The organism is Rhizobium azibense, from assembly GCF_004342325.1.
GTDB classification, from domain to species: Bacteria; Pseudomonadota; Alphaproteobacteria; order Rhizobiales; family Rhizobiaceae; genus Rhizobium; species Rhizobium etli_B.
The window spans coordinates 227,943-285,613 of the sequence record NZ_SMBJ01000002.1 but is presented as its reverse complement, the minus strand read 5'-3'; the positions used below and the strand labels follow the sequence as shown (position 1 = coordinate 285,613).

The window sequence follows — 57,671 nt, the reverse complement described above, 5'->3', positions numbered from 1 at the left end:
CTGACAACGCGATGGTTTCAGCAACTAGGCTGCCTTCGCAACCTCGCCGTGCGGGTCGAGCACGAATTTGGTGGCGGCGCCTTGGTCGAAGCTCTCATAGCCTTGCGCAGCATCCTCCAGTGAGATCACCTTGGCATTGACGATGTCGGCGATCGGAAGGCGGTCATGGAGGATCGCCTGCATCAGCTGACGATTGTACTTCAGGACAGGCGTCTGGCCGGTGTGGAAGGATTGAGCCTTTGCCCAGCCGAGGCCGAAACGAAGCGAGAGGTTGCCGTGCTTTGCGGCATTGTCGACGGCGCCTGGATCTTCGGTGACGTAGAGGCCAGGAATGCCGATCGAACCGGCTGCACGGGTGATCTCCATCATCTGGTTGAGCACGATTGCCGGCTGCTCGCCGCCCGAATGACCGCGAGCTTCGAAGCCGACGGCGTCGATGGCGCTGTCTACTTCATTGGAACCGACGACCTGAGCGATCATGTCGCCGAGGCGGTCGCTCTTTGAAAGGTCGATCGGTTCAAAGCCAACCTTGGCGGCATGGGCCAAACGATCCTTGTTGAAATCGCCGACCATGACGACGGCTGCGCCGAGGATGCGGGCAGATGCGGCAGCGGCCATGCCGACCGGACCGGCGCCTGCGACATAGACCGTCGAGCCGACGCCGACGCCGGCGCGCACTGCGCCGTGGAAGCCCGTTGGAAGGATATCCGAAAGCATGGTGAGATCGCGGATCTTCGCCATTGCCTTGTCGCGGTCGGGAAGCTTCAGCAAATTGAAATCGGCATAGGGAATGGTGACATAGCGGGCTTGGCCGCCGATCCACCCGCCCATGTCGACATAGCCATAAGCTCCGCCAGCGCGCGCAGGATTAACCGTCAGGCAGACGCCGGTGTCCTGGGCTTTGCAGCAACGGCAGCGGCCGCAGGCGACGTTGAAGGGCACGGAAACGATATCGCCGACGCTCAGCATTTCGACATCGACGCCCTTTTCGATGATTTCCCCGGTAATTTCGTGGCCGAGAACGAGACCGGGCATGGCTGTCGTGCGGCCACGGACCATATGCTGGTCGGAGCCGCAAATATTGGTGGAGATTACCTTCAGGATGACGCCATGTTCTATGCGGCGGCCATCTGGGGCTTCCAGTTTCGGATCGTCGATGTCGCGGACCTCGACCTTGCCAGGCCGCATATAGACGACGCCTCGGTTCTTGCTCATTTTCATCTCCTCCGTTGAAAGATCAACTGAGCATGGCTCCTCTCCATGCCGGCTGCTTCGAACAGATTAGTACAGAATAGCGGGCGCGCCGTTCCGTTTACGACGATTTGGGGCCGGAAATGGCCGTGCCCTCAGCGAGATCTCGGTGATCTCGGCTTTTCGCCGTCGGCGGCCAAGCTCTTCTTCAGGGCGTCCATGATGTTGATGACATTGCCGGTCGATCTGACAGCGGGCCGCTTCGCTGCGGGCGCAGCCTGTTTCAGGCTCTTCGTCTTGTTGCGGATCATTGTCTTCAGCCGCTTCTGAATCGGATCCTGCACCATGGAGACACTCCACTCTTTCGTCTCTTCCTTGACAAGGCGCGTCATCATGGCGAGCACCTTGGTGTCGACCTTGGTGTCGATATCGAGGTGTGCGACCGGTTCTCGGACCTCGTTGCCGAAGTGCAACGTCCACAGAACGATGCCTTTGCCTTGAGGCTCGAGAAGCACCGCCCGTTCACGGCGATAAAGCACCAGCCTTGCGATGCCAACGACGTTGTTTGCCCTCATCGCCTCGCGAATGACGCAGAAGGCCTCTGTGCCGACCTTGTCCTCCGGCGCCAGAAAATGCGGCTTGTCGTACCAGATCCAGTCGATCGAGCCACGCGGCACGAAGGTGTCGATGTCGATGGTTCGTGTGCTTTCAAGCCCCACCTCGTCGATCTCGTCGTCTTCGAGAATGACGTAATCGTCCTCGCCCTTCGGAAAACCCTTGACCTGTTCCTTTCCGGACACGGCCTTATGGGTAACGCTGTCGACATAGCGGCTTTCGACCCGGTTGCTGGTCTTGCGATTGAGAACATGAAAACGGACCTTGTTGCTCTCCGTCGTGGCTGGCGTCAGCGAGACTGACGCCGTGACGAGCGACAGCTTGAGATAACCTTTCCAGAAAGTCTGCCGCGCCATGGCCGTCTCCAATGAAAGAACTCAAGGAAAACACCTTCATGGGCGGCTTTTCCTTGGCTCCGGTTAGGTTTTGACCGGCATTCGCACCGATCGACAAAGTCTCTCTTTCCGCTGGACAGATCGCTCTGCTGTCCTTCGGACCTGAACCAGCCTCCACTGGTGCCCGAACCCGGCGCAAACGCCGATATGGTAATCATAAGGGGCAGTCATGCAGAAAGGCCGCAAGCGTGACGGTCCCTCGATCATCACCTGCATCTTAGTGATCCTCTCAAAGGGTACGGCCTTTTTCATGCCTCCTCCTTAAGCCCCCTTGTCGAGTTCTGGATAGTGCCGGAAGATTCCGTCCTCGTTGAAAGCGATGCGCCGCTCCGATTTCAGGTAGGCGGCAATGTTCGGGCGCCTGGCCACTGTATCATGCAGGGCCGATAGCGCCGGGTATTTCGCCTGATAGCCTGTCATGGCGTTGGGGAAGGCATAGTTCAGGCCCTCGATGATCTGAAAGAGCGAGAGGTCGACATAGGTGAGCGCATCGCCGAGGATATGTTGTGGGCCTTGCGGGTTCTGCCGCAGCACGCGTTCGAAATAGCCGAGAAATTTGGGCATGCGTTCCTTGATAAATGCGGCCGAGCGCGCCTTTGCCTCGTCCTTCTGATCTTCATAGTAGAGCGAGGTGGCGATCGGATGGTGCGTGTCATGTACCTCGGCGACGAAATCGGCGACGGTGAGTTGCAAGCCATTCAACACGTAGAGTAGGCCCTCCTGCTTGGGCACCAGACCGAGCTTCGGTCCGAGATAAAGCAGGATATTGGCGACGTGCGGGATGACGAGGTCGCCATCTTTCAAAAAGGGAGGCGCAAACGGGATATGCGGATCCGAGCCGCTCCGCATGAGGTTCATCATTGCGCTGGTTCCCCGGCCGCTCCCGGATTCGCGAGCGACGTCGACATACTCGGCCCCCGCCTCCTCCAGTGACAGGCGGACGAATTCCCCTCGTCCCTGGATGCCGTCCCAGTAATAGAGCTCGTATGTCATCCATACCCTCAATGCCTGGTTTTGTAAGTGCGCTACTTTCCTTCTTCGTCAACCGGTCGCCGGCGCAATTTATAGCTCAACATCGACATAGCCGCGTAAGTGCCCGCTTTTTACGGCCATTCGCCTCCGGGGTGTGTTGATCGATCAGGCGATTGGATCGTCGGAGTTGAAAACGCGTTCCTTGAGGCTGATGCGTCATCGGCCACCTGTTGCGACCATTTCAAAAACTCCTCGAGCAGGAACGGCTTTGGCGGCGCGCCAATCCAAAGATCAGTGATGGGCTTGATGTTCGTGGCGCTTGCGCGTCGCGGCGGCCTTCTTGGCGGATGCCGAACGCTCGGCTGCGGAGCGGGATGCCGATGCCGCGCCGCCTTTGCGGCCGCCTTTTTTAGAGGCTTCGTGCGTGTCTTTCTTCCCGCGACCCGAACCGGACTTATTGCCGCCGCCGCTTTCCTTGTTGACGGTCGCCCAGGCCCGGCGCTCTGCCTCTTTTTCGGAGACGCCACGTTCCTCGTAGCCTTCCTCGATGTGCTCTGCCTTGCGCTTCTGCTTGTCCGTATACGTGGATTTGTCGCCTCTTGGCATATATGCCTCCTCTTGTCTGCAAAGAGATTGAACCGCCAGGGCCTGTAAAAGGTTCCGGAGTAAGCCCGGATTTTGACGCAGGAGTAACGTGCTTGGCAAAGCTAAGCGATCGGTCGGTACTATTTTCGAGAAGGGCGTTGGAAACCGGACAATGCTTTGCTGAAATTAACCAGGCGGCCGGACGGAGATCGGGTTTCGCGGAAGACAAGGCCGACCATGTTGTCGATTGCGACGACGAGACCGAGCGCAAGGACAAGGTAGAGAAAGGCGGCTACAGACAAGATCAGCATCTGCGCCTCACAACGGCGCGATCAAAACGAAGAGACCTGCTACGACAAGCGAAACGAGAACGCTGTCGAAGTAACTGTTCATGGCAAGCCTCCCATTTTCGCCACTAACAGCGCACGAGAAAATTGGTTCCGCCATCGCTGGCCGTTTTGCAGCTTTTTTGGAGCCAACACCGTGTTAGGGTCATTGGGCGATCTATTCCTACGAACACCCTAAAGCGCGAGTAATTCAGTCGTATGACAACAGATGCGTACGCAGCTGGCGCAGCGTCCGCATCTTGAAGCTGAGATGTCGAGTGCGTTCAGGCAGACTTGCGGCTGACCGCACGCTTTGGAGTAGGCTTTGCAGCGCCGTTGCTTTTTGTCCCGGGCGGTGCGGTGCGTTTGCCCCTGGTCTTGACTTCCTTGCCGTCTTTGGACGCAGCAGAACTTTCGAGCTTTTCACGCTCTTTCTTTGCCTGCTCCCAATGTATTGAATCTCGTCCGGTAGGATGTCCCTCTTCTTCCCAGAGGGCGTATGCACGTTTTTTAATCCACTCTTCCCGAGTTTCTGTCATCGCTGATCTCCAGTCACATCATCCCGCAGTCAAACGCTAGACCGGGCGGGATGGTTCCAGAGGAATCGGGGATATTCAAGAAGAATTTTGACACAGTGCAAAATATTATTTGCGCCGCAACATGAAATGCCGGTCAACCGCCTTGGAATGCAACGGCCTTCGCCAGATCCCGCACGAAATGCTCGCGGTTGGCGCGGGCGTCTTCCTCGTCGCGAATGCGCAGGAGGTAGGAAGGATGAATGGTCACAAGAACCGGAGGATGGTTTGCCGCCTGAAGTACCTGGCCTCGCTCGACGGTAACCTTCACTTTGGGGCCAAGCAGCGAATAAAGTGCAGTAGCACCCAGCGCAACGACGAGTTTCGGCTGGAGAATGTCTAGCTCGGCACCGAGCCACCACGCGCAGCGCTGGATCTCTCCGGCATTTGGTTTGGAATGCATGCGGCGTTTGCCGCGCGGCTCGAACTTGAAGTGCTTGACGGCATTGGTGACGTAGCAGCGAGAGCGGTCGATGCCCGCCTGTTTCAGACACTGATCGAGCAGGCGTCCAGCAGGGCCGACAAAAGGCTTGCCGGCCAGGTCTTCCTTGTCTCCGGGTTGCTCGCCCACCAGCACGATCTCGGCCGCGGGGGGGCCTTCGCCGAATACGAGCTGGGTGGCGTTCTTATAGAGATCACAACGCGTGCAGGTTTCGGCCTGCCGTTTCAATTGATCAAGGCCCTTGGCCTCTGCATTCTCAAGTGCGAAGGCCGGACCGAATTTGGGCACGATGGTCATGGAGGTTCCTCCTTATGTCTTCATCTGCAACCGATCCACGCCGATGTTTGTTCCAGCACGGGAACAAGCGGCGCCCTTGATGAATTTCACGAGGAGTTAAAGCATTCACGTCAATCAGGGGCAATCCATGCATCAGGTTTCGAAAGCAGGCTCTGTCGCGGAAGGCGAAAAAGGCTGGGGGCCCACGATCAGGGCGAACTGCGTTGATTTCCGCATCTGGGCGCCGGGACAAAGGGAGATGGCACTCCGTTGCGGCGGCAAAGACAGGCTTATGAACCGGTCTGCCGCCGGTTGGTTTGAGCTGACGGTTCCAGAGGCGAAGGTGGGCGACGCATATGCCTTCGTTCTTGGAGATGGCGGTGTCGTGCCCGACCCTGCTTCTCGGGAGCAGGCCGGCGATGTGCACGGTCCGTCGCTGATCGTGGAGCCTTCCTATCAGTGGCTGAATGACGACTGGAAGGGAAGGCCGTGGGAAGAGGCGGTGATCAGCGAAGTCCACATAGGCGCCTTCACAGGGGAGGGCACCTTCAAGGCAGCCGCCGAAAAGCTCGGCCATCTGGCCAAGTTGGGCTTTACGGCAATCGAAGTCATGCCCGTCGCCCAATTTTCAGGCAAGCGCGGATGGGGCTATGACGGTGTCCTGCACTATGCACCGCATTCAGCTTACGGAACGCCTGCCGACTTCAAGGCATTCATCGACGCAGCACATGGCCACGGCCTCATGGTGCTGCTCGATGTCGTCTATAACCATTTCGGCCCGGATGGAAACTACCTGCACAGGTATGCGCCCGAGTTCTTCCGCTTCGATCGCAACACGCCGTGGGGTGCGGCGATCGATTTCGGACAGGAGCCGGTACGCCGCTACTTCGTCGAAAATGCTCTTTACTGGATCGGCGAATTCCGGCTCGATGGCCTACGGCTCGATGCGGTGGAGCAGATTTACGACACGTCGAAGCAGCACATCCTCGAGCAGTTGTCGGCAGAAGTCGGCAACGCCTTTGCCGATCGAGCGGTGCATCTCGTCGTCGAGGATCAGCGCAACCTCGTGAGCCTGCTCGAGCGCGACGGCGACGGAAGGGTCAAGACCTTTACAGCGGAATGGAACGATGACTTCCATCACGTCGCTCACATCATCGCGACCGGCGAGACGGAAGGTCACTATCGGCCCTTTGCATCTAATTTGTGGGAAAAGACAAAGCTCGCGATGCAGCACGGCTTCGTATTTCCGGACCGTGGCACTCCGCCTGAAGTGCCGAAGGGTGAGCGGGTTTATCTCCCGCCGCAGGCCTTCATCAACTTCCTCCAGAACCACGACCAGGTCGGCAACCGTGCCTTCGGCGAGCGCTTGGTCAGCATTGCGCGTCCCGATATGGTCGAAATGCTGGCCGCGATACTGATCCTCTCGCCGCAGGTTCCGTTCCTGTTCATGGGGGATGAATATGGCGAGACGCAGCCGTTTTTCTTCTTCAGCGATTACGCCGGCGAGCTTGGTGAGATTGTCCGCAAAGGGCGGGCGGCGGAAGCGGAAGGTTTCGGCGGCCTGAAGCGAGGCAAGACGCCAGACGATTTGCCGAATCCGAACGCGGTCTCGACTTTTGCATGTTCAAAACTTCAATGGCAGCGTTGCGACAGTGATGAAGGCATAGGCCAGAAAACCTATCTAAGCCAGCTCATCGATCTGCGGCATAACTATGTCGTGCCGTTGTTGAAGAAGCCGGAACGTGTTGCAAGCGCGGCATTGGAAAGCGTCGATGGCGCGCTGGCAATCGACTGGACCTTTGGTACCAGCAAGCTGGAGCTTCGGGCCAACTTGGCCGACACCCCGCTCGCCGTGCCGGCCTTCGACGGTGCGGTAATCTTTGATCGCCTGGGGAGCCACCTTGTTCAGCCGGGGGATGGTAAACTTGCAGCTGGTTCTGTGGTGTTTGCGATCGATCCTCGGCTGATAAAATAGCAGCCTGGAAATTTTCGCGTCCTGAGGGAGCGGTGGCGAATTGAAGGCCGCCGCTTTCAAGCTATATCTTTCTGCAATGTTTTATCTCATATCGACCTATTGGCCGCATTTCCTTTTCGTCATATCTCTTGGCATGGGGACCGCCGCGGCAATCCATGCGGCTATGACGAAGGAAGAGGTACGCGCCGCAATCGGCTGGGTCGGCGTCATCATCCTGTCTCCAATCATCGGCGCGGTGCTTTACGCCATCGCCGGGATCAACCGCATCCGTCGCAAATCCTTGAGTCTGCGGCGCGATGCCTTGCTGCCGGCAGCCGACCTCGATGAGCTTGAAAGTTTCGATGCGGAGCCGGAGACGATCATCAGCAATTACGGGCGGCGCTTTGCAGCCTTGCAAACGCTTGGAGATCGCGTGGCCCGCTATCCGCTGACGACCGGCAATTCGATCGACATGCTGGAAACCGGCGATGATGCCTACACAGCCATGAAGGCCGCGATCGACGGGGCCGAGCGAAGCGTCCTGCTTGAGACATATATTTTCGATCGCGACACGATCGGCCTGCGCATCGCCGACGCGCTGATTGCGGCGGCAAAGCGCGGCGTCGAGGTGCGCGTGCTAATCGATGCCGTCGGGGCCCGATACTCGGTGCCCAGTATCCTTGGCTATCTCGCCGACGGCGGGGTGACGGTTTCAGTCTTCAACGGCAATGTCATCATGGGCCTGCGGCTCCCCTATGCAAATCTGCGCACGCACCGGAAAATCATCGTCGTCGACGGGCGTGTGGCACTGACGGGCGGCATGAACATACGCCAGGGCTTCAGCCAGGCGATGACGGGCGATGATTTTGCGCGCGATACCCATTTCTCGGTCACCGGTTCTGCTGTTGCCGATCTCTTTGATGTCGCAGCCGAGGACTGGCGCTTCACGACAGGCGAGGTTCTGAACGCAGAGGCGTGGCGTATCGAAGCGCCTGAACGCCAGCCCGGCGATCCTGTCATCATGCGCGTCGTCGCGTCCGGACCGGACCGCAGCGTCGAGACCAATCACAAGATGCTGATGGGTGCCTTTTCCGTTGCGCGGCAATCGATCCGCATCATGTCACCCTATTTCCTGCCGGATCGTGAGCTGATCAGCGCGCTGACGACAGCCGCACGGCGTGGCGTCGAGGTCGATATCATCGTCCCGGCAGTCAACAACCTTGTCCTCGTCGACCGGGCGATGACGGCGCAGTTCGACCAAATCCTCAAGAATTACTGCCGCATCTGGCGTTCGACCGGGAGCTTCAGCCACTCGAAACTGCTGACGGTCGATGGCGTCTGGACCTATGTCGGTTCGTCCAATCTTGATCCGCGTTCGCTCAGGCTGAATTTCGAGGTGGATCTTGAAGTGCTAAACGAGGGATTTGCGGCGGAGATCGACGAGCATATCGATCAGATGCTGAAATCTGCAGCCCCGGTGACGCTGGAGAGCCTGCGGTCGCGGCCTTTCCTGGTGCGGCTTGTTGAAAAGATCCTGTGGCTGGGTTCGCCTTATCTTTGATTTTCTGAGACAGAAGCATGGCAAGTTTTACCCGTGGGCCTATACTCCGAACCCGAGCCGTTTTCGACCAACGGAGCCCGTGTTGACTTCGATGCATGCCAAAAAGGACAACCTCCCCGCCAGCATTCTCGCCTCGATCCGCAACCGGAAAAAACGGCTGGAGGCCGTGCTGGCTGCGGCAAAGCCGCGGGCCGAAGGTACGTTGATCGCTTCATATAACGTCCATAAATGCGTCGGCGCCGACAGGCGCTGCGATCCCGAGCGGACGAGCCGGGTTATCCACGAAATCGGCGCCGACGTGATCGCCCTGCAGGAGGCCGATACGCGCTTCGGGGAGCGAACCGGGATCCTTGATCTGACGCGCCTGGAGCGCGAGACGGGGCTTATTCCGGTTCCGGTTTCGGGCATGTCGAAGGCACACGGCTGGCACGGCAATGTCGTGCTCTTCAAGAAGGGGCTGGTGCGCGACGTGCACCAGATCAAATTGCCGGGGCTCGAACCGCGCGGGGCGCTTGTTGCGGAACTCGAACTGGAAAATGGCGGTGAGCTCCGCATCATCGCTGCCCATTTCGGGCTTCTGCGCCATTCGCGGGCGCGCCAGGCGCAGATGCTGGTCGAGCTGATGGCCGATCGAAGCGAAGCGACGACCGTTCTGCTTGGCGACCTCAACGAATGGCGGCTCGGCGACCGTTCCTCGCTCAACACGCTTCAATCCGCTTTTGAGGCCCAGCCCCCCGCCGTCGCAAGCTTTCCGGCGCGCCTGCCGATCTTGGCGCTCGATCGTATCATGTCGAACCGCAAAGGTGTGCTGACGAATGTCGAGGCGCATGATACGCCGCTTGCCCGCGTCGCCTCCGACCACCTTCCGATCAAGGCGGTTCTCGACCTCAAGCGAGTAGAAGAACTGACAGCGACTGCATGATCCGCAGCTCTGTTTTGCTTTCTAGTTCAAATCGCGTGAGCTTCTCCATGAACGTCTGTCAGGCGCCCAATGGACCCTCGGAGCCAGGCCGGGCATCCTTTGATCGGCGCCGTTTCGAGACAAAGATCGAGAGCAGGGGACCGAGGTTGCATTTCACTGGCTGGCGCACGGGTTGACTGCCGGATGCCCGGTTTTCCTAAACGGAGCCGCCTCCGGGTAACGGAGGTGTTACCGGTGCGACCATGGCCAACGGGCAGACTCTGCCGTAATTTGGGCACCGTAAAGACGCTGCGATGCTTGCTGGAGCCCTTCTGGCTCAAGCAAACCAGGAGGTTCGGCCATGGTTACTTTTACGCTCAACGGGCAGACGAAGACATTCGACGGTGACCCGGACACGCCGCTGCTGTGGTTCATCCGCGATTTCGAGAAACTCACCGGAACGAAATACGGCTGCGGCGTGGCGCAATGTGGGGCCTGTACCGTTCATATGGACGGCTTCACGCGCCGTTCCTGCATCACGCCGATCTCGGCTGCCGAGGGCTCGGAAATCTTCACCATCGAAGGCGTGGAGGGCAAGGAGGCCGAGGTCGTAAGGGCGGCCTGGGTTGCCATCGATGTCCCGCAATGCGGATATTGTCAATCCGGCCAGATCATGTCGGCTGTCTCCCTTCTGCAGAACATTCCAAAGCCGACCGACGAAGATATCGACGGTGCGATGGCCGGCAATATCTGTCGATGCGCCACCTATCACCGGATCCGTCAGGCAATCCACAATGCCGCCGCTGCGATGGAGGGTTGAGCCATGACAGTGCAGCATATTTCCACGACGCGCCGGGCGTTTCTTGCCGGCAGCGGTCTGGTCATCGGTTTTGCGCTGGCGCCGGGGATGCCTGCCCTTGCGGCCGTGAGCGGTGTTCAGGCCGGCGGCGAAGATGCGCTTGCGACGCTCAACACCTTCGTCAGGATCGGTACCGACGACACGGTGACGATCCTCTCCAAGCATATCGAGTTCGGCCAGGGACCGTTTACCGGCCTTGCGACATTGGTCGCGGAAGAACTCGATGCAGATTGGGGGCAGATGCGCGCGGTGCACTCGCCGGCGGACGACAAGGTCTACGCGAACCTCGCTTTCGGGGTGCAGGGCACCGGCGGCTCATCGTCGATTGCCAATTCCTACGAGCAGTTGCGCAAGGCAGGCGCCACGGCCCGCGCCATGCTGGTTGCGGCGGCGGCGGATGATTGGAAGGTTGCGGCAGGTGAAATTACCGTCGAAAAGGGCCGCATCCGCCATTCGGCCACGGGCAAGGAGAGCGGCTTCGGGGCTCTTGCCTCGAAGGCGGCTGCAATGACGCCACCGGCTGAGGTGAGCCTCAAGGACCCGGAGAAGTTCGTGCTGATCGGCCAGGAACTGCCGAAGCTCGACACTGTTTCCAAGACCAACGGCACCGCGATCTTTACGCTGGACGTCATTCCTGACAATCTTCTGGTCGCCGTCGTTGCCCATCCCGATCACTTCGGCGCGACCGTCAAATCCTTTGACGCCAGCGAAGCGCGCAAGGTGACGGGCGTCATCGACGTGAAACAGATGCCTCAAGGCGTGGCCGTCTATGCCGAAAACACCTACGCAGCCCTTAAGGGACGTTCGCTGCTGAAGGTCGACTGGGACCTTTCCGCCGCCGAGACGCGTTCCAGCGAAGAGCTCGCCGCCGACTACGCCAAGATGGCCAGGGAGAATGGCTTGAGCGCCGCCAGCAAGGGCGACGTCGACAGGGCCTTTGCCGGCGAAGGACTTGAAACGCTGGAAGCGGAGCTTGTCTTTCCGTTCCTTGCCCACGCGCCGATGGAGCCGCTTGACGCGGTGTTCATCAAGGCGCCAGACGGCAGCCTCGACGTCTATACCGGGGCGCAATTTCCAGGCATGGACAAGACCGTGGCTGCAAAGAGCGTCGGCCTGGACCCGTCGAAGGTCAGGATCAATACCCAGATAACGGGCGGCAGTTTCGGGCGCCGGGCACAGTTCGGCTCGCCCTATATGCAGGAGGCGGCCGCCGTCTTTGCGGCAACGGACCAGTCACGCCCGGTCAAGCACATGTGGACGCGCGAGGACGATATCCGCGGCGGCTATTACCGGCCGATGTATCTCCACAGAATGCGCGGTGCGATCGACAAGAGCGGCCAGATCGTGGCCTGGGACCAGACGATCGTCGGCCAGTCGATCCTGGGCAAGGCCGATCTCGACGAGACCTCCGTCGAGGGTGCGTCCAACCTCCCCTACAACGTGGCGAACCTGCGGGTGAGGTCGCACAACGTGAAGCTCGCCGTGCCGCCGCTCTGGTGGCGGTCGGTCGGCCATACCCATACAGGTTTTGCGGTCGAGACTTTCCTCGATGAGCTTTTCCAAAAGATCGGCAAGGACCCCGTCGAGGGCCGTCTCGCGCTATTGACGGAAGATCCGCGTTACGCCGACGTCTTGAAGAGGGCGGCCGAGATCGCCGATTGGGGCGCGAAGACTGCCGAGGGGCGGCAGCGCGGCGTTGCCGTCGTCAAGAGCTTTGGAACCTATGTTGGCCAGATCGTCGAAATCTCCGTCGGCAGCGATGGTACACCGCGTGTGCACAAGGTTTGGTGTGCAGTCGATTGCGGTGTCGCAATCAATCCCAATGTCGTTAAGGCGCAGATGGAAGGCGGTATCGGCTATGGTCTCGGGGCCGTCCTCTTTGACGCTGTGACGCTTGGAAAGGGCGGCGCCATCGTACAGTCGAACTTCCATGACTATCGCTCGATCAGGATCAACGAGATGCCGGATGTAGAGGTGGCGGTGATCAAATCTGCTGAAGCCCCGACGGGTGTCGGAGAGCCGGGAGTTCCGCCTGTCGGCCCCGCTGTTGCCAACGCCTGGCGGCGGTTGACGGGGAGTCCGGTGCGCAGCCTGCCGATCGTCAGCGTCGCGACGAGCTGAGGGAGATCACGATGAAAAGCAGATTGGTTCTCGCCTGCACCGCAGGCGGCATCTCGCTCCTAGCGGCCCTGCCGGCATCCTTCATGGCGCTCGCGCAAGGCGCGCCTGCCGCGGATAAGCCATCCTTGAAACCGGCTGCTTCCTTCTCATCGATTGCCGATGAAAAGGCCCGATCGGTGGCTTTGTTTGAGGAAGCGGGCAAGGTCATCGAGCATCCGCGCTGTCTCAACTGTCACCCGGCAACGGACCGGCCACTGCAGCGGATGAGCATGCAGCCGCATGAGCCGCCGGTCACGCGCGGCGAGGCCGGCATGGGGGTTCCCGGCATGATGTGCAACACCTGTCACGGCGCCGAAAACGCAACCGTCGTCGGGCAGTCGCCGACGCTGCGGAGCATACCCGGCAATGCGGCCTGGCACCTGGCGCCAATCGAGATGGCCTGGGTAGGCAAATCACTCGGCGAAATCTGTCAGCAGTTAAAGGACCCGGCGCGGAACGGCGGCAAGGACCTGAATGAGATCGCCGAGCACATGGCGCATGACGGCCTCGTCGGATGGGGCTGGAGCCCAGGCGAGGGCCGCGAGCCCGTGCCGGGCACGCAGGCAGAGTTCGGCGAGCTTATCAGGACCTGGGTGGAAACCGGCGCGGCTTGTCCTGTCGAATAACGAAGCCGTCGCGGCATCAAATCATCCTTTCAGCGCGGGTGCGTCGCTGTTTGCGGCGAAATTGTTTCTCGACGATCGCTTTTACGGCCAGCAGATTCCGAAAGGCCGATATTGCCTTGTGGATCGCGGCAATGAAATTCGCGGCTACCACCAATTGCGATCGGCTGGTATCTCCAGAATCCCGGCGCCGGCTTTCTTTGCGGCCGCATCGCCATTGCATGTGAATAGGTTTGCCGCCGTCGCTTAAGCTGCGCGTGACCGCGCTCGTCCCGTTCACCTCCTTTGCCGGCCTGCCGAACATGACGATCGATAATCCGAACGCGGGCTTGCCATGATGCGTGACATGACCTTGCCATCGCCCGCCCATGCAACGCACAAGGCGGTGCGGTCTTCGCCGAATGATTGACGCTTCTTTGTGGCACGCGTATCCTATAGACAGGCTCTCCATCGGGCACCTTGGGAAAGCCGGCAACCGGACGGTATGCAAAGCATGCCGGACGGGGGTTTTTGCATGCGCATTCGTGCAGTGAGAGGTGCTCAATTGAACTTCGTCGATCTCGTCCTCACGGTGTGCACGTCGGCCGATCCGATCAGTTGCCGCACCGAAAACCTGCATTCTGAATGCCGTGGCTTGTTCGCCCAGTGCATCGATCTTGGCGCCGGCAGTGATCGCAAAGTGGTCGGAAAGCCGTCCGTCACAGAAGTTCATCAGTTGAGATCCGTCTTCCAGCATGTGCCTGGAAATATGACGCTGCTGCAACCATTTCGCCGGGAGGTGTCATCATGAACATATCGAGGCGCGCGCTTTGCGGAGCAGCCGTTCTGGCTGCGACAGATCTTTTGAGCTTCCATGTCTTGGCCACACCGTCCGCGCCGAAGATCCGGGTCGGAATCTTGAAGTTCGGGACAGTGAATTGGGAACTCGACACCATCAAGCACCACAAGTTTGACTTGGCCAACGGGATCGATGTGGAGATCGTATATTTCGCGGGAGAAGACGCCAGCAACGTCGCCATGTTGGCAGGCGATCTCGACATCATCGTTTCCGATTGGCTGTGGGTTTCGCGCCAGCGTTCGCAGGGTGCGGATCTGACGCTCGCACCTTACTCGACGGCGGTTGGCGCCATCATGGTCAAGGACGATGCGTCCATTCGCGCCATTCCGGACCTTGCAGGAAAGAAAATCGGGGTGACCGGCGGGTCGCTCGACAAGAGCTGGCTCCTGATCCAGGGCCTGGCCCGGCGTGATCACAAGATGGACCTGACCAGAGAAAGCGAGATCGTTTTCGGTGCACCGCCGCTGCTGTCGGAAAAGGCCGTTTCTGGTGAACTCGATGCTGTGTTGAACTTCTGGCATTTCTGTGCCCGCCTGGAGGCAAACGGTTTCCGCCGCCTTGTGGGTGCCGACGATGCCGCTAAGGCGCTCGGCGCATCGGGCCCGGTTTCGGCGCTCGGTTATGTTTTTCATGACAAATGGGCGAACGAAAACCCGAACGTCACAATGGGCTTTCTGCAGGCAAGTGGCGCGGCCAAGAAGCTCCTGGCACAGTCTGACGCAGAATGGCAGCGGCTGGCGCCGATCGTGCGAGCCGAGGGCAGGGAACTCGAGGTACTTCGCGATCGCTACCGCCAGGGCATTCCGGACAGGCCGATCGCAGAGGAGGAGAAAGATGCCGCCAAGCTATACGCAATTCTGGCCGAATTGGGTGGGGAGAAGCTTGTCGGTGGGGCGCCCCAGATGGCTCCGGGAACGTTCTGGGCCTTAAAGACATGACAGCAGGACCCGAACGGGAAAGAGCGCCAGTTGAGGGCCGATTGGCGGGTGCCTTTTCTCATGGTCTTCTGCCGGCGGCAACGGCTTTGGTATCCCTTCTCGGATTATGCCTGCTCTGGAACCTCGTGGCGGGAATCTGGCCGAGCCGGGCGTTTCCGCCGCCGATCGACGTCTGGCGTGTGCTGATCAAGGAGGCGGCAAGCGGCGATCTCGCCTATCATCTCGCCATGACGCTGTCCCGGGTCGCTGCCGCCTATGTTGTTGCTATGCTGGTGGGATCCGTCATCGGTGTCTTGCTCGGCGTGCACCGGCGAGTGGATTCTTTCTTCAATCCGTGGCTTATCCTTTTTCTCAATCTTCCGGCATTGGTCGTCATCGTTCTTGCCTACATCTGGTTTGGCCTGACGGAAGCGGCCGCGATCAGCGCTGTGGCGATCAATAAGATACCCAACGTCGTTGTTACCATGCGTGAGGGCGCGCGGGCGCTCGATCCGCGTTACGCCGAAATGGCAAAAGTCTATCGCCTCAGCCGGCTCGACAGGATCCGCCATATTCTGATGCCGCAGCTGCAGCCTTATTTTGCGGCCGCATCGCGATCCGGTATCGCGCTGATCTGGAAGATCGTGCTGGTTGTCGAGTTGCTGGGCCGTTCAAATGGGGTGGGCTTCCAGATCTATTTGCACTTCCAGATCTTCGATGTCGCCGCCATCCTTGCCTATTCGCTGGCTTTCGTTGCCATTATGCTATTGATCGAACTCCTTCTGGTGCAACCATTTGAACGACATGCAACACGCTGGCGCCGCCGCCCCGCTTAAGGTCGATATCGCCGAGAAGACGTTCCTGTCGGCCGAAGGCGTGACCATTGATGCCCTGCGCGGACTTTCCTTCGAGGTGCGGCAGGGGGAGTTTGCCTGTTTGCTGGGGCCGTCCGGCTGCGGCAAAACCACGACCTTGCGCATTCTGCTGGGGCTCGATCAGGCGTTTTACGGCAGCTATCAGTTGCCCAAGGGCGGTTCCAATCGCATCGCTGCGGTATTCCAGGAGCCCGTGCTTTTGCCTTGGCGAACCGTCGAGCAGAATGTCCGCCTCGCGCTGCCTCCAGGCACGCGGGACATGGACTTGGATGGGCTGTTCGACATTCTGGGCTTATCCTCTATGCGGTCGCTCTATCCTTCAGAACTTTCGCTCGGCCTTGCGCGTCGCGCTGCCCTGGCGCGTGCCTTTGCGACAGAACCTGCGATCCTTTTGCTGGACGAGCCTTTCGCCTCGCTCGACGAACGGACGGCTGACAAATTGCGGCGTCTTTTGATGACGGTGTGGTCGGTGAGGCCCACTACTGCCTTGATGGTGACGCATAATCTTCGAGAAGCGCTTCTGTTGGCAGATCGTGTCATCGTGCTGTCACCGCGGCCGGCCCATGTGCGAGGCATCTTCGATGTCGATGTCCCGCGCCAGGCCCGCGACGTAAAGGCGCTGGACGAACTGGTTTCGGATTTCGGGAGGACGTTTCCGGACGCCGGCTGACTTTGCAATTTGCTTGCCCGGCCTGCGGCATCGCAATAAAAGCCGTTTACACGGGTTAACATTCGAGGAAATATTGCAGAGCAACATTTCCCTCTGTTGCTCTGTGTTGCGAAGTTTATTTATGATTGCTTAGGCCATTTGAAAGGCTTATCGTATATTATGGTTTCCGGCTTCAAGGCCTTGCCGAATGGGAGCGGCAGAGTCTCGTAGGCACGAGGACAGGCAACGATGGTGCCTCCTGCCCACCTGGCGAACCATGACACCCTGACGGAAGCGAACGTCCCATCACAGACAACAAATTGGACGCTTGCGTTGGCCTTGGGGTCTCCCGCGGTCGGGCAATCGGTGATGTGATGTGTATCCATCCGTGTTCCCCAATACGATCCATGCTCTCGATGTCAATGGCGGCAAGGAAACGTCATGCCAGGCGTTCGGTGAAAACAAGAACGTCTCCCGCAACCGAGACGACATCTACGAATAACTGCGCGCCGCGATCGTCGGCGACGCGTCATGCGGTCGTTCGGCCTAGTCCCACCTGTATGGGTCATGGTGCGCGGCAGCAATGCGATCAGGGAGTGAGTGTTAGAAGGGCATTAAAGAGGTCGAGTGCGCCAGCGTGCCGCACTTCGTCAACATGACGAAGTGCGGCGCCGACCAGATCGGTGGCGCCGACTAGACCTTCGAGTGCACCGGCAACACCCGCGGGCCGGGCGCAGGGAGCCAGCCATTGCGGCTGGGGCAACCCGGCCGTTCCAGCTGGTGACCGACTGCAGCTGGACGGGCACCGCCTTTGGCGGCGCATGCGGCCGCACCGACGATCGCCGACCTATACACGGAAGCAAATGGTACATGGAAGGCAGGATAGAGATCGATCCGAGGATCACCCATACGATGCCGCTCGTAGACATCAACAGGGGCTTCGAAACCCTGTATTCCGACTTATCCGCAGAGCAGTGAGACGAAAATCGAAGTAGGCCTATATCCGGGGCGCCGGACGGGCTTCGGTGCAACAGGGGAGGAAACATGCAATGGAAAGTGCAGTTCATATTCATCCGGCGGTCGACCAGGGATTAAAACCGGCCGACCCCGGCTTTGCCGGTGGCACGCTAGTTTGTGCCTGCACGGACCGGCCGGTCAAGATCAGGATAGAGGGGCAGGTCGCCCACAACCACGTTTGCGGCTGCACCAAATGCTGGAAGCCGGAAGGTACTGCTTTCTCCATGGTCGCGGTCGTCCCACACGACAAGGTGACTGTGCTCGAGAACGGCGACAAGCTGCAGGTGGTCGATCCGACCGCACTGATCCAACGTCACGCTTGCCAGCAATGCGGCGTGCACATGTACGGACCGGTCGAACGAGAGCATGCGTTCCAGGGGCTGGACTTCGTTCACCCCGAGCGGTTCCAGGAACAGGGCTGGGCTCCACCGGAATTTGCAGCCTTTGTTTCCTCCATTATCGAAGCGGGTATCGATCCCAGTCAAATGGACGGAATACGGGCCCGCTTGCGGGAGCTTGGATTGGAGCCCTATGACTGCCTATCGCCAGCCCTTATGGACTATGTCGCCACCTGGGTCGCGAGAAAATCCGGCGCGCTTGCGAGTTGATCGAGCAGGCGGAGTTGATGAAATCTGTCAGCGGACAAGGATAGCTGAGACCTTTTGGATCGCGCACAATGTAGTCGGCTCGACCGAACGCTAAGGCACGTCTCAGCGTTCAAGCAGCCAAAATGTAAACGTCCGACCGGCATCCCAGGCGAGCGTGCGTGTCGGTCGTGGTGGCGTGTTGTTTGCCGTCACTGTCGACCGGCTGATTGTCGGCGTCCCCCAACCATGGAGAGTGGGCTCCCGGTTGGGATCGGGCTGCTTTCGTGCTAAAATACAAGAAGTTGGAGGGCGATGTTAAACGGGAGGAAGAAACATGCCCACACAGGTTCCAAGGGATTTCCGCCGCGTGATCATTGCCGCGTCGGTAGGAAACGTAATCGAATGGTATGACTTCTATATCTTCGGAAGCTTGGCCGCGGTTCTTTCGGTGAAGTTCTTTGAGCAATCCCATCCAGTCGCAGCGCTGCTGAGTACGATTGCGCTCTTCACCGCAGGATTCCTGATCCGTCCACTGGGGGCGTTCCTTTTCGGCTGGATGGGTGATCGGGTCGGCCGCAAATATACATTTCTCATTACGCTCAGCGGCATGGGGTTGGGCACAGGTGCGATCGGCTTGATGCCGACCTACGCGTCGATCGGACTAACCGCTGCCTTTCTTCTCTTCGGCTTACGGATGATCCAAGGCTTGTGCTTGGGTGGCGAGTACGGTGGCGCTATCACCTATGTCGCCGAGCATGTCCCCGACGAACGCCGTGGCTATTACACCGGGTGGCTTCAGACCTCTCCGACACTCGGAATCGTCGTATCGCTGGCCGTGATCATCGCGACGCGCACCTATTTCGGAAACGACGTCTTCGACGAATGGGCGTGGCGCATTCCGTTTTTGGTCTCCTTCTTGCTGGTTGCCATTGCAATCTACATCCGTCTTCAGCTCCAGGAGACACCGATCTTTGAGGAGATCAAGGCTAAGGGGCAGACGACCAGAAATCCATGGAAGGAAGCCTTCCTTAGCTCCAACATCCAATATGTCGGGATCGCCACCATCGTGCTGATCGGGCAGGGAGTGGTCTGGTATAGCGGTCAGTTCTGGGCATTGTACTTCCTGCAGCAGGTTTCCAAGGTAGACTCATTGACTTCGTCCTACATCGTTGGAGCTGCGCTGCTCATTGCAACGCCGAGCCTGATCTTCTTTGGATGGCTGTCAGACATTATCGGCCGCAAGCCAGTGATCCTGGGAGGAATGTTGCTCGCCGCGACCACGTATTATCCGCTGTACTTGTGGCTGGGATCAGTCACGCAGCCTGGCAACATCAATTATCCAGCCGCGATCTTCATCATCTTCATCCTGGTTTGCTACGTCGGGATGGTATATGGCCCGGTTGGTGCGTTCCTTGCTGAATATTTCCCCGGTAGGATCCGGTACACGTCTGTATCGGTGCCGTATCACATCGGCAATGGTTGGGGTGGCGGATTGGTGCCGTTCATTACCTCAGCGGCGTTCGCGGCCACTGGCAGCATCGGCTACGCGCTGATATACCCGATCGCGGTTCCTGCCGTATGCTTCCTGCTTGCCCTTTTCTTGATGCCAGAGACGCGCAAGATAAGCATCTGGGAGCCGATCGAGCCGAAAGCTGAATTGTAACATGGCACAATGTGCGGGCCGCAAGGGCCCGGCACATTGTCGTCGCACTGCAGTTTCGATGGCCCTTTGGAATGCGGTGACCTCGACGAGGGCAGGCACAATGCCAGCCCTCGCAAGATCGTATCGGATGCCTGCGCGGGTCCGCTGGCGCCTATGCGCAGACACCATATTCTGCGCGACCTATTCCTCACTTCTCCACTATCTGGACCATGGCTCAGGGCTTTGCGCTCGCGGGTTGATTCCGGAACACCGCCTCTCCAGCGTTTGAAACCTCGACCCATTTCTCGTCGGGCATTGCGTTTGCAACGTAGCTGTCATGCCAGTTCCACCACTTGTACGTCGGGGTTTTCGGATAACCCTCGGGCGAGTCTTCCCAGACCTCCTGCCGGCCCAAAGGAGTGATGTCGAGGTAGTTCCACGTGCTCCCCATTTGCTCGTCGCCGCGGTTATTGACGAAATAGGTGCGGAATACGCGGTCGCCGTCACGGTAGAACACGTTCGTGCCATGCCACTCGTCCACGCCGAAGTCGGCGTCGAAGCTGTCGGTGAGAGTATACCACGGCATCTCCCAGCCCATCCGCGCCTTCAGGCGCGCGATGTCGGACTGAGGCGCACGCGAGGCGAAGACGAGAGTGGTATCACGCGCGTTCAGGTGCGCGACATGGGCGACTTGATCGGCCACCATGGAGCAGCCCCGGCACGCGTGGTCGGGCCAGCCGAATACGCCCGGCTCGAAGAAGGCGCGGTAGACGATCAACTGTCGCCGACCGTCGAACAGGTCAAGCAGGCTTTCCCTGCCCGCAGGTCCCTCGAATCCATAGGCCGTCTCCACGGCCATCCACGGCATCCGCCGGCGCTCGGCGGCCAGGGCGTCACGGGCGCGGGTCAGATCCTTTTCTTTCACAAGCAACTGCTGCAAGGCCGTCTCCCAGGCCTGTGGCGACACGACCGGTGGCGTGTGCATATCCGGCTGTGTGCCTTTTTGACCATCGTCCGTTAACCTCGTCATGGCTTTCAATCTCCTCGATTTGGGCGAATTTTCGCGCTTGCTGGCTGACATCCGGTTCGTCGTAGTTGCTCGTCAGATAATTTGGCACCGGAAAGCGAGCAGGGGGAGTAACAAGTGTGACGCTATTTCGTCGGCGTCGCCGACAAAGCCGCGCCGCGCGCACCCGACGCGCAAGCAGGGGGTCTGTATCGTGAGCGTCGTGCAAGGCTTCCGGCGATCAACGTCGGCGCGTAGCAAGCCGCAGAGTGAACCCGACACTCTTGGGTAGGTTGTGTGCGATCGCTCCAACTGGCATTGCTTCCTATCGACCGAGGAGCCAGAGCATCACGGACAGCAAAATGCTGAAAAGCAGGCCGGTGGTAATAGGGATATAGATGGAGAAATTCTCGCGCTCGATAAGAATGTCGCCCGGCAGTCTCCCCAGGCCGATGCGAACAAGCCACGGCCACAGAATACCGACCACGACGACAGCAAGCCCGACAATGATGAGGACTCTGGACATGGCGCACGACGCTATAAGAATTCGGTCGATTGGATGATAGCCCAGTTTCGATACAGCGTCTTTCTTTCCGGATCGCGTGGTCGTCATGAGCTCACGTCCCGGTTCGATCGCCGAAATCTATGATGTCGACTTGCCTCGGCCGAGAGGCTTGGATGTCATGGCGTCGCCCGAGTTTGCCGCTTATACAGGATCGACCCGCAAGCATTTCTACGCTCAGGGTTCACTCGACGACCATTGAGCAGCGCAGTGACGTTGCCGGCGCGGCGCCGAGACGCAAGAAGATCGCTTTGCCGGGGAAGACGACTTGGCGGTTCTGCCACCGCCAATGCCAGAAATCCTTTCCTGGCATCGCTCGTCCGCCGAGGCGGTCAATTTTTCGCACGTCAGCCAAGCCGCTGGATGTCGCCTCGCTGACAGGGGCGATGCTCACCCGTCAGAATTCTTTCCAGGCGTCATTGGCAACCGCCGCATTGTCGTGAAATGCTGCACTCAATTTGGCGGCAATGCTTCGGGCTGGGGATGTGAAAGGCTTCGAGGCGGACGTTATTGCCACCGGGTGTTTCTGAGGCGAAGACATTCCTGTTCCGATGTTGAACTGACCGAGCAATCTGAACAGTGCGTCGGCTTCTTTCGCAAGGCTGTGAGCAGCGGCTGTGGATTCTTCGACCATTGCGGCGTTTTGCTGCGTGCCTTGGTCCATCGTGTTGACTGCAGTGTTTATCTCCTTCAGTCCGGTTGCCTGCTCCTTCGCAGCCTCGACAATCGCCGAGACATTGCGATTGACCTGCTGGACCTGCGATACCATCGCATCAAGAGCCGTTCCCGTTTCACCCACCAGTGAGACGCCGCTTCTTACATGAGCGGCTGAAGCGGTGATCAGTTCCTTGATCTCCTTGGCCGCCTTCGCCGAGCGTTGGGCGAGTTCGCGCACTTCTTGCGCCACGACTGCAAAACCCTTGCCGGCGTCACCGGCCCGCGCGGCTTCCACACCGGCGTTCAATGCCAGCAGGTTGGTTTGAAAGGCGATCTCGTCGATTACGCTGATGATGTTGGAGATCTCCGCAGACGAGGATTCGATTTTCCCCATGGCGTCAATGGCCCCGCGCACGACCACCCCCGAACGCTCGGCGTTCTCACGGGTCTGGCGAACGAGCTGACCAGCCTCGTCCGCTCGCCGGCTGGAGTCAGCGACGGTGGTTGTGATCTCCTCCAGGGCCGCGGCCGTTTGTTCCACCGAAGCGGCCTGCTGTTCTGTTCGCTTGGCAAGGTCATCCGATGCGGTACGGATCTGCTGCGCGCCGGCTGCGATTGCATTGGCGTTTTCGGCTACGGTTTGCATCGCAAGACGCAGTTTTTCGACTGTGCTGTTAAAGTCAATTCTTAGCTTTTCCAGCGTGGGAATGAAGGGGGAGGCGATGTCTTGTGTCAGGTCGCCGCCGGAGAGCTGCCGAAGTGCCGCCGCGAGCTGATCGACGTTGTTCACGCGGCTGGTGACGTCGGTCGCGAACTTAACGACCTTGAATACTTTACCATTCATGTCGAAGATTGGATTGTAGGAGGCTTGGATATAGACCTTTTTTCCACCTTTGCCGATGCGCAGGAATTCGTCGGCAATGAATTCGCCATCAGCCAGGCGCCGCCAGAAGCGTCGATAGTCGTCACTGCTCGTGTAAGCACTTTCACAAAACATCGAATGGTGCCGACCCTCGATTTCCGAGATCTGATAGCCAAGGGCGGAAAGGAAATTCTGATTTGCCGTCAGGATTTCTCCGCTTGGAGTGAATTCGATGATCGCTTGAGCGCGGGAACACGCATCAAGCTTGCCCGCATCCTCAGCACTCTTGAGTTTTTCAGCCGTAATGTCCGTTGCAAACTTGACGACCTTATAGGGCTTGCGGCCGCGAAAGATCGGGTTGTAGGAGGCTTCGATCCAGATTTCCTTGCCGCCCTTGCCGATGCGTTTGTACTGGCGCTGGTCAAACTCGCCGCGATTGAGTTTCTCCCAGAAGTTCCGATAGTCGGAAGACGAGGCCTCAGCAGGATCGACGAACATGCGGTGATGCTGACCGACGATCTCCGATAGCTCGTAACCGAGTGCTGCACAAAAGTTCGCGTTAGCAGCGAGAATTTTGCCCGTAAGATCAAATTCGATAATAGCCTGCGATCTGCTCATCGCCGCCAATACGGCCTTGGCGTCAGACCGGAAGACGGATGCTATTCCTGTCATGCTGTTTCCTCCTACTCAGGACTGGAGAGCCGAGACCGCTTTTGCCATGGCCATGCGCGCAAGCTCCGAATGGGCCATCTAAAGATAATATCCGCCAAATTGATAAAGGATCTGTTAACCGCATTGCCGCGACAGCGTTTCGTCGCTGTCTGGAGAGTGGCCTTCTAAAATAATATGCAAAAACAAAACGATGATCGACTGTGGATTGGCGATGTCGATAGGCGAACAGGTTCAGGCGCGACGTTTTGGCACTTGCGATTGGTATGTTTCCTGTACTCTACGAGATGGAAAATCGAAAGAATTGTTTACCATTTGTTAAGGGTGACCGTGGGGTAATGCGGCGCGAAGAAGGAGTTGCTGTGCCTTCAACTTCGACCAGATCTGCGCTCAATAGCAGGGGCGTCATCCCCGCCATTGTCCTCAGGCCCGAGAGACCTTGATCGCGAGGCGTTTTGAAGCAAGCCGGAGAAGGAAATGACGCTGGAAGCGGTGTTCAACCAGATCGAGGAGGTCGCCGACGACTTTCGCACTCATTACGAAGTCTTCAAATATATGAAGAGCTTGACGCAAGACCTGGGCATGAGCGCTTTCTTGATCATGATATTGCCTACGGTTGACATTGTCGAAATTGGTGCGACGAAGATCATTACCAATTGGCCGGCAGAAATGGTTGATTATTACGATTCCCACAATCTGCTGATAGACAGTCCGGTCGTTCGCCGGATGCTAAGATCGACACGTCCGTTCAATTACGATGTGGAAGCCATCAATGCTGATCGGGGAGGAAGCAAGAAGTCCGCCGTCATCGACCTTTTCAAACGATATGGAATGGATAAGGGCGCTTACTTTCCTGTACATGATGCTGCAGGTGGCCGCGGCGCCCTGTCTATTTCAGGGCAGCGGACCTTCAGCACGATCGAGTTGGCCCAGCTCCTTTTTATAGCGACGCATGTATACGACAGGCTCTCACAACTTACATTGACCGAGAAACATCGTCCGATCGGCTTCACCCAGAGCGAGCTGGACTGCTTGAGGCTGACCGCTGGCGGCAAGAAGGGTAGCGAAATCGCAAAACTTCTTGGTTTTTCGGAGCATGCTGTGAGCAGTCACATCGGCAATGCCATGAAGAAATTGGGATGTACGACGAGGACTCAGGCGGTCGTGAACGCATTGCGTCTAAACATCATTCGTGTGTAGGCCACGTGTGGCGAGGGTCGAGGTGGCACGTTGATCAGGGCGGCAGCTACGCCAGCTGCCGCATTTGCGCTTTCCCCGCCATGTTGATCAATGCCACCAGACCGCGTGCTTTTTCCAAGCAGGCCGGCTGCTGGTCACCGAACCGCTCCGCGTTAATTTCCATGATCAGCGTCGTATCCGGAAGGAACGTGAGCTCGCCGAAAATACCCTCCCAGGGAATGTCACCCCAGCCGATCGGCAAGTGGAGATCGCCGATGCCGAGGGCCGTTGCCTCGGCCGGATGGTAGAAGCGCGTCATGGAATAGGGAAGGCCAAAGCTGTCATGAACATGCAGGTGACCGGTTACCGGCGCCATTGCGCGCAATTCTTCCAGGAAATCAAGGTTGCGGTATGTTGATTCGATATAGGCATGCGAGAAGTCGATTAGTGCAACAACGTTGTCCGAGCCGATAGCCTTGACAGTAGCGGCCACTTCGCTCGGCGTCTGGCGGTACTGGCCGCTCTCTGTGGTGAAGATGTTTTCCAGTGCGATGCGTACGCCGTAGCCCTTCGCGATATCGCCCATCTCGGCCAGAGCCTCGCGCTCCATTCGATCAAGATCTGCCGCATTTTCGCCGTCGGCAAGCTGTCCGGCGCCTGAATGATGGACGAGTATGCCTGCACCAAGCCGGTTGCAGAGTTCGAGCATCGACCGCACGACCTTCTTTTGCAGCTGCAAATGCTCGCGGTCCATGAAGTTGGATAGGATCTGGCCATGCAGCGACAATTTCTTGAAAGGATGCTGGCGAACAATGTCGGCGACGCGGCGCGTCCGATCCTCGATGATGCGGCCGCCGCTGATGATTTCCTCGGCATAGATGCCGATTTCGCAGGCGTCGGCCCCCGTTTCGGCGATTTCCCGCAGCGAAGTGTCAAGCGCGCTGAGGTCGCCCTTGCCGGTCCGGTTGCAAAAGCCGACGGCGGAAATGATGTCGTTCATGCGGGTGTTCCTTCTGGAGGCTCTAGAAAAATCAGTGCACGATCGCCAGCGTCGAGGTCGCGGCCGCGTGATGCGGGGAACTGGGATTCATCTTCGTATCAATCCGGCGACCGCTATCGCGATCGAAGACATGCAAGTGGGAGGGGGGTAACTCCAGGCCTACTCGATCGCCTGGACGCAAGCTCATGTGGTCGCCGATGACGGCTGCAAATGGTTCGCCGTCGATCTCGGCATGGGCGACCCGACCGGAGCCAAGTTCCTCGACGAAGTCTATTGTTGCGCGCACGCCGCTGCCGTCCAGTGAAACGGCACATTGCTCTGGTCGAATGCCGATCGTGACATCTCTTCCGCGCAAGCTGGCGGCAAGGGCAGGGTCGATGGGAACCTGCACGCCGCCGACGCGCACCGATGCTGTCTCGACCTCGACGCGGGTATTGACGAGATTCATCGCGGGAGAGCCGATGAAGGATGCGACGAATATGCTTGCGGGCCGATGATAGATGTCAAGCGGTCGACCGACCTGCTCAACATGCCCCTTATTCATTACCACGAGCTTGTCGGCAAGCGTCATCGCCTCAATCTGGTCATGGGTGACGAAGATGGATGTTGCTGAAAGGCGCTGGTGCAGTTTGCGGATTTCCGCGCGCATGGACACCCGCAGCTTGGCGTCGAGATTCGACAGTGGCTCGTCGAAGAGAAACACTTGCGGCTCACGAACAATGGCGCGTGCCATCGCCACGCGCTGACGCTGGCCGCCGGACAATGCTGCTGGTTTGCGCGCAAGATATTCGCAAAGCCCGACGATCTTCGCCGTCTCCTCGATACGCGTTTGGCGCTCGGCCTTTGACACGCCGGCTACCTTCAGCGCGTAACCGATGTTTTGGGCCACGGTCATATGCGGATAAAGCGCATAGTTCTGGAACACCATGGCGCAGCCGCGTTCGCGCGGTTCCAGCCTGTTGACGATGCGACCGTTAATTGCGATTTCGCCGGCGGTAATCTCTTCAAGTCCAGCGATCATACGTAGAAGCGTCGACTTGCCGCAGCCAGAGGGACCGAGAATGACGACAAATTCGCCCGAGGCAAAAGACAGGTCGACGCCGTGCAGCGTCTGGATCTTGCCATAGGACTTGTGCACGGCGCGAATATCGATGTCAGCCATATTTGAACCTCGTTTCTTAAAATCATCGGGTCATTTTTCGGCAGCGACCAAGCCACGAACGAACCACCGTTGCAGCACCGCAACGACGACGAGCGGCGGTGCCATAATGATGAGTGAGCCGGCCAGCGTGACATTCCAGTCGGGCAGGCTGTTTTCCGAAGGGAGCAGGGCGCTCAGCGACATCATGGTGGTCTTGTAGGCTGGGTCTGTGATCATCAGCAGCGGCCAGAGATACTGGTTCCAGCCATAGACGAACATGATGGTGGTGAGCGCCAACATGTTGGTGCGCGAAAGAGGTATCAGCATGTCGACGAAAAAGCGCACTGGTCCGGAACCGTCCATACGGGCGGCTTCGACGAGCTCATTTGGCAGCGTCATGAAGAATTGTCGGTACAGGAACGTACCTGTTGCGGTGGCAATCAGCGGCAGGGTGAGGCCCGCATAGGAATTCAGCAGGTTCCATTCGACCGATACCTCGATGCCGGTCAGTGCCGAAATCAGTAATCGAAACGGCTGGAAAAGGTCCGCGGCCACCGCATAGGTCGGCACCACGCGAACTTCGAGCGGTAGCATCAGCGTGATGAACACCATCCAGAAGAAGAAGTGCTTGAGTGGCGTGCGAAAAAACACGATGGCGAAGGCCGTGCAGGCAGAAAGTGCCACTTTGCCGACGGTGACGAGACAGGCCATGATGAAGCTGTTGATCATGGCCGAGCCGAGATTGGCGCGCGACCAGGCAGCCGATGCATTTTCGAGGAAGCGGTCCTGGGGGAGGAAATGGAAGGGCACGCTGTTGATCTGTTGCAGCGTTTGACTGGCACCGGCCAGAATGACGAGGAACGGGCCAATCAGCAGGATAAAGCCCAAGACCATCAACAGATAAGTCAGTGCATCGGCGATCGGCGTGCGCTGGATCATGGCGGGCTCACTTATAGTGCACACGCTTCTCGATGAAGCGAAATTGGATGAACGTGAAGATCATGATCAGGCCGATCAGGACGATGCTCTGCGCAGAGGCGCCGGAGTAGTTCAGTCCTTTGAAGGCTTCGTCCACGATGCGAAATACCATCACCTCCGTGCCATGATTTGGTCCCCCGCCAGTCGTGCTGTGTACGATACCGAAGGTGTCCGAACCGACGAACCCCTCCGTCATCATGATGACGAGCAGAAAGAACAGCGTCGGCGCCAGCAGCGGAACCTGTATATCGATCGCGCGGCGGATCGGTCCGGCGCCGTCCATGGCGGCGGCCTCCGTCAGAGAGCGCGGCACCGATTGCAGACCGGCCAGCAGGAAAATGAACGTGTAACCGGTCCATTTCCAGGCAAAGATGATGATGACCAGGATGAGCGCGTGGGCACCGTATTTTGCCGGATTCCAGAAATCAGGGAACGCGGCATTGAGCGAGGCCATCAGCCCGCGTTCTGGCGACAGGATGAAACGGAAGGCCATGCCCGCTGCCGGTCCGGCGATTGCATATGGAAGGATATAGAGGAAACGGAATAGGCCAGAACCGGGCAGTCGACGGTCCACCGCAATCGCCAGCACGAGACCGACCAGGATCGTGAAGCACGTCCCGCAAAGGGCGAAGATGAGGCTGACGGCGACGGAATTCCAATAGAATGGATCGGCGAACACCTCTTCAAAATTCGTCAGTCCGACAAATTCCGCTATCCCGCCAAAGGGAGGCTCAAGTGTGAAAGCCCATTTCATCACAGCGATCGCCGGCCAGTAGAAGAAGAGAAGGATCAGAAGAATCTGTGGCAGGGCGAAAAGAATTGGCAGCCACCAGTTTTTGAAAACGGCCCGCTTTTCCATGGATCAATCAAACCAAAAGTACTTCAGGGACAAGAGCCTGCCATATGCGGCTGGCAGGCTCCTGCTGACGAGAAACTCAGTTCAGCTTCTGGCCGGCATAGGTTTTTTCAAATCGGCGAAGCACGGCGTTGCTTCGATCGGCGGCCTGGTCGAGTTCAGCTTGCACGTCGGCATTCTGCATGAAAATCGCCTCCAGCGCCGTGGAGACCTCCTTGCGGACCTGGGTGAAACCACCGAGGCGGATACCGTGGGTATTCTGCGAGGTCGGCGTGTAGGTAAGGCTGGCAATCGCGAGCTCACGGCCCTTGTAGGGAGCCTTGTCGTAAAAACCATTGGCCTTCATGGCCTCAAAGCCGGTCTTGGTGACCGGAATGTAGCCAGTGACCGTCGACCACCATTGCGCCATGTCCGGCGTGGCGAGGAAGTTCAAGAAAGCGGCCGCGCCCTTGTACTCACCTTCGGGACGGCCGTCCATGACCCATAGCGAGGCGCCACCGACCAGTGAGTTCTGTCGCTGCGTGCCTTTCCAGACCGGCAGCATCGCAACCTCCCACTTGACGCCTTCCGGCAGCGTCTTGCCAATCGTGCCATGGTCAGCGATCGAGGTCTGAATCATCTGGCATGTCTGCGAGGTGAACGCGGGGACAATGTCCATGCCGAGCTGTTTGGTTTTGACGACGAACAGCTTCTCGTCGACCATTTTCTTGAAGAATTTCACATGGTCGACGAATTTGGTCTTGTTGAAGACCAGTTCGGCGCCCAGACCCTGGTAGCCGTTGCCCTTGGTTGCGATTGGCTGATTGTGGATGGCAGAAAATTGCTCCATCATCTGCCATGTATCGAAGTTAAAGCCGAGCGGGCAATCGAAACCCGCCGTCTTGAGCTTGCGGGCGGCTTCCTCGACCTCTTCCCAGGTTTCCGGCTTGAAGTCGATGCCGGCCTTTTGGAAGGCGTCGGCATTATAGTAGAACATGGCGGTTGAAGAGTTGAACGGGAAGGAATTCAACTCCCCTGCAGCTGTCGCGTAATAATTGGCGATACCGCCGAAATAATTGGTCCAGTCTATCGTGTAGCCATTGTCGGCCATCAGTTTCTTGGCCGGTACGAACGCTCCGGAGAGCATCATGTCGAGCGTGCCGGCGTCGTAGATCTGGGTAATCGCCGGCTGCTTCCTGGCACGATAGGCGGCAATCGTGTTCTGAAGCGTCGTGTCATAGCTGTTTTGCGAAGTGCAGATGATTTCATAGTCAGCCTGCATGTCGTTGAATTTTCTGCAGGCGTCTTGCACGCGCTCTCCGAGGTCGCCCGACAGGCCATACCAGAACTCGAATTTGGTCTTTTCGGCATGGGCCGGACCAGCACCAAATACGGTGGCGGCCAGGACGGATGCCAGAGCTGATTGAAGAACAGTGAGTCTCATCGTAAATGCTCCTTGCACGTAAAAAGATGACCGCTGGCGCCTTACGTGGCCATGGATCTTTCGCTGCTTCTGCTAGCAGTCCAATGTGACAGTCAGCGTTAACTTCCGTGAAACTTGGATGACGACGTCTTTCGTTCACCGCACCGAGTGCTATCTGTGCGTCTGCGCGACCGCGTAAATCCGGCAGAAAGGCCGCTTGCGGCCTGCTGGTGGTGAGGCCTGATAGAGTCGCTCGCAGATGTGAGCAGAATCGCTTGCGCTGGCCAGTGACGACCAGGTGCTGCGGCAACCTGCCGCTGATTCGTCACCTTCATGAATCTGCCGTCCGTGTGGAATCGCTCGCAAGCACCGTCCGACATCTGCCAAAGGGCATGGCTGCACAGGACACACTCGAAATGGAGGCAACAACCACGAGACCATATCAGACTAAAGTCTGATAATGGCGTTGGCGTCACAGTTTGGCCCGATTCCCCCGAATTTTAAGGGACGCGCTTTGATACTTCGATCCGCCTCATCGGCAACGGAATAACAGCAGCAGGTTGCAGGAGTGCAGCCGGGCGTTGCTTCGGCGACGAGGGGCCCACGAGACTGAGGGGGATCCATGTTTCATGCACGCGACCGGCAATTGGATGGTCTGCGGACTTTTGCCGTTTCAATGGTGCTATACGACCATTTCTTGGCAGCCGAAGGATCAGTATTGGGCCATCTCGGCGTCCGATTGTTCTTCGTACTCAGCGGCTTCTTGATAACACGGCTTCTCTTGGAAGCGCGCTCGGCAGCCCAATATGAGCCAAGCAATGCGCTGAAATCGTTCTATCTTCGCCGTGCACTTCGCATATTTCCTCCCTACTTCGCAGTCCTAGGCTTCGTCTGGCTTGTCAACCTTGAAGGCGCTCGAGGCAGCCTCAAATGGCACGCGTTATATCTCTCAAACTTCTGGTATGCCCTTCGTGATGAATGGACGCCGTGGGTGTTGTGTCACACCTGGAGCCTAAGCATCGAGGAGCAGTTTTACATCATTTGGCCGCTGATCATCCTATTTGCTCCGCGCCGGTTGATCGTACCGATTTGCATCGCCGTCATCACATTTTCGCTGGGTTATCGGTTCTACTGGCCACTGACAGGTACACCATCTCTCGCGCGTGACCTTCTTCCTCCAGCCTCGATGGATGCACTCGTCGCAGGCGCGCTCCTGGCAGCCCATCGAAGCAGAACCGATGTCTGGCCACAATGGATCCGGCTAAGCTGGGTCCCCTTGACTGTCGTCGCCGTCATTTTCCTCTGGCTGAAGTCAGCCGCCATGCCGCCGGCGCTTGAATGGCTGGCGTGGATCGGTCGCGAGATTTGTCCCCTCGTACCATTCGTATTGCTGATTGGATGTTGTTCGTCAGGTCTGCGGGGCGCCTCCGGCCGGCTTTTGGAACTCGCGCCGATTGTCGCCATCGGGCGCGTAAGCTACGGCGTCTATCTTTTCCATCCAATTGTCCTGTCTTTGATCGTCAAGGCTCAGCCCTGGATTCCGGTGAATGTCTCAGAACAGGGTCCTTCACGTTTTGTGATTGGAACAACAGCCACCTTGATGGTCGCTTCAATCTCTTGGCTGGCTTTCGAAAGGCCGATCAATCGGCTCAAACGCTACTTTCCCTACGTCCGCTCCGGAAGCTTCGCCAATCTTGCGTCGTCTATCAAGCAAAGTGGGGCAGGGGGACGGGAATATGATGCTTCGGCTTATCGCCGCCACTATGTCAATCGCGGCATTTCCGACGAACATGCGAGCTGAACGATGTCCGTTCCATTGATCTCTGTTGTGCTGCCTGTCTATAACGGCGAACCTTATATTGCTGCAGCGCTGGAAAGCATTCTGCGCCAGGACTACGGCCGCTTTGAAGTGATTGCACTTGACGACGGCTCGACTGATCGATCGTTGAGTATTCTCCAACAGTATCGAAAGATCGACGATCGCGTGCGCATCATTTCGCGGGAAAATCGCGGACTTGTTGCGACCTTGAATGAGGGCATCGCCTTGGCCAGGGGTGATCTGATCGCCAGGATGGATGCAGACGACATTTCCTATCCGTCGCGCTTTTCACGCCAGGTGGCACTCTTTACCCAGCAGCCCCAGCTCGCCATGAGTGGAACGGGCATCGATCAGCTTCTCGGTAATCGCGTGGTGCGCGGGCAGCCAAATCCGATCTATCAGTCGGGGGATTGGCATATACTGTCGCTGTTCTTTACGATCTTCTTGCACTCGACTGTGATGTTTAACAGAAGGGTCGTTCCTGAAGACATGCTGGTCTATGACGCCGGTTATGTGCATGCGGAGGATTTCGATCTTTTCAGGCGAATCGCACGAGAGTTCCCGGCGGCCATGATCGATGATAGCCTGGTCGCCTATCGAATTCACTCTGACAGTGTCACAAGCAGACACAAGCGCCAAATGCGTCGAACCCATCTGAAGATCGTTGCCGAGAATCTCGAGCGGCAGTCTCTTAACGATGACCCCGGCGCTCTTCTTGACATCGGCGCCGATGTCACACTGGATACCGTACGCCGAGCGGCGGATTGCATTCTCACGCTGGAAAGAAAAATTGCCAAGCAAGCTGCGCCGGTGTCTTCCAGTTATGCGGACGGAGCCTTGTGTTTCTTCTATTTCCTCTATCAGCTCATTGCCGATGAGCAGCGTCCCGCACTCACCCATGAGTTCCTCACGCGAACTGGAAAGTGGCAGTTCATAAGACGGCGGGAGCGGTATGGACTTCGCTCCGCCATTCTTGCCCCGTGGCTGTGCCGCTTTTCAGACGAGGCCACCCGGCGAGCGGATGCGCTGGCGCGTTACTACCAGTCGGTCCCGGTCAAAATGGTCCCGCCGCTTCAGGGACTTGCATAGTGGCGGGGGGTGCTGCCGGGCTTGCACGTCCCGTCGCCGACATACGACGGGAGCTGTCAGAGGCAATCCCGATCGACCAGATAACTCGTCTGCTGAGGTCACAACCGCCATGCTAGAATTCATCATGTCGAGCTTTCGGCTATTGCGCCAGGCGCTGGACAAACAGATCGGCCTCATTGCGGTTGTCGTCGTACTTGGGCTCAGCAGCGCTGTCCTTGAAGGCACTGGCATTGGCCTTATCATTCCCATGCTCGGCATCATTGGCGGCGAGAAGGATCCCTCCGGCATGGGCGGATTCTCAGCCGTCTTCCAGCAAGTGGGTGCCGGCCTGGATGATCGCGCAAGGCTGACCGCGATCGCCGCCGCCATCCTTGGACTGATCACGCTGAAAAATGTGCTGGCGTTCGCCAACGCCGTGCTTGCCAATTTCATCTACGGCAAAGCCGGCCATGCGATCCGCAGCTCTCTTGCGGGGCAACTCCTGACGATCGGATACCCGTTTTTTCTCCAGCAAAGCCCCGGGCGACTGCTCAATATCATCTCCAACGAATCCTGGCGGGCTTCAGATGCGATACAAACTATGCTCGCTTCGATCGTGTCCGCCTCCGCCGTCGTCATTTTGCTTGCCTTTCTCCTGCTTCTTTCATGGCAGATGACGCTGTGTGTTGCATTGGGGCTTGTTCTCATCCAGGCCATTCATGCGATTTTGTCAGCCAGTCTGAAAGCCCCGAGCCGCAACGTAACTTCGTTCAACGGTGACCTCGCCGCCAGGATGCTTCACCTCGTACATGCCGGACGGCTCATTCGTGCTTTCGGACAGGAGCAGCGCGAAAAAGCAATCTTCGGTTTCGCTTCCGATGCCGTACGAAAAGCGGGTTTCGTTCTTCAATCCCGCCAGGCTGCACTGCCGCCGCTGACCGAGACGCTTCATTCGGGTCTGTTTCTGGCAGTCGTCGTCGGCGCCTGGCTTTGGGGAGTGAGCTTTCCGATTATCGTGGCTTTCGTGGTCCTGCTCTATCGGCTGCAGCCACACGTCCGTGCACTGCAAATGGCATGGAGCCAAGTGCAAAGCTGGAGCGGCTCTTTGGAAGAGGTCAAGTGGCTTCTGGATTCGTCTGACAAGCCGCCGCCGCCTGCCGGCGACGGCCAGCTTCACGCGCCAGTTCAACGAATCAAATTTGATCGCGTCACTTTCAAATATCCGGGGTCTGGCTCGCGACCCGTCGTGCTGCGCGCCGCCACTTTCGAGATTCACCAAGGGCGTTCGACGGCCATTATCGGACGGTCGGGTGCTGGAAAAACAACGATTGTCAATCTTCTGTGCCGATTTGTGGAGCCCGATGAAGGAGAGATTCTGGCCGATGGCACCCCGCTTAATCAAATTGATCCGGTCCTGTGGCGAAGGCAAATTGCGCTCGCAAGCCAGGACCTTGAGCTGATTGACGGGACTATCCTCCAGAATATTATCTATGGTCACAATGCCTCGTTGGCCGAGGCGGAGGCCGCAGCCAGGCTTGCCGAAGCGCACGATTTCATCGAGAAGCTTCCTGACGGGTATGAGACGATCGTCGGCTACAGGGGGGCCAGCCTTTCGGCTGGTCAACGGCAGCGCATTGCTCTGGCAAGGGCCCTCGTGCGTGATCCGGAAATCCTCATCCTGGACGAGGCTACGAACGCCATGGACGGATTGTCTGAAGCAGCGATCGTCGAGACCTTGAAATCAAGAGCCGGTCGTCGTGCGACGATCGTCATCAGCCATCACCGCAGCACGATCTCATTCTGCGACGAAGTCGTGATCCTTGATGGCGGCCGCGTCAGGAATCAGACCCCGTTTGCCGAAATAGCGACGTTAAGCATGGACCAACTTTACGAACACGAAAGGCTCTCTTCCTGAGCGCTCTAGGGTGTCGGCCCTTGATAGCGGATGATTGTCGCTCCGCCTTCGCCGGAAGCACGAACCTTTCCAATACAAGGCGTAATGGGTAAGTCCGGCGGCTTGGCGCGCTGAACGATGATCTGCTCGAGCGTCGAACGCAGCGAGCCAAGGGCTGCCGGTCGGCTGTGATACCACTGCTGCGTTCTTGGAGGGTTGTTATCCCGCTAACATTTTCTGTTGACCCCTTCAGCACGCGCCCTAGCTGACGGTTGAGGCAACAGCGCAAAGATCATTTTGACGCGCGAACAATCGCTTGGGTGTCAAGTTCATCCACAAGGATGATTCCCGCCCTTGGTGACAAGAAGCAACGATCGTCTACGCGGCGACGGGCAAGGCTTCAACAGAGCAGCTATGCGGAGATCAACATGCCACAGCTTGAAAGAATTCCCCATGTCGTACCCCACGACGAACATGTCGTCACTGCAAGAGAAGCTCTTGAGGGCCTCTATTTGAAGCTTGAGCAGGAAGCTGAAGTGCGTCTGATCGCAGCTGCGCTTCGTGCGGGCTGGTCTGCCGAAGAGGCGCTGGATGCCATCGACCAGTTGCGCCAGGAAGACATGCATTCGACTCATTGACGGACTTCGCAAGTGCAATACCCGACAGGTCGGCCGCGCAGCTACCCACGCTCGGTGAGTCTGGCCTCTGCACCCGATTACGACCGGCCCGTCTGCTGCAAGAGCCTGACAACCATCTGCCGGTGCCTCGTTCAGTGATTAAGCAAGGCAAATCGGATAGCCGCGACTGCCCTCGCCTTGTGATGCCGGGTCCTCCGTCGGGCCTGGCAATAGCCGGCGAGGGTCTGGCTTGATCGCGCGTTCCGATCCGCACGGACCTCTTATATCTCTTCCCTGGATCTGTGGACAATCGTCGCTGGTTGCCAAAGTCTCGAGCGGAGACGAGATTTGCAAACTCACAGCTAGGGAGGCAGCCGTGCAGGAACATCTTGCAGAACAACCTCAGCCCACCGCCGGTAGCCGCGAATGGATCGGCCTCTATGTTCTGTCGATCGCCTGCCTTATCTACTCGATGGATTTGTCAGTCCTGTTTCTCGCGATGCCGGCAATCGTCGCAGATCTTGATCCGTCTGCATCGGAACTGCTCTGGATAAACGATATCTACGGCTTCATGGTTTCCGGATTTTTGTTGACCATGGGCACACTTGGAGATCGAATAGGACGAAGGCGGGTACTGCTCATCGGTGCTTTCGCCTTCGCCGTCGCGTCCTCGCTTGCGGCGGCAGCCAGCACCCCTCAACAACTGATCATTGCACGTGCTCTGCTCGGTGTCGCCGGTGCCACGATCGCTCCTTCCACATTGTCACTGGTGGTCAATCTTTTTAAGGACGAGGCCGAGCGCAACCGGGCGATCGGTATATGGGGCACGGCCTTTGCCCTTGGTGGCCTCGTTGGACCGCTTCTCGGAGGCGCGTTACTTGAATATTTCCACTGGGGGTCGGTCTTCCTGATCAATATTCCGGTCATGATGGCCTTGCTGATCGCAGCTCCCTATCTTCTGCCAGAGTATAGAAATGACGATGGCGGCAAGATCGATCTTCTGAGTGTCTTGTTGTCGCTCGCAACCGTTCTGCCAATCATCTACGGCTTAAAACATATGGCCGCCGATGGTTTCAAACCGGGCCATCTGCTTCCCATCCTTCTTGGCGTTTTCGTCGGTATCCTGTTCGTGCGCCGCCAGAAGCGCCTTGTTCACCCCTTGATCGATCTTGGTCTCTTTGGCATTCCATCGTTTACGGCGTCGCTGGTGGTCAATCTCGCCGGTGTGTTTTTCGTCTTTGGTATTTTCCTGTTCCAGAACCTGTTTCTGCAACTGGTGCTCGGGCTTTCGCCGCTGGGAGCGGCGTTGTGGTCGGTGCCCTCGGCGCTGGTCTTTGCCGGTATGTCTTTTCAGGCCTATCGCTTTACCAACCGGTTTGGCCCGGTCAGTACCGTCATCGGGGGTCTGATCGTCAATGCCGTCGGAACAACTGCCATGGCGGCTGCGGCATTCGCTGAAAGCCTCGTTGGCATCCTGATGGCAAGTATGCTTATCGGGCTGGGTTTCGTGCCGGTTATCCTCACGACGACGGGGCTGATCGTCAGCACCGCGCCGCCAGAACGTGCGGGGTCTGCATCTGCAATTTCGGAAACCAGTGCGGAATTCGGCGGCGCGCTCGGAATCGCCTTACTCGGCAGTCTTGGAACGCTTGTCTATCGCATGACGATGGACCAAGTGAACTTAAGCGGTTTCAACGAGGAGCAGGTCGTGGCGATCTCCGCGACGCTTGCTGGAGCAGTGGAAATCGCAAGGACATTGGGCGAATCGGCAGAGCTTCCTTGGCTCGAGACGGCAAAACGCGGCTTCGCGCTCGGATTTGCTGCCTGCTGCGCGCTTGCCTCGGTAACGCTGCTGATTTTGGCCGCTGTGGCTCGCAAAGTGTATGCAGGCGCTGCTATTGATGAAAACGACGCGCCGGCCTAGGTCATTAAAATCGTCCGCGCTCGAAATGCCGTCGCTGCCGACGGCATCAGCCAGAAATGTCTTAACGTCGACGAGGATCCTGCCAGAGCAGAAACGGGATGATCGAGACGTCATCCAACCTCTGCATCGTTCTTTTTTGATGTATTTGCTTAACGCAAGTTGCCGAGCCGCCACTTTGGAGGTGTCGCGTAAACTTGGGTCTGTTTTCTTAGGTGGGACTTAACATTCACGAATTAAGCATGTGCTCATAATAGGGCAGTGGCATATGAAACATCCCAAGCTTCGTGCGGTCTTCCTTCTCCTGATACTTCCCGCTGCCGCGTCGGCATCCATCTGGGCGGCGCTTGCGATTGTGCTCTCGGTCGCAACAGGAACCACCGACGAAGCTGCCATCGGACGCCAGCGGCATCTTGCGGAAATGGTGGTTGCGAAGCTGCAGGAGGGCGTGGCCCATGACCAGGAAAGCGTGACGGTTTGGGACGACGCCGTACGCAAGGTCTCCGCCGGTGATCAAGACTGGATGGAGATGAACCTCGGCAAGTGGATGTTCACGTATTTCCAGCACGAGCGGGCGTTTGTGGTCACTCCGGAGGGGCGGGCCGTATATGCCTTCGCCAATGACGAAGCCGACCGCAAGGAAGCCTTTCGCCAGGTCCATGACATAGTTATCCCGCTTGCCCAGAAGCTTCGAAGGAGGTTGGTCGCCGGTGACGAGAACGGCGTCTCCGACCAGGTCCTAAGCATCGGTGAAAGCGATCTGGCCCTCGTCAACGGACATCCTGCCGTCGTCAGTGTGAAGCCGATCGTATCGGATTCAGGAGATATCGAACAGGATCCGGCGCACGTATATCTTCATGTCGCCGTGCGCTATCTCGATGGAAACTTTCTATCCGGCATGGCGCAGGAATACCTGTTTGACGACCTCCGCTTCACATGGGCACGCAGTGACGAGGACGGCCGTTCCTACGCAAAATTGAAGAAGGTGACAGGAAACGACTTCGGATATTTTTCCTGGCGACCGTTCACACCGGGCGCTGCCGTGGAAAGCCGTGTCGGTCCGACCGTCGCAATGGCTGGCATTGCGGTGTTTGCCGCTATGAGCGCGATGGGAGGAGCAGTCCTGTTGCGAAGCCGCCACCTGCAACACAGCCGGTCCGAACTCGAGCGTCTTGCCGCACATGACGGCCTTACCGGGCTGGTAAACCGCTCTCAATTCCAAAGGCACCTGTCACAGGCGCTCGCCGCTTCCCTTCCCGGAAAATCCATCGCGGTGCTGTTCATCGATCTCGACCGATTCAAGCAGGTGAACGACACGCTCGGCCATGCCGCAGGCGACGAACTCCTGGTGGCTGTTGCTGGCCGCCTTCTTCAAGTTTGCGCCGGACGCCTTGTAGCCCGCCTCGGCGGCGATGAGTTCACCGTTATCCTGGACAATGTCTGCGAAGAGGACGTGGTCGGCGTCTGTGAGCATCTGCTTGAAGCGATGAGGCGACCCTTCGAGATGGGTGGAGGTTCGATCAGCATCGGGGCGAGCATTGGCGTGGCGGCCGGCGAGTTTGGAACGGCCGCTCAGGAGCTAACGAGAAAGGCCGACATCGCGCTCTACAGCGCGAAGGGAGCCGGCCGAAACTGCTATGCCATCTTCGGTGCTCACATGGATGATCTTCTCCAGGCGCGCCGTGAGATCGAGTACGACCTGCGGCGAGCGGTAACCGAAGGAAAAGGGTTGGAGCTTCATTTCCAGCCGGTCTATTCGGCGGACAACGGTGCGCTCTGCGGTGCGGAGGCGCTTCTGCGCTGGTCCCATCCGACGCGTGGTAGGGTCGGTCCGGACATATTCATCCCGATTGCGGAAGAGTGCGGCCTCATAAATGCGATTGGAGAATTTGTCCTGCGGGAGACGTGCCTTGCCGCGCAGCGCTGGCCCGCGCTCAAGATCGCAGCCAATGCCTCCCCAAAGGAACTGCAAAACGAAAGCTATGCGCTGAAGGTGATGTCGATGCTGAAACACTATGGCATCAACCCCGAACAGCTCGAAATCGAGATTACCGAGGGCACTCTGCTTGACGGCGGCGGACAGTGCCAGAAAAACATCGAAGCACTTCGGTCAATTGGCGTCCACTTCGCGCTCGATGATTTCGGAACGGGGTTTTCGTCGTTCGCACGCCTTCAGAACGTCAGTGTCGACCGTATCAAGATCGACAAGAGTTTTGTCGACCGGTTCGGAAGGGAAAAGGATGGGCGGGCGATCATCGAGGCAATGATCGGATTGGCGCGTGCCAAGGGCCTGAAGACCACGGCCGAGGGCGTCGAGACCGACGACCAGCGCATGGCGCTAAAGGAACTCGGCTGCGATCACCTTCAAGGATACTTGCTCTCCATGCCTCTTTCGAAAGAGCAGTTCGACAAACTCGTTGGTGGCAACGTTGTCAACCTGCGTTCGACGAGGATGTGAATGTTTGTTCAACGCGTCAAGCAGTCAGGCCGAGCAGCAATGGCTGTCAAAGCGATTACGGCAGCCGGAAACTTGGCGGCTGAGGCCGGCTCGTGCGCAGAAGTCGGCTGGATACGCCCTTTAGGCTGTTGACCAGCTTGGACAGGGCGAACTTCGTAGGGGAATGCACCATCAGGTAACATGGTCGTCCTCGCCGTCGCGTTCAATCAATTCGGGCTCGAAGTCGCGACACACCTTGGCGAAGATGTGCGGCAGGTAACGGATTGCCGGTTCTGACAGAACGTTACGGCGGTAGCCGACGAAGCGCGTCGGATCGGGGATCTTGATTTTGCGGGATAGGGGATTTCACACTCCTGGATCAGCGAGCGCGCTTGAAGAGCGTCGAGGCGCGCAATCAGGCAGCTTTCTTCAATGTTTTGCGCGAAGTGGTGCGAAGGTTCGTTGATCCCGTGTCGACTTGCCTCGTCTGAAGGGACGAGCCGAGTCGATCGACATATTCGATGGATGACAAGGAAGCCGGCGCGGAGTTAGCGAATCGACCGGATCGAATGAAGCCAATCACCACTGAAATCATTGGCAATCAGCGGGTGTTGCATGGCGAGCGTGTCGGCCGCCGGCATCAGTCGATGATGTGGTAGCCACCATCGACGTAGAGCACCTGGCCGGTAATCAGTCGCGCTGCATCGTGCGCGAGAAAGGCCGTCGCCATACCGACGTCATCGATGTCGACGAGTTCGCGCGTCGGCGCCTTCAGCTTTGTCTTTTCAAGCAGTGCGTCGAATTCAGGGATGCCCGAGGCGGCCCGAGTTGCAAGCGCTCCGGGGGATATGGCATGCACGCGGATGCCCTTGGCGCCGAGTTCGGCTGCCATGTAGCGGACGGCGCTTTCGAGCGCCGCCTTGGCGACGCCCATGATGTTGTAGTTTTCCACCACCACCTGTGACCCGTAGTAGGTCATGGTGAAGAGCGTGCCGCCATCCTTCATCAACGGCTCGGCGAGCTGGGCCATGCGGATGAAGGACCAGCAGGATATCTCCATCGTCGTCAGGAAACCCTCGCGCGGAGCGTCGGTGACGCGCCCGCCGAGCGTGTCTTTCGGAGAGAAAGCGATCGAGTGGACGAGGAAATCGAGCTCTCCCCAGACCTCACCGATGCGCTCGAAGACCGCTTCGATCTGGCCTGGCACAGCAACGTCCAAAGGTAGGAAGATCGGCGACTCGAGCTCGCGCGCCAGCGGCTCGACATAGGGTCTCGCCTTGTCGTTTAGGTAGGTCACGGCAAGTTCCGCTCCGAGGGCGCGAAAGGCCCTGGCGCAGCCCCAGGCGATCGATCGATCATTGGCAATGCCGACGATCAGGCCCTTGCGACCTTCGAGAAGCTTGGTCTTGACGGTGGGAATGGACATCGGCTTGCCTCCGGGGTTCAGGCGTTGGGGGCACTGATGATCGTGAGCGTGTGGCGCGCGATCATCAATTCCTCGTCGGTCGGAATGACATGCAAGGCAACGCGGCTCCTGGCCGTGGAGATCAAACTGGCGCCAGCCTCATTCGCCAGCGGGTCGAGCTCCGCCCCGAGCCACGCGAGGCCCTCCACGATGCGTGCGCGGACACGAGCGGAATTCTCGCCGACGCCGGCCGTGAATACGAACGCATCGACGCCCCCCAGTGCCGCTGCGAGCATTCCTGAATTGAGAACGCATCGATATACGAAGTGGGCCATAGCAAGTTGAGCATGGGGATCGTCGCTCGCGAGAAGATCGCGCATGTCGTTTGACAGGCCGGAAAGCCCTTTGAGCCCGGCATCGTGGTAAAGCAGATCCGAGACGGCTTGCGCGCTCATGCCCTTGTGGATGATCAGATAGAGCACGACGCCCGGATCGAGCTGGCCCGGCCGCGTTCCCATCGGCAGACCATCGAGCGCCGTGAAGCCCATCGTGCTCTCGACGCTGTGGCCTTCGCGCAGCGCGCACATCGACGCGCCACTACCGAGATGCGCGACAATGACCTTGCCGCGCGCCGCTTCGGGGGCAATCTCGCTCAGCCGCTCGGCGACGTATTCGTAAGAAAGGCCATGGAAGCCGTAACGCCGCACGCCCTGGTCATAAAACGCCCGCGGTAGCGCGTAGCAATCGGCATGCTCGGGGTGCCCGCGGTGGAAGGCCGTATCGAAACAGGCGACCTGCGGCACATCGGGATTGATCTCCATGGCGAGCCGGATTGGCGCCAGATTGTTCGGTTGGTGCAGCGGCGCAAGATCCTGGTAGCTGGCGAGACGGTCGAGCACTGTCGTATCGATCAACACAGGCTGCGCGTAGTCAGGGCCGCCGTGGACAACACGGTGGCCGATCGCCCGCAGTTCGAACCCGTCGAGTGTCAGCAGCCATTCGCGTGCTGCGGCAATGGCGGCTGGAAGGTCGCGCACTGCTTCCGCGGCGTAGCTTCGATCAATGAGGACCGTTCCATCGGCCTTCTTTGCCTGCAGTCGTGGCCGCGTACCGATGCCGCCGATCTGGCCGCGCACCTGGCGCGTCAGGTTGGCGTCGGCGATGCCGAAGACCTGGAACTTCAAGCTCGATGAGCCGGCGTTGACGACGAGGATTGCGTCCATGGCGTTAGACCGCCGCTACTTGTATCGCGCGCCGCCGAGCCGCGAAGAGTGCCGCGACTGCGCAAGAAGCGAGGCGGGTTCGCACCGAATCGGCCCGCGACGTCAGCACGATAGGCACGCGCGCGCCTAGAACGATACCGGCCGCGTCGGCATGGGAAAGAAAGGTCAGGTTCTTGGCGAGCATGTTGCCGGCCTCGAGGTCCGGTACAACGATAATCTGGGCGTGGCCGGCAACCGGGGACCTGATGCCCTTGATGCGGGCCGCCTCAGGGTCGATCGCATTGTCGAAGGCGAGCGGCCCATCGATGAGGCCGCCCGTGATCTGGCCGCGTTCGGCCATCTTGCACAGCGCCGCCGCTTCTATTGTCGAGGGGATCTTCGTCGTGACCGTCTCAACCGCCGAGACGATCGCGACCCGCGGCTCGCCGAGACCGATCGTCACCCAGAGGTCGATTGCGTTCTGCACGATGTCACGCTTGGCTTCGAGGTCCGGAAAAATGTTGATGGCGGCATCCGTGATGAAGAGCGTGTCGGCATGGCCGGGGACATCCATGACGAAGACATGGCTGATCCGCCGATCGGTCCTGAGACCTGTGGCGGAGGCGGCTACCGCATGCATCAATTCATCGGTATGCAGGCTCCCTTTCATCAGAAGCTCGCCCTTGCCTTCACGAATGAGCGCAACCGCCTTGGCCGCGGCGGCGTGACTGTGCGGTACATCGACGATCTCGATGCCACCGATTTCGAGCCGATGCTCCGCCGCCACATAGCGGATCTTCGCTTCCGGTCCAACGAGTATCGGCTTGATGAGCCCCATTTCCGCCGCTTCAAGCGCTCCGCGCAACGAGGTTTCGTCGCAGGGATGGGCAACGATCGTGACCGCGGGCGTTTCGGCCTGCGCGGCGGCAATCAGGCGGTCGTACTTGGACGGCTCTGACGTCAGTGCAATTACCTCGGACACTACGGACCCTCCTAGCAGCTCAATCAGGATGTCTTGCGCTCGCGCGCGGTCTTGCGCGCCACGAACGGCACCGTTTCACTCCCGAGACCAAAGAGCGTCTCGACGCGCTCCAGTCGCTGGGCGGCGGCACCGGTCACGGCTCCGGACGCCTGTAGGACCTCCCGCAGCGAATTGAAGGCGGAGCGGCGTTCCTCGAGGTCCTCCGGCAGCAGGTTCGGGATTGCCGAAAGGGCTGCCTCCTCGTCGACCAGGAGTATGAAATACTGCTTGCGCAGCAGCGCCTTGAACTCCGGCAGCGTCAACTGACTTGCCGTCGGATGGGAACGGCGCAGCCGGCGGATTGCCTCGAAGCCACGCTCGTCGGCACCACCGCGCGCCATTCCGACGAACAGTAGGCCCCTGGCAAGGGCCTCTCGAAGGCCACCCTCGGAAATCTCGGCTCTGAGCGAAGCGATCCTTGCTTCAACCAGCGCCTCATGTAGGCTGCTTTTTGCCGGCTTGCGCGGGCGGCGGTCAGATTTGCTGTCGATGCCGAGCGCGGTCTGCAGCACAGGCGAGCCATAGACGGTGCGGAACGCATCCTCCGAAAGGCGTTCGATCGTCCGACGCCAAGCCTCCAGCCCGTCGACGATCTGCCGCGACACGTTTTCCTGCAGCGCCAGGAATGGGTTCTCTGAGGATGCGTGTTTGCGGTTTTGGCTGGCATGCTCGGCGGCCGCCTGAATCCAGGCCATGAACGGATTGCTCGGGCCGAAGATTTCGTACTGCAGGCGCAGCGGATGCATGCGGCGCATCGCTTCGGCCATGGGCGGTGTGACCACGGCCCTGATCGCGGGTTGCAGGTAGGTTCGGTAAAGTGCCAGATTGATATCGGAGACCTTGGCGGCTGCGGCGAAGCTACGCTCGTCCTCGAGATCGTTGCCCCCGAGAGCGCGGATATCGTCCAGCGTTCGGGCTTCGCAGCGCATCACCCATTCGCCGGCGATCAAGTCCCTGCCTTCAACAACTTCACTCACGGGCTCCAGCACCGCTTCATAGAGACCCGGCGGCAGAACATCGATCAGATCGATGTTGGACGCGAACTCGTCGTGCTCCTTGCGCGCGACGCCGGCGGAGACGAAGATGCCGAGGTGCCCTATTTTCTCATGCACGGCATAGACAATGGTCTGGCCGTGCGCGCGAATCTCGTCGACGCTGTCGTAAAGGTCGAGGATCCAGTCGAGTGCCTGCTGCGGCGGTGTGATGTTGTCGCCCTTCGAGCAGAAGACGACGATCGGAGCGTGAATATTGCGCAGGTCGATGGCGGTGCCGTCGGAGGTGCGGATCTCGCCGGCGGCGAGCTTGTTGCCGACGAAGAGCTCATCGACGATGAACTGCATCTCTTCGGCATTCAGCGTCACATGGCCGCCCCACCAACGCTCGAAGCCGAGGTAGCGCTCGGCCTCGGTGTCTATTTTCGAGTAGAGATTGTACGGCTTGCTCCAGAGGGTATTGGCGGGGTTCTGGTTCTCGAAATTTTGGACCAACCAGGCGCCATCGAATATCCCGGCACCAAGATCGCCCGTGAGCGCCGTCAGCCAGCTGCCGCCGAGCAGGCCGCCCGAATAGCGCATTGGGTATTGGCCCCTGACCCCCGCCCAATAGGAAAGCGGTGTGCCGGCAATAATGATCGGACCGAACAGTTCTGGACGCAGCGAAGCCAGGATCATCACCGCCCAGCCCGCCTGGCAGTTGCCGATCGCGCAGGGCTTGCCGTCGGCCTCGGGATGGCGGGCAATGACCGTTTCCATGAAGATCGCTTCGGCACGGACGATATCCTCGATGGTCTGACCAGGAACGGGTTCTGGAAGGAAGCCGATGAAATAGCAGGGGTGGCCGGCCTTCATCGCCACGCCGATCTCGCTGTCGGCCTTGAAGCCGCCAATTCCGGGTCCGTGGCCGGCGCGCGGGTCGACAACAACGAAGGGTCGTTTCAGTGAGTCGACCACAATGCCTTGGGGCGGGATGATCCGGACGAGCGCGTAATTGACCGGTCGATTGAGCTTGCGGCCGTCAACGACAAGTTCGGCGTCGTAGTTCAGAACGTGCGGCGCAGTCTGCGCCGTATGTTCCTCGTACTGTTCGCCACGCTTTCGCATGACGTCTAGAAACAGGACGGAGCGCTGCCAGGCATCGAGCGAATAGGCGAAGGCATCTGCGAATGTCGGGATGGTGGGCTGAGGCATAAAATCCACTCCTCGGCTTGACCGAATTTCGGTCCCAATCTCCGATTGCATGTAAAGCAATGCTGCGTGTCAAGCATTGATCTCGATCAAACAATACCGCATTGAATGGCAACTTCGCCAAAGGGTTTTCGAGATCGCGGCCCTGGGCCGGCTCTCTCCAGCCATCCACCCGTGAAGCCGGCGCGGCGCAGTAGGCGGTGCAGATCGGTTTCCGTTGGGGACAAGTTGGTCATGATCTTCAGCCGAAAAGGCGGGAACCCGCTAGGTGTCATCCTTGCCGAGCCGAATGACTTCGTCGCCTAGTTCATGGCGCGCTCATCTGTACATGCCGCCCTGGATTGCCGAATCGGCCGCGACCGGAGGAAAGCCTTCAGCCGCCCATCGCGCATTGTCTCCTTCATTTGACGTTGAGGTTCGCTGAACTGCCACAAGGCTAGCGCAGGAGCGCGGTACAAAGCATCCGTAAAACGAGCTGGTGAAACGGGCGGACCTTCTCTTTTGAAGGGGTAAGGTACTATAATGTTCTCCCCGTGCCAGAGGAGGTAGGGACCCACAATGAATCACGATCTGGGGAGCATCGCGGCGGCGCTCGTCGCAAAGGGGAGGGGTATTCTAGCTGCGGATGAGACCGTCCCCACTTTGACCAAGCGTTTCAACGCGCTCGGGATCCAAACTGCCTGGGCCAAAGCCGTGGAAGATCGCCTTTTCATATGGGCGCGCACTCCAGGACCTGGCGCTGAAGGCGTGGCATGGGCGCGACGAGAACCTAAAGATGGGTCAGCGGGCCCTTTGCCACCGGCTCGCTGTACCGGGGCGGCCAGTGTCGGCGCGTAGATGAGATGGAGGCAGTGCCAGGCGGCGGATAGTCCACCGCATCGCGGTGAGGCGGTCGACGAGTAGTTCCACTGGCGGCGCATCCGGGCGCAGGTTGGACGGAACCCCGAAATTCCTAAGCGAGGAGGGCGGGACGTGAATGTATTCGTGATCAGGCATGGTGAGACCGAGTGGAGTCTGAGCGGACAACACACCGGTACAACGGAAATCGCCTTAACCGACAGCGGGCGACGGCAGGCGGAACGAATGCGGCCGCTGCTGGCTAGACAGACGTTCGCGCTCGTTCTCGTAAGTCCTCTGCAGCGGGCACGGGAGACTTGTGACTTGGCGGGCCTCGGCGATAGAGCCGCCGTCGATCCAGGCTTGATGGAGTGGAACTACGGCGAATACGAGGGGCTAACGCCCAAGCAGATCGAGGCGAAACAGCCGGGCTGGTTGATTTTCCGGGATGGATGCCCGGGTGGCGAGACACCGTCGCAAGTCCTTGCGCGTGTGGATCAGGTCGTGGGGCGGGCGCGGGCTGCTGACGGCGATGTTGCCCTGTTCGCACATGGGCACGTACTGCGCGTGCTTGCGGCGAGATGGATTGGACTACCAGCGCGTGCGGGACAGCATTTCCTCTTAAATACGGGCACGGTAAGCGTTCTCTCCTACTATCACGAGATACCCGCAGTGAGGGTCTGGAATGGCCAGCTCGCCAATTAGCATCGCGTGGAGCGCTGGGCGTCTGGAGAGTGGGAGACGATTGCATACCGGTTTGGCGTTCGCGTCAGGCGGCTATGGACCAACACGACATCTCGGGTCCCTCTGACGCAGGCTTCGTCGGCGCTCCGAGTGGTCGTTAAAATAGGAAGCGTTCCACGAACCTGTAAAACGCACAGTTGAACCATGAGGCGCTCCCACCCGTCGAGTCAAGGCACGGGACAGGGTTTGGCGGTCCAGATTTCGGCCGCATATTCGGCGATCGTGCGGTCGCTTGAGAACCTTCCCGAATTCGCGACGTTGAGCAGCGCTTTCCGGGTCCATGCTTGACGATCGCCATAGAGAGACTGCAGCCGCTGGTCTGCTTCCAGATACGAGGTGAGGTCCGCCAAGTGCCTGAAGACGTCGCCGCTCGTCAGAAGGATATTGCGGAGCACATCGACGACATCGGGATCATAACGGCAAAAATGCCCGGACAGGATCAGATCCAGCACCGCGCGGGTTTCGGGTTCGTTGTCATAGTGCCAGCGCGGACTGTACCAGCCGCGGCTCCCCGCGACCTCGTCCGCCGTCAGCCCGAACAGGAAGAAGTTCTCCTCGCCTGCCGCCTCGGCCATTTCAATCGTCGCTCCGTCGCGCGTGCCGATCGTCAGCGCACCGTTCATCATGAACTTCATGTTGCTGGTGCCACTCGCTTCATATCCTGCCGTCGAAATCTGGTTGGAGACGTCGCTGGCGGGGATGAGACGCTCCGCCAGCGAAACGCAGTAATCCGGCAGGAAGACGACCTTGAGACGCCCGCGCACGATCGGGTCGGCGTCCATCGTGCCGGCGAGATTGTTGACGAATTTGATTATCAGCTTCGCCACGTGGTAGGCGGGCGCCGCCTTGCCGGAGAAGAAGAAGGTGCGCGGCACCATATCGAGGCCGGGATCTTCACGGATGCGGTTGTAGAGCGCGACGATCCTCAGCGCATTCAGTAATTGCCGTTTGTATTCATGGATGCGTTTGACCTGGCTGTCGAAGATCGCCTCGGGGTCGACAATGATCCCTGCGCTTACCTTCAGCCATTCGGCAAAGCGCTGCTTCGCCATTCGTTTGGCTTCACGGACGGCCTCGACAAATCCGCCGTCGTCGACGAGCGGCTTCATCTTTTCAAGTTCGGCGAGATTGGTGATCCATCCATCGCCGATGCCGTCGCTTATGCAGCGGGCAAGGTCTGGATTGGACAGGAGCAGCCAACGCCGGGGCGTCACGCCGTTCGTCTTGTTGTTGAACCGTCCGGGGAATATCTCGGCAAGGTCCTTCACCGTCGTTTCGCGCAGCAGCCGCGAATGGATCTCGGCGACTCCGTTGGTGCTGTGCGAGCCGACAATGGCGAGATTGGCCATGCGAACCAGACAATCGGCGCCCCTCTCGATCAGGCTCGCCCGCTCGACGCGGCCTTGGTCCTCGGGAAAACGGGCCAGAATCTCGTCCCTGAGCCGTCGATCGATCTCCAGAATGATTTCGGAGTGGCGCGGCAGCATCAATTCGAACCACCGCAGCGGCCATTTCTCCAGCGCCTCGGGCAAAAGGGTGTGGTTGGTGTAGGCGAGACAACGCCTGGTGAGATCCCAGGCATCATCCCAACCCAAATTCGCGTCATCGAGCAAGATACGCATCAGTTCCGCAACTGCGAGGCTGGGATGCGTGTCGTTGAGCTGGATCGCCACCTTGTCGGGCAGAGAATGCCAATCGGAGTTATTCGAGCGAAACCGCCGGATGAGGTCGGTGAGCGAACATGCGACCAGGAAATATTCCTGAACGAACCGCAGGCCCTGTCCCATGCTAGTCGTATCATCGGGGTAAAGGACCCGCGTGACGGTCTCGGCCGTCAGCCTCTGTGCCAGCGCGCTAACGAACTCGCCAGCGCTGAAGGCCTGGAAGTCGAAGCTATCCGGCGTTGCCGCGGCCCAAAGCCGCAGCGTGTTTATGGTCCTGCCGCCATAGCCCGCGATCGGCCGGTCGTAAGGTATGCCGAGCAGGCGGGACGGCATCCCGGCAGCCACCCGCAAATACCCGCCGCGGACCTCGAAGGAGCAGCCGAGCTTGATTTCGACCGCCTCCTGCGGCCGGGCGACTTCCCAGGGATCCGGTCGGCGCAACCAGTTGTCGGGCTGTTCGCGTTGCCAGCCGTCAACTATCGTCTGCTTGAATATCCCGTACTCGTAGCGCAACCCGTAGCCCATTGCCGGCAATTGCATGGTCGCCATCGAGTCCAGGAAGCAGGCCGCGAGCCGGCCAAGCCCGCCATTGCCCAAACCCGCGTCGGGCTCTTCGACGAGGATGGCCAATTCATCTATGTGCTCCTGATCGAAAAGCCGCTTGGCCAGTGGACCGAGACCGAGATTGGCGATGTTGTTAATGAGAGATCGCCCGATCAGGAACTCCATAGACAGATAGTAAATCCGCTTGGGGTTCTCTCTGACATAGGTCTGTTGCGTGTGTTGCCAGCGCTGCGAGAGCACATCTCTGACCGATCGAGCGATCGCCTCGTATCGCTCGCGGTTTCCCGCATCTTCGGGGGCGATGACGTTGTCGAAGAGGAGATGACGCTCGTAAAGTCCGTCATCGCTTCCCCTGAATTGGATCGGACCGCAGCGATAGTGTGTGGGTAGTTCATGAGATCCAGGTAAATTGGAAGTTTGCGGTCGGGCCTTCTCGCGGCTCATGGTGGTGCCCCTTTTGGCGGTGCTGTAGCGGGACCTTAGCCCCCCAGCGGTCTCAACTGATAATTTCTTCCGGTATTCACGACTGTGGTGCGACGAGGATCGACAGCAGCTCGACGAGCCGTGGCGCCCAGGTAAGTTCGATCGCTCAGCGTCCTCGGCCGTCACAGCCGCGCGCGCCAGCACCGCGGAAGGCTGCTCCGCCACCGCGACCACCGCCTCCATGGAACCTGCGGCCACCGCCGCTGTACCCGCCGCCGCGATCGAAGTTCTGGAAGTTACGACCAGAACCCTGATGAAGCCGGCCATAATGGCGGCTCAACTCATTCCGATTGCCGAACTGTCGCCCGGCCCGATCGATGGAAAGATGATCCGGTGCCCGTTGACGAAACTGCTGATTGCGGCGTGGTGCGGGCCCGGTTTCCGCCCGGTTCTGGATAGGCTGTGTTGCCTGTGGCCTGTTTGATACTGCGAGCTGGCAAAGCCCCAGGGCCCTTCGAGCAAGGCTGATGAGTAACTTGCTGCGCACCAGGAGGCTCCCGCATCACACTCCTTGATATCGACTTCCTCGCCCTGAGGAATAACACGCATCGCGTCAAATCCGGTGCCGGGGCCAACCCTGAAATTCACGTTTGCAGCTAGGGCGGCAGGATCTGCGAAGGCAGAGGTCGAGAAGAACGTAGCGATCGTCAGGTACGCAAATGTTCTGCGCATGATCACAATCCTTCGGTAGGAGTACCTAAAGGTAAAAAATCTTGCGGAAGGCGGCTCGCTGCCCAACGTCGTGTCGGTGTTCGGCGTTGAAATTAACATAGTTTGGCGACTTCCGCATTTTTTAATGCCACTGCTCCAGCAAACCCAACATGGTCGATACCTCGTCGGCGAGCTGCTTACTGCAGCTCTGAAGATGGTGTGCAACACCTTTGCACCGGCCCTCTCGACGGCCTCTGCCATCGTCGGGTCGACACCGTGAGCGACGTACTTGCTCCCCCTTCCTCCGCCGCTGCGTCTCCCAGCGGAAGAGGTGCGAGCTCGAGCTCAAGCGCAGGACTTTGTAGGCGCGTCAGCCCTATTTCTACTGATCCTTATGCCTACCTTACTGGTCGTCTCCCCCGTCTTGTTCATATCAGACGCTGCCATTGCCCTGCGCCTCTCCAATGCCATAGTCATCGCCTCGTTGTTTTCGATCGGTTATGCTGTGGGCGTCATTGGAAAGGTCGCTGCAGGTAAACGGACAGTCATGGTCGAGGCTGCTCCGGACGGCGGACCGGGAACCGTTTGGACTCCATCGCCCGGGCGCAGGAATTGATGATACTGCGGGGCGATTCATGCGATGACAAGCGGCGACATCAATGTGTACGGTTCTCGAAATTCCTTTTCTGCCGAAATCGCCTGCCGGTACCAATGACCCTACCGAAGGCGCGCTTCCCGCCCAACTCATGCCAGCGTCTCATCTGGGCAGCATGACGACGTGCTTGCGAGCCGTATCGATGCCAGGCGATCGTAGCGCCGGTGGCAGATCTGCGCGAAAATGACCGAACCGCATCAGATTTGGTCGGGATCGGATGTGGCTATCAGCCAACCCGCCGGGGCTAGTGGGCACTACCTCATGTTGGTGAGTCGACACATAGCCCGCTATAAAGGATCGTGGCACTTGGTTCGATATTTGAGCGGATATCTGCATGAGCATCAAAAGTCGTCGGTTGGCTGTCAATAAAGCATTTGGGCGCGCGCGCAGGCTCGGTCTCGAAATTGATGCCGATCCAGCCTTTCATGCCTTGATCGAATGTTGGGTCACTGGTGAATTGACCATGCCACAAGTTCGCGAGCGGTATCTTGCACTGCTAAAAGAGCGGGCGCAGTTTAATCGCGAGCGCTCTAGCCATCCGGATCCCGCAGCGCCCGAAGGCGGGGCAAAGCCCTCGACGGCAGAAGTGGAACCCGGGGAGGAATCAAGTCTGCAGCGCGTGCGAAAGCGACGCCGGACACGCAAGAGCGAATGACTACCTTCGTGGACCCCAAGGTTGACTTTATGAAGGGTCGGGTGGTCACGCACGAAGGTGCTTGGCGCGGAGATACGCTGTGGCGGCGCCTTGAAAGGGGTGGTCCGCGTCACCATCTCTCTGTTATGTCTTCAGCCTTTGGGCTTCCTGATTTCGCCGGTCCGGGCGAGTGCTTGGCTATCCAGGAACTGCGACGTTGCGAATTCCACCTGGCGAAGATGACTGCGCTGGACGCTACTGCCTCGCGCATCCATGTTTAAGGATATCTTTATGATAGATACGACCCGCCACACGGCGCAGAGCCTGTTCCAACGCGTAGCGCCAGAAGGTTCCAATGCTGCCAAGCTACAGGACATACGCGCCAGGCAGATCCTCAGAATGAGAGAACTAAGGCCCGTTGAAAGGCAGCAGCGGCTCGAAAACCGCACGAGAAACGCCAACCTCGTGACGCCGCTTGCCCGTAAGGAGCCTTCCCATGGCGCCGTTTGATTATAATGCTGCGGCAGGACTTTATCCGTGCAAGACCGTAAGGAGAACGAGCCACCTTCGGTACAAAAGGTTTGATTCAGCCGCTGAAGCACTTCGCTTTGCGATCGAGGACATGCCCGCATCGATGCTTCGCGGTTCCGTTCTGGAAGTTGAGGAAGCCCGCTTCGATGGGCAGCAGATGCAGAGGTTTTACGAAGACGATGCATATCCACTGCCCAGGCGGAAGAACTGAAGCAGCGTGGTGCCCTCAACCTGAGTGGCGCGTCCAGCTCTACCGAAAGTAGAATATTCCTAAAGCGCCCAAACAAGAAGTTGACGTGATGATCAAAGCGTCTATAGTCCGGCCATCGATACTTTGTTTGCCGATATTTGTTTTTGCTGCGCCCAGCGCTTCGTGACGAACTTCCCTCTCTCAAAAGTCGAAAACGCGCTGTGCATCGCACAGCGGTGAACAATCTTGCTAAGAAAGGCTTCGTTATGACGACCGGCACGGTTAAATGGTTCAATTCCACCAAAGGTTTCGGCTTTATCCAACCTGATGACGGCAGCGCCGACGTTTTCGTTCACATTTCTGCTGTCGAACGTGCAGGGATGAATTCGATCGTCGAAGGCCAGAAGCTCGGTTTTGAACTCGAGCGCGACAGCAAGTCGGGCAAGATGTCTGCCAGCCAGCTCAAGGCCGCCTGAGCTTTAGCCGCCGGTGACCGGGGATTTACTGGCATGAAGCTTCAAGGGGCCAGGCCCGTGTCTGGCCTCTTTCCGTTCTGGAACTCCTTCAGGAGTGCACGATACCAGTGCGGCACCGGGCTTCCATTGGCTGCGCATTCTTTCCACGCATGCAACGTTACGAGATCCAAAGGAATATCTGTTGAGACGTCCCACCGACAATGGCTTTACCGAGCGCCGCAATGCTGCGGCTGATGCAAAACGAGAGCTTTTGGCAAAGTTTGCCTCCGCCCCGAAATCGGCCGATCCTGCCATGCAGGCCCGACTTGCCGCGCGTGATGCGGTGACCCAGGCCCGTGCACTGCGTCGGGCCGAACGGGAAGCATTGAAGGCGGCACAGAACCGTCGAATTCTTGCCGATGCGGCGGCCGAGGAAAAGGCAGAAGCCGAATCTCGTCAGGCAGAAATTGCCGATCAGGTTTCACGCGCCGAAGCCACCGAAGCCGCACGCAAGGCCGAACGCGATCGCCGTTATGCCGCGCGCAAGGCTCGTCAGGCCTGACGCTCCGACCATTGCGTTTATGGACGCAAACAGGTCATGCGCGCACAGATGGTGCAAGATGCGCGAACAGGAACCGCTTTTAATGAATGCAAATGTCTATACACCTGCCTTACGTCCTGAAGACGACGTCGCAGTTTGGTTGAAAACCCTGTCGAAATACCGTCAGCCGCGGGTTCGTCGCAGCGCCTTCGAGCTGATTGTCACTATCATTCCGTTTGCACTATGCTGGGCTGTCGCCTCTTTTTCCCTTGCTTACGGATTCTGGTACGGACTGGCGGCAGTCTTTCCGGCCGCAGCCTTCCTGCTGCGCCTGTTTATGATCCAGCACGATTGCGGCCATGGCTCGTTCTTCGCTCGTCGCCGCATTGACGATTGGACCGGGCGTGTGATTGGCGTGCTTACGCTGACCCCTTACGATTACTGGCGCCGGGCGCATGCCGCCCATCATGCATCGGCTGGCAATCTGGACGAGCGAGGTGTTGGCGACATCACGACCCTGACGGTTGCAGAATACCGCGCCCTTTCGCCCATGAGGCGGCTCGGCTACCGCCTTTACCGGCACCCACTCGTGATGTTCGGCATCGGCCCGGCCTGGCTCTTCCTCTTCAAGCAGCGCCTGCCGATCGGAATGATGAATTCCGGAGCGCTTCCCTGGGTATCGACGATGGGAACAAACCTTGCTGTCGTCACACTTGCGGGCTTGATGATGTGGATTGTCGGGATATGGCCATTCCTGCTGATCCACCTGCCGATCGTGCTTATGTCGGGTGCGGCGGGCATATGGCTCTTCTATGTCCAGCATCAGTTCGAGGATACACATTGGTCGACGGGCAACGAATGGCAGTTTCCGCAAGCTGCCCTTCACGGTGCGTCCCATTACGACTTGCCGCTGGTGCTGCGATGGATGACTGGCAACATCGGCATTCACCACATCCATCACCTCTCCAGCCGCATACCCTATTACAGGCTGCCCGAAGTGCTGCGCGATCATCCGCAACTTGCCGGAATCGGACGCATTACACTTTGGCAAAGCCTGCAATGCGTCGGGCTTGTGCTATGGGATGATCGACGCCAGAAACTCGTTTCATTCCGTGACGCGGCGACAGCGGCGGCTTAATCCCGACACCCGGAGGGGCTCGGTTTCCGGTGTGAGCGGCCGTGGCTGTCTTCGAAAATCCCAAAGTGACTGGCGAAGGCGAGACTACGACTGGGCATACTGGCCAAGTGTCCGCTCCGTATCGGGACAAGCGAGCTTAGATGCTCGATGGAGCCGCTCCGTGGAGCACCACGCGATTGCGACCGGCCTGTTTGGCAATGTAAAGCGCCGCGTCGGCTCGATGCTGAAGCTGCTCGGGCGTTGCCGCTTCTGCGGCTGGCGCCTGTACCGCCACTCCAATGCTCAAGGTGACGTAACGGGAGACGTGCGATCCGGGGTTGGGAAACGTGCCGGCTTCGACGCTCTTGCGAATTTGTTCAGCCACAGCGATGGCCCCGCGCGCGTCCACCCCTGGAAGCAGGACAAGGAATTCTTCGCCGCCGTAGCGCGCCACGTGATCCCGATCGCGCCGCACGCAGTCCTGGATAATATCGGCAACCTCGACGAGACAGCGATCGCCTTCAGCATGGCCGAGACGATCATTTAGGGTCTTGAACTCATCGATATCGCACATCAGCATGGCTGCGCCTGCAGGGCATTTGGTGCCACCGCCCCAGAGCCGATCGAGCGTTTCCATCATCCAGCGCCGGTTTGCGATCCCGGTTAGAGGATCGGTTCTTGCGAGATGCTCAAGTCTGGCATTGGCGTCGGCCAGTTCGGCGACACGGCTGCGGTCTCGAAGCTCAAGAAGGAATGTCTTCTGGGCCAGAATCGTCATGGTTCGTCTGGCAACGACCGTTGCGATGATACCACTGGCAAAAAACAGCGTCGCAGCCAGGGCGCTCCCGATTTCAAGGTTTGGGTTCAGCAACTGAAAAACGAGATAAAGGCCGAGGGCCCAAGCGGCGATCGTCGCCGTCCACGCCAATGGTATGCCAAAGATGATGATGGCTGTAATCGCCACGAAAAGCATGATGTTCAGGTGCCGCTCGTAGAACTCGCCACCCGCACTCACGCCCACCAATGCGATCGACAAGAGAATGAGAAACATGCCGGCAATCAGCGAGAGCCCTTGGAGCCAGGGGGCGCGCGGCCTTTGCCAAACAACGGCGACGGCCATTGTGACGGCCGGAAGGACGCTGCTCGCTGGCAGCATCGGCAGGGTGACGGCTCCTGGAAGCATCAACATGTTGAGCGACAGCGTCAGCACATCCAACAAAGCTACCCATATCATCCAGGCGCGAACGATCTTGGCCGTTCGCGACCAGGAGCGCTCCCGAAACAGGCGACGAAGCTCGCCTTTGAGACGGATGTCACGTGTCCGGCGTGTGAGAAGCCGTTCGACTTCCGCCATGGCAGCTGGGTCCTGCACGTGAAGCGGCACCTGTTGGGACGTATTCAACGAACCAGTGGGAACTGCATTCTCCTGGACATCCATTCGAACCCAACTAGCGGAACATCTGCCGCAGGCAAGCATGGCATACCAGGTACTTTGAAGATGGCCTGCCATGATCGCAACCATTTGCGGTGCAGCCGCAATTCGCTCAGTCAGTGCCGCGGCACAGCCGACGATCGGGCGGGTCGCGTCGATCCGGTTGTCGAGATGCTGATCACCCGTCGGAACCCGGCGACAAGGCCATATTTTTCTCTCACTGAAAGTTGAAGGAACGCAGGCAGTCGAGGGTCATTCTCTCGCCAGGCTGTGTTACAGTCCTTTATGGATTACGCAGTGATTGGTTGACGATGTTTACGACACTCGCGGTTCTCATCAGCCTCTCCGGTCTCGCCTCGACAGTGGCGCAAGCCACGGAAGGCGAGGTCGATGTCGAGCTTGTCCTTGCTGTCGATACCTCACGGTCCATGGATTTTGAGGAAGTTCGCATCCAGCGTGAGGGCTATATCGACGCGCTCAAGCACAAGGAATTCATCGAAGCAGTGAACAGCGGTCTCACCGGCCGCATCGTCATCAGCTATTTTGAATGGGCAGGCTATGTTGTACCCGATTCCGTGATCGAGTGGCAGCTGATCGAGACGCAGCAGGATGCAATCGATTTCGCCGATAGGCTGGAAGCGCGACCGATCAGCACGCAGCGTCGCACTTCGATCTCCGCTGCGATAGCCCAAGGCGCCACAATGATAGCCTCAAGCCCCTACGACAGCGTGAGGAAGGTGATCGACGTTTCCGGGGACGGGCCAAACAATTCCGGCGATCCGGTCATGACCACCCGGGACAAGGCCTTAAGGGCGGGCATCGTCATCAACGGTCTCGCGATTATGCTGAGACCATCCGATGCTCCGAGCGGGCTTGACAAATATTATGCCGATTGCGTGATCGGTGGCCCCGGATCCTTCGTGCTGCCGGTTCGCAAGATCGAGGATTTCGCCGTTGCTGTGCGCCGCAAGCTGGTGATGGAGATCAGTGGCCTTGGCCCGCCTGAGGTGATGCAAAAAATTGCCGGCGAGGTACCGGCTACCGACTGCATGATCGGCGAGAAGCAGTGGCAGGATATGTTCAACCGCTGAGTTTCAGCAGCCGTCAAACGCCGAGCGCGCAGAAAAACCAGTTCACGATACTGCTGAAGCGACGTGATCGGCGCTGGGAAATGGTTGACAAGTCTGAGCTGCCACCACAATGGCTGCGGAGACTGCGGCTCGACGGATATTTCAAGCGCGTCAGGCGCTCAGTAGGCGGCCAACGAATCCCTCAGCGTCAATTTTTCGCCATCGCCGAATTCCTTTGTTAATTTTTCGATTGGATCATCGACG

At 58.8% G+C, this 57,671-nt stretch carries 49 protein-coding genes and 4 pseudogenes; 29 read left to right on the top strand and 24 right to left on the bottom strand.

Features of this window, described 5'->3' with window-relative positions; all coding sequences use genetic code 11:
- Positions 1–24 precede the first annotated feature (24 nt).
- The 7 genes from fdhA to EV130_RS05470 all read right to left on the bottom strand — a co-directional run bounded on the left by fdhA (position 25) and on the right by EV130_RS05470 (position 5,398).
- Positions 25–1,215, bottom strand: coding sequence for a formaldehyde dehydrogenase, glutathione-independent (gene fdhA, locus EV130_RS05495; RefSeq protein ID WP_132551587.1), 1,191 nt, complete (start codon positions 1,213–1,215; stop codon positions 25–27).
- 131 nt (positions 1,216–1,346) lie between these two features.
- A complete protein-coding gene (ku, locus tag EV130_RS05490; RefSeq protein ID WP_074064886.1) occupies positions 1,347–2,162 on the bottom strand; it encodes a non-homologous end joining protein Ku in 816 nt (271 codons plus the stop codon).
- A gap of 300 nt (positions 2,163–2,462) precedes the next feature.
- Positions 2,463–3,194 carry a glutathione S-transferase gene (locus EV130_RS05485; protein WP_132551585.1) on the bottom strand — a complete coding sequence of 244 codons (732 nt, stop codon included), beginning with the start codon at positions 3,192–3,194 and terminating at the stop codon, positions 2,463–2,465.
- A 270-nt stretch (positions 3,195–3,464) separates the two neighbouring features.
- Positions 3,465–3,779: a plasmid stabilization protein gene (locus EV130_RS05480; RefSeq protein WP_132551583.1), complete on the bottom strand. Its 315-nt coding sequence runs from the start codon at positions 3,777–3,779 to the stop codon at positions 3,465–3,467.
- A gap of 119 nt (positions 3,780–3,898) precedes the next feature.
- On the bottom strand, positions 3,899–4,069 hold the full coding sequence (locus EV130_RS32475) for a hypothetical protein (protein ID WP_165918494.1): 171 nt from the start codon (positions 4,067–4,069) through the stop codon (positions 3,899–3,901).
- 299 nt (positions 4,070–4,368) lie between these two features.
- A complete protein-coding gene (locus EV130_RS05475) occupies positions 4,369–4,623 on the bottom strand; it encodes a DUF2934 domain-containing protein (protein WP_074064882.1) in 255 nt (84 codons plus the stop codon).
- Between the two features lie 133 nt (positions 4,624–4,756).
- Entirely contained in the window at positions 4,757–5,398 is a 642-nt protein-coding gene (locus EV130_RS05470; RefSeq protein ID WP_132551581.1) for a UdgX family uracil-DNA binding protein, read from the bottom strand.
- A gap of 127 nt (positions 5,399–5,525) precedes the next feature.
- On the opposite strand from EV130_RS05470, the gene treZ reads away from it, so the two are divergent.
- From treZ to EV130_RS05440, 6 genes are all read left to right on the top strand, one after another.
- Complete coding sequence (treZ, locus tag EV130_RS05465; protein ID WP_132659522.1) at positions 5,526–7,352, top strand: malto-oligosyltrehalose trehalohydrolase; 1,827 nt, start codon at positions 5,526–5,528, stop codon at positions 7,350–7,352.
- Between the two features lie 76 nt (positions 7,353–7,428).
- The gene (locus EV130_RS05460) at positions 7,429–8,892 is read left to right on the top strand and encodes a phospholipase D-like domain-containing protein (protein ID WP_132659846.1); all 1,464 of its coding nucleotides are present in this window, start codon (positions 7,429–7,431) and stop codon (positions 8,890–8,892) included.
- 91 nt (positions 8,893–8,983) lie between these two features.
- Positions 8,984–9,814 (top strand): endonuclease/exonuclease/phosphatase family protein, encoded by an 831-nt coding sequence (locus EV130_RS05455; protein WP_074064879.1) that lies wholly within the window; start codon positions 8,984–8,986, stop codon positions 9,812–9,814.
- A 340-nt stretch (positions 9,815–10,154) separates the two neighbouring features.
- The gene (locus EV130_RS05450; protein ID WP_074064878.1) at positions 10,155–10,613 is read left to right on the top strand and encodes a (2Fe-2S)-binding protein; all 459 of its coding nucleotides are present in this window, start codon (positions 10,155–10,157) and stop codon (positions 10,611–10,613) included.
- Between the two features lie 3 nt (positions 10,614–10,616).
- Positions 10,617–12,773 carry a xanthine dehydrogenase family protein molybdopterin-binding subunit gene (locus tag EV130_RS05445; RefSeq protein WP_132659520.1) on the top strand — a complete coding sequence of 719 codons (2,157 nt, stop codon included), beginning with the start codon at positions 10,617–10,619 and terminating at the stop codon, positions 12,771–12,773.
- 11 nt (positions 12,774–12,784) lie between these two features.
- Positions 12,785–13,438 (top strand): Isoquinoline 1-oxidoreductase subunit, encoded by a 654-nt coding sequence (locus EV130_RS05440; RefSeq protein WP_132659518.1) that lies wholly within the window; start codon positions 12,785–12,787, stop codon positions 13,436–13,438.
- A 16-nt stretch (positions 13,439–13,454) separates the two neighbouring features.
- Here EV130_RS05440 and EV130_RS32470 read toward each other — a convergent pair whose 3' ends face one another.
- Positions 13,455–14,198 (bottom strand): hypothetical protein, encoded by a 744-nt coding sequence (locus EV130_RS32470; RefSeq protein ID WP_165918493.1) that lies wholly within the window; start codon positions 14,196–14,198, stop codon positions 13,455–13,457.
- A gap of 23 nt (positions 14,199–14,221) precedes the next feature.
- Between EV130_RS32470 and EV130_RS05430 the strand changes: the two genes are divergently transcribed.
- From EV130_RS05430 to EV130_RS05405, 6 genes and pseudogenes are all read left to right on the top strand, one after another.
- Positions 14,222–15,211 (top strand): ABC transporter substrate-binding protein, encoded by a 990-nt coding sequence (locus EV130_RS05430; RefSeq protein ID WP_074064873.1) that lies wholly within the window; start codon positions 14,222–14,224, stop codon positions 15,209–15,211.
- Positions 15,208–16,026, top strand: a complete 819-nt coding sequence (locus EV130_RS05425) for an ABC transporter permease (protein ID WP_132659514.1) — start codon at positions 15,208–15,210, stop codon at positions 16,024–16,026. Before EV130_RS05430 ends, EV130_RS05425 begins: the two co-directional genes overlap by 4 nt.
- Entirely contained in the window at positions 15,995–16,735 is a 741-nt protein-coding gene (locus EV130_RS05420) for an ABC transporter ATP-binding protein (protein ID WP_074064872.1), read from the top strand. Before EV130_RS05425 ends, EV130_RS05420 begins: the two co-directional genes overlap by 32 nt.
- A 595-nt stretch (positions 16,736–17,330) precedes the next feature.
- Positions 17,331–17,692 (top strand): annotated as a pseudogene (locus tag EV130_RS33195) (S-(hydroxymethyl)glutathione dehydrogenase); the annotation flags it as partial.
- A 71-nt stretch (positions 17,693–17,763) separates the two neighbouring features.
- Positions 17,764–18,339 (top strand): S-(hydroxymethyl)glutathione synthase, encoded by a 576-nt coding sequence (gene gfa, locus EV130_RS05410; protein ID WP_074064870.1) that lies wholly within the window; start codon positions 17,764–17,766, stop codon positions 18,337–18,339.
- Positions 18,340–18,652: 313 nt separating this feature from the next.
- On the top strand, positions 18,653–19,981 hold the full coding sequence (locus tag EV130_RS05405) for an MFS transporter (protein WP_132659512.1): 1,329 nt from the start codon (positions 18,653–18,655) through the stop codon (positions 19,979–19,981).
- A gap of 214 nt (positions 19,982–20,195) precedes the next feature.
- On the opposite strand, the gene EV130_RS05400 is transcribed toward EV130_RS05405, so the two are convergent.
- Together EV130_RS05400 and EV130_RS05395 are read right to left on the bottom strand one after the other, a co-directional pair.
- Entirely contained in the window at positions 20,196–20,990 is a 795-nt protein-coding gene (locus tag EV130_RS05400) for a DUF899 domain-containing protein (protein WP_132659510.1), read from the bottom strand.
- Positions 20,991–21,291: 301 nt separating this feature from the next.
- Positions 21,292–21,579 carry a DUF2905 domain-containing protein gene (locus EV130_RS05395; RefSeq protein ID WP_342635807.1) on the bottom strand — a complete coding sequence of 96 codons (288 nt, stop codon included), beginning with the start codon at positions 21,577–21,579 and terminating at the stop codon, positions 21,292–21,294.
- Here EV130_RS05395 and EV130_RS05390 point away from each other — a divergent pair.
- Complete coding sequence (locus tag EV130_RS05390; RefSeq protein WP_196776367.1) at positions 21,578–21,730, top strand: hypothetical protein; 153 nt, start codon at positions 21,578–21,580, stop codon at positions 21,728–21,730. The genes EV130_RS05395 and EV130_RS05390 overlap by 2 nt on opposite strands.
- A 195-nt stretch (positions 21,731–21,925) precedes the next feature.
- Here the strand turns inward: EV130_RS05390 and EV130_RS05385 are convergent, their stop codons facing one another.
- On the bottom strand, positions 21,926–23,719 hold the full coding sequence (locus EV130_RS05385; protein WP_074064866.1) for a methyl-accepting chemotaxis protein: 1,794 nt from the start codon (positions 23,717–23,719) through the stop codon (positions 21,926–21,928).
- A 474-nt stretch (positions 23,720–24,193) separates the two neighbouring features.
- On the opposite strand from EV130_RS05385, the gene EV130_RS05380 reads away from it, so the two are divergent.
- Complete coding sequence (locus tag EV130_RS05380; RefSeq protein WP_074064865.1) at positions 24,194–24,916, top strand: helix-turn-helix transcriptional regulator; 723 nt, start codon at positions 24,194–24,196, stop codon at positions 24,914–24,916.
- 46 nt (positions 24,917–24,962) lie between these two features.
- Here the strand turns inward: EV130_RS05380 and EV130_RS05375 are convergent, their stop codons facing one another.
- The 5 genes from EV130_RS05375 to EV130_RS05355 form a co-directional block, all read right to left on the bottom strand.
- Entirely contained in the window at positions 24,963–25,895 is a 933-nt protein-coding gene (locus EV130_RS05375; RefSeq protein WP_074064864.1) for a sugar phosphate isomerase/epimerase family protein, read from the bottom strand.
- Between the two features lie 31 nt (positions 25,896–25,926).
- Positions 25,927–27,057 carry a sn-glycerol-3-phosphate import ATP-binding protein UgpC gene (locus EV130_RS05370; RefSeq protein WP_074064863.1) on the bottom strand — a complete coding sequence of 377 codons (1,131 nt, stop codon included), beginning with the start codon at positions 27,055–27,057 and terminating at the stop codon, positions 25,927–25,929.
- Positions 27,058–27,087: 30 nt separating this feature from the next.
- Positions 27,088–27,975 carry an ABC transporter permease subunit gene (locus EV130_RS05365; protein WP_074064862.1) on the bottom strand — a complete coding sequence of 296 codons (888 nt, stop codon included), beginning with the start codon at positions 27,973–27,975 and terminating at the stop codon, positions 27,088–27,090.
- 7 nt (positions 27,976–27,982) lie between these two features.
- Positions 27,983–28,873, bottom strand: a complete 891-nt coding sequence (locus EV130_RS05360; RefSeq protein ID WP_074064861.1) for a carbohydrate ABC transporter permease — start codon at positions 28,871–28,873, stop codon at positions 27,983–27,985.
- A gap of 76 nt (positions 28,874–28,949) precedes the next feature.
- On the bottom strand, positions 28,950–30,293 hold the full coding sequence (locus tag EV130_RS05355; RefSeq protein WP_132659508.1) for an extracellular solute-binding protein: 1,344 nt from the start codon (positions 30,291–30,293) through the stop codon (positions 28,950–28,952).
- 601 nt (positions 30,294–30,894) lie between these two features.
- Here EV130_RS05355 and EV130_RS05350 point away from each other — a divergent pair.
- The 6 genes from EV130_RS05350 (at position 30,895) to EV130_RS05325 (ending at position 40,049) form a co-directional block, all read left to right on the top strand.
- Positions 30,895–32,073, top strand: coding sequence for an acyltransferase family protein (locus EV130_RS05350; RefSeq protein ID WP_132659506.1), 1,179 nt, complete (start codon positions 30,895–30,897; stop codon positions 32,071–32,073).
- Between the two features lie 3 nt (positions 32,074–32,076).
- Positions 32,077–33,180, top strand: coding sequence for a glycosyltransferase family 2 protein (locus tag EV130_RS05345; protein ID WP_074064858.1), 1,104 nt, complete (start codon positions 32,077–32,079; stop codon positions 33,178–33,180).
- 109 nt (positions 33,181–33,289) lie between these two features.
- On the top strand, positions 33,290–35,074 hold the full coding sequence (locus tag EV130_RS05340; protein ID WP_074064857.1) for an ABC transporter ATP-binding protein: 1,785 nt from the start codon (positions 33,290–33,292) through the stop codon (positions 35,072–35,074).
- 407 nt (positions 35,075–35,481) lie between these two features.
- Positions 35,482–35,691: a hypothetical protein gene (locus EV130_RS05335; protein WP_074064856.1), complete on the top strand. Its 210-nt coding sequence runs from the start codon at positions 35,482–35,484 to the stop codon at positions 35,689–35,691.
- Between the two features lie 355 nt (positions 35,692–36,046).
- On the top strand, positions 36,047–37,594 hold the full coding sequence (locus EV130_RS05330) for an MFS transporter (protein ID WP_081377252.1): 1,548 nt from the start codon (positions 36,047–36,049) through the stop codon (positions 37,592–37,594).
- 265 nt (positions 37,595–37,859) lie between these two features.
- The gene (locus tag EV130_RS05325; RefSeq protein WP_132551561.1) at positions 37,860–40,049 is read left to right on the top strand and encodes a putative bifunctional diguanylate cyclase/phosphodiesterase; all 2,190 of its coding nucleotides are present in this window, start codon (positions 37,860–37,862) and stop codon (positions 40,047–40,049) included.
- Between the two features lie 82 nt (positions 40,050–40,131).
- Here the strand turns inward: EV130_RS05325 and tnpA are convergent.
- The 5 genes and pseudogenes from tnpA to EV130_RS05300 all read right to left on the bottom strand — a co-directional run.
- Positions 40,132–40,343: pseudogene (gene tnpA / locus EV130_RS05320) on the bottom strand (IS200/IS605 family transposase); the annotation flags it as partial.
- Positions 40,344–40,668: 325 nt separating this feature from the next.
- On the bottom strand, positions 40,669–41,454 hold the full coding sequence (fabI, locus tag EV130_RS05315; protein ID WP_132659504.1) for an enoyl-ACP reductase FabI: 786 nt from the start codon (positions 41,452–41,454) through the stop codon (positions 40,669–40,671).
- Positions 41,455–41,471: 17 nt separating this feature from the next.
- A complete protein-coding gene (locus EV130_RS05310; RefSeq protein WP_132554172.1) occupies positions 41,472–42,656 on the bottom strand; it encodes an acetate/propionate family kinase in 1,185 nt (394 codons plus the stop codon).
- A 4-nt stretch (positions 42,657–42,660) separates the two neighbouring features.
- Complete coding sequence (locus EV130_RS05305) at positions 42,661–43,617, bottom strand: phosphate acetyltransferase (protein ID WP_132554170.1); 957 nt, start codon at positions 43,615–43,617, stop codon at positions 42,661–42,663.
- A gap of 23 nt (positions 43,618–43,640) precedes the next feature.
- Complete coding sequence (locus EV130_RS05300; protein WP_074064851.1) at positions 43,641–45,842, bottom strand: DUF3141 domain-containing protein; 2,202 nt, start codon at positions 45,840–45,842, stop codon at positions 43,641–43,643.
- A gap of 555 nt (positions 45,843–46,397) precedes the next feature.
- On the opposite strand from EV130_RS05300, the pseudogene EV130_RS33825 reads away from it, so the two are divergent.
- The 3 genes and pseudogenes from EV130_RS33825 to EV130_RS05285 form a co-directional block, all read left to right on the top strand.
- Positions 46,398–46,505: pseudogene (locus EV130_RS33825) on the top strand (class I fructose-bisphosphate aldolase); the annotation flags it as partial.
- A gap of 16 nt (positions 46,506–46,521) precedes the next feature.
- Positions 46,522–46,680: pseudogene (locus EV130_RS05290) on the top strand (class I fructose-bisphosphate aldolase); the annotation flags it as partial.
- Positions 46,681–46,811: 131 nt separating this feature from the next.
- Positions 46,812–47,381, top strand: a complete 570-nt coding sequence (locus EV130_RS05285; RefSeq protein ID WP_074064849.1) for a histidine phosphatase family protein — start codon at positions 46,812–46,814, stop codon at positions 47,379–47,381.
- A 206-nt stretch (positions 47,382–47,587) separates the two neighbouring features.
- Here the strand turns inward: EV130_RS05285 and EV130_RS05280 are convergent, their stop codons facing one another.
- Together EV130_RS05280 and EV130_RS32465 are read right to left on the bottom strand one after the other, a co-directional pair.
- Positions 47,588–50,092, bottom strand: coding sequence for a glycogen/starch/alpha-glucan phosphorylase (locus tag EV130_RS05280; protein ID WP_074064848.1), 2,505 nt, complete (start codon positions 50,090–50,092; stop codon positions 47,588–47,590).
- 315 nt (positions 50,093–50,407) lie between these two features.
- Complete coding sequence (locus EV130_RS32465) at positions 50,408–50,902, bottom strand: SH3 domain-containing protein (protein WP_155774560.1); 495 nt, start codon at positions 50,900–50,902, stop codon at positions 50,408–50,410.
- 869 nt (positions 50,903–51,771) lie between these two features.
- On the opposite strand from EV130_RS32465, the gene EV130_RS05270 reads away from it, so the two are divergent.
- The 5 genes from EV130_RS05270 (at position 51,772) to EV130_RS05245 (ending at position 54,926) form a co-directional block, all read left to right on the top strand.
- On the top strand, positions 51,772–52,092 hold the full coding sequence (locus EV130_RS05270) for a hypothetical protein (protein WP_074064845.1): 321 nt from the start codon (positions 51,772–51,774) through the stop codon (positions 52,090–52,092).
- A gap of 270 nt (positions 52,093–52,362) precedes the next feature.
- Entirely contained in the window at positions 52,363–52,581 is a 219-nt protein-coding gene (locus EV130_RS05265; protein ID WP_074065691.1) for a hypothetical protein, read from the top strand.
- Between the two features lie 477 nt (positions 52,582–53,058).
- Positions 53,059–53,268 carry a cold-shock protein gene (locus EV130_RS05255; RefSeq protein WP_022719019.1) on the top strand — a complete coding sequence of 70 codons (210 nt, stop codon included), beginning with the start codon at positions 53,059–53,061 and terminating at the stop codon, positions 53,266–53,268.
- A gap of 181 nt (positions 53,269–53,449) precedes the next feature.
- Positions 53,450–53,809 (top strand): DUF6481 family protein, encoded by a 360-nt coding sequence (locus EV130_RS05250; protein WP_074065690.1) that lies wholly within the window; start codon positions 53,450–53,452, stop codon positions 53,807–53,809.
- An 82-nt stretch (positions 53,810–53,891) separates the two neighbouring features.
- On the top strand, positions 53,892–54,926 hold the full coding sequence (locus EV130_RS05245) for a fatty acid desaturase (protein WP_074065689.1): 1,035 nt from the start codon (positions 53,892–53,894) through the stop codon (positions 54,924–54,926).
- A gap of 136 nt (positions 54,927–55,062) precedes the next feature.
- Here EV130_RS05245 and EV130_RS05240 read toward each other — a convergent pair whose 3' ends face one another.
- A complete protein-coding gene (locus EV130_RS05240; RefSeq protein WP_081377251.1) occupies positions 55,063–56,343 on the bottom strand; it encodes a GGDEF domain-containing protein in 1,281 nt (426 codons plus the stop codon).
- Positions 56,344–56,648: 305 nt separating this feature from the next.
- Here EV130_RS05240 and EV130_RS05235 point away from each other — a divergent pair, with 305 nt between their 5' ends.
- Positions 56,649–57,428 carry a DUF1194 domain-containing protein gene (locus tag EV130_RS05235; RefSeq protein ID WP_074064842.1) on the top strand — a complete coding sequence of 260 codons (780 nt, stop codon included), beginning with the start codon at positions 56,649–56,651 and terminating at the stop codon, positions 57,426–57,428.
- Positions 57,429–57,671 lie beyond the last annotated feature (243 nt).

What these genes read in the sequence shown, in the direction of transcription:
- fdhA (WP_132551587.1), bottom strand. Translation starts at nt 1,215, where the DNA reads ATGAGCAAGAACCGAGGCGTCGTCTATATGCGGCCTGGCAAGGTCGAG.
- ku (WP_074064886.1), bottom strand. Translation starts at nt 2,162, where the DNA reads ATGGCGCGGCAGACTTTCTGGAAAGGTTATCTCAAGCTGTCGCTCGTC.
- EV130_RS05485 (WP_132551585.1), bottom strand. Translation starts at nt 3,194, where the DNA reads ATGACATACGAGCTCTATTACTGGGACGGCATCCAGGGACGAGGGGAA.
- EV130_RS05480 (WP_132551583.1), bottom strand. Translation starts at nt 3,779, where the DNA reads ATGCCAAGAGGCGACAAATCCACGTATACGGACAAGCAGAAGCGCAAG.
- EV130_RS32475 (WP_165918494.1), bottom strand. Translation starts at nt 4,069, where the DNA reads ATGCTGATCTTGTCTGTAGCCGCCTTTCTCTACCTTGTCCTTGCGCTC.
- EV130_RS05475 (WP_074064882.1), bottom strand. Translation starts at nt 4,623, where the DNA reads ATGACAGAAACTCGGGAAGAGTGGATTAAAAAACGTGCATACGCCCTC.
- EV130_RS05470 (WP_132551581.1), bottom strand. Translation starts at nt 5,398, where the DNA reads ATGACCATCGTGCCCAAATTCGGTCCGGCCTTCGCACTTGAGAATGCA.
- treZ (WP_132659522.1), top strand. Translation starts at nt 5,526, where the DNA reads ATGCATCAGGTTTCGAAAGCAGGCTCTGTCGCGGAAGGCGAAAAAGGC.
- EV130_RS05460 (WP_132659846.1), top strand. Translation starts at nt 7,429, where the DNA reads ATGTTTTATCTCATATCGACCTATTGGCCGCATTTCCTTTTCGTCATA.
- EV130_RS05455 (WP_074064879.1), top strand. Translation starts at nt 8,984, where the DNA reads ATGCATGCCAAAAAGGACAACCTCCCCGCCAGCATTCTCGCCTCGATC.
- EV130_RS05450 (WP_074064878.1), top strand. Translation starts at nt 10,155, where the DNA reads ATGGTTACTTTTACGCTCAACGGGCAGACGAAGACATTCGACGGTGAC.
- EV130_RS05445 (WP_132659520.1), top strand. Translation starts at nt 10,617, where the DNA reads ATGACAGTGCAGCATATTTCCACGACGCGCCGGGCGTTTCTTGCCGGC.
- EV130_RS05440 (WP_132659518.1), top strand. Translation starts at nt 12,785, where the DNA reads ATGAAAAGCAGATTGGTTCTCGCCTGCACCGCAGGCGGCATCTCGCTC.
- EV130_RS05430 (WP_074064873.1), top strand. Translation starts at nt 14,222, where the DNA reads ATGAACATATCGAGGCGCGCGCTTTGCGGAGCAGCCGTTCTGGCTGCG.
- EV130_RS05425 (WP_132659514.1), top strand. Translation starts at nt 15,208, where the DNA reads ATGACAGCAGGACCCGAACGGGAAAGAGCGCCAGTTGAGGGCCGATTG.
- EV130_RS05420 (WP_074064872.1), top strand. Translation starts at nt 15,995, where the DNA reads ATGCAACACGCTGGCGCCGCCGCCCCGCTTAAGGTCGATATCGCCGAG.
- gfa (WP_074064870.1), top strand. Translation starts at nt 17,764, where the DNA reads ATGGAAAGTGCAGTTCATATTCATCCGGCGGTCGACCAGGGATTAAAA.
- EV130_RS05405 (WP_132659512.1), top strand. Translation starts at nt 18,653, where the DNA reads ATGCCCACACAGGTTCCAAGGGATTTCCGCCGCGTGATCATTGCCGCG.
- EV130_RS05400 (WP_132659510.1), bottom strand. Translation starts at nt 20,990, where the DNA reads ATGACGAGGTTAACGGACGATGGTCAAAAAGGCACACAGCCGGATATG.
- EV130_RS05390 (WP_196776367.1), top strand. Translation starts at nt 21,578, where the DNA reads ATGAGCTCACGTCCCGGTTCGATCGCCGAAATCTATGATGTCGACTTG.
- EV130_RS05395 (WP_342635807.1), bottom strand. Translation starts at nt 21,579, where the DNA reads ATGACGACCACGCGATCCGGAAAGAAAGACGCTGTATCGAAACTGGGC.
- EV130_RS05385 (WP_074064866.1), bottom strand. Translation starts at nt 23,719, where the DNA reads ATGACAGGAATAGCATCCGTCTTCCGGTCTGACGCCAAGGCCGTATTG.
- EV130_RS05380 (WP_074064865.1), top strand. Translation starts at nt 24,194, where the DNA reads ATGACGCTGGAAGCGGTGTTCAACCAGATCGAGGAGGTCGCCGACGAC.
- EV130_RS05375 (WP_074064864.1), bottom strand. Translation starts at nt 25,895, where the DNA reads ATGAACGACATCATTTCCGCCGTCGGCTTTTGCAACCGGACCGGCAAG.
- EV130_RS05370 (WP_074064863.1), bottom strand. Translation starts at nt 27,057, where the DNA reads ATGGCTGACATCGATATTCGCGCCGTGCACAAGTCCTATGGCAAGATC.
- EV130_RS05365 (WP_074064862.1), bottom strand. Translation starts at nt 27,975, where the DNA reads ATGATCCAGCGCACGCCGATCGCCGATGCACTGACTTATCTGTTGATG.
- EV130_RS05360 (WP_074064861.1), bottom strand. Translation starts at nt 28,873, where the DNA reads ATGGAAAAGCGGGCCGTTTTCAAAAACTGGTGGCTGCCAATTCTTTTC.
- EV130_RS05355 (WP_132659508.1), bottom strand. Translation starts at nt 30,293, where the DNA reads ATGAGACTCACTGTTCTTCAATCAGCTCTGGCATCCGTCCTGGCCGCC.
- EV130_RS05350 (WP_132659506.1), top strand. Translation starts at nt 30,895, where the DNA reads ATGTTTCATGCACGCGACCGGCAATTGGATGGTCTGCGGACTTTTGCC.
- EV130_RS05345 (WP_074064858.1), top strand. Translation starts at nt 32,077, where the DNA reads ATGTCCGTTCCATTGATCTCTGTTGTGCTGCCTGTCTATAACGGCGAA.
- EV130_RS05340 (WP_074064857.1), top strand. Translation starts at nt 33,290, where the DNA reads ATGCTAGAATTCATCATGTCGAGCTTTCGGCTATTGCGCCAGGCGCTG.
- EV130_RS05335 (WP_074064856.1), top strand. Translation starts at nt 35,482, where the DNA reads ATGCCACAGCTTGAAAGAATTCCCCATGTCGTACCCCACGACGAACAT.
- EV130_RS05325 (WP_132551561.1), top strand. Translation starts at nt 37,860, where the DNA reads ATGAAACATCCCAAGCTTCGTGCGGTCTTCCTTCTCCTGATACTTCCC.
- fabI (WP_132659504.1), bottom strand. Translation starts at nt 41,454, where the DNA reads ATGTCCATTCCCACCGTCAAGACCAAGCTTCTCGAAGGTCGCAAGGGC.
- EV130_RS05310 (WP_132554172.1), bottom strand. Translation starts at nt 42,656, where the DNA reads ATGGACGCAATCCTCGTCGTCAACGCCGGCTCATCGAGCTTGAAGTTC.
- EV130_RS05300 (WP_074064851.1), bottom strand. Translation starts at nt 45,842, where the DNA reads ATGCCTCAGCCCACCATCCCGACATTCGCAGATGCCTTCGCCTATTCG.
- EV130_RS05280 (WP_074064848.1), bottom strand. Translation starts at nt 50,092, where the DNA reads ATGAGCCGCGAGAAGGCCCGACCGCAAACTTCCAATTTACCTGGATCT.
- EV130_RS32465 (WP_155774560.1), bottom strand. Translation starts at nt 50,902, where the DNA reads ATGTTAATTTCAACGCCGAACACCGACACGACGTTGGGCAGCGAGCCG.
- EV130_RS05270 (WP_074064845.1), top strand. Translation starts at nt 51,772, where the DNA reads ATGAGCATCAAAAGTCGTCGGTTGGCTGTCAATAAAGCATTTGGGCGC.
- EV130_RS05265 (WP_074065691.1), top strand. Translation starts at nt 52,363, where the DNA reads ATGATAGATACGACCCGCCACACGGCGCAGAGCCTGTTCCAACGCGTA.
- EV130_RS05255 (WP_022719019.1), top strand. Translation starts at nt 53,059, where the DNA reads ATGACGACCGGCACGGTTAAATGGTTCAATTCCACCAAAGGTTTCGGC.
- EV130_RS05245 (WP_074065689.1), top strand. Translation starts at nt 53,892, where the DNA reads ATGAATGCAAATGTCTATACACCTGCCTTACGTCCTGAAGACGACGTC.
- EV130_RS05240 (WP_081377251.1), bottom strand. Translation starts at nt 56,343, where the DNA reads ATGGATGTCCAGGAGAATGCAGTTCCCACTGGTTCGTTGAATACGTCC.
- EV130_RS05235 (WP_074064842.1), top strand. Translation starts at nt 56,649, where the DNA reads ATGTTTACGACACTCGCGGTTCTCATCAGCCTCTCCGGTCTCGCCTCG.